Source organism: Halobacteriovorax sp. GFR8, assembly GCF_050955245.1.
In the GTDB taxonomy this organism is placed as follows: Bacteria; Bdellovibrionota; Bacteriovoracia; order Bacteriovoracales; family Bacteriovoracaceae; genus Halobacteriovorax_A.
In genome coordinates this window covers 2,200,497-2,258,167 of the sequence record NZ_JBPBLR010000002.1, presented here as the reverse complement: position 1 = coordinate 2,258,167, position 57,671 = coordinate 2,200,497, and the positions used below count along the sequence as shown (strand labels likewise).

At 38.0% G+C, this 57,671-nt stretch carries 49 protein-coding genes (2 of these 49 cut by a window edge); 33 read left to right on the top strand and 16 right to left on the bottom strand.

Annotated elements, in window-relative coordinates:
- The 4 genes from ACRXC1_RS11255 to ACRXC1_RS11240 form a co-directional block, all read left to right on the top strand.
- On the top strand, positions 1–416 hold the 3' portion of the coding sequence (locus ACRXC1_RS11255) for a carbonic anhydrase (protein ID WP_433658845.1). 211 nt of this gene lie to the left of the window's left edge; 416 of the gene's 627 nt are visible here — the last part of the coding sequence; its start codon lies beyond the left edge, outside the window; the stop codon is at positions 414–416.
- Positions 417–586: 170 nt separating this feature from the next.
- Positions 587–1,153: an alkyl hydroperoxide reductase subunit C gene (ahpC, locus tag ACRXC1_RS11250; RefSeq protein WP_392908967.1), complete on the top strand. Its 567-nt coding sequence runs from the start codon at positions 587–589 to the stop codon at positions 1,151–1,153.
- A 73-nt stretch (positions 1,154–1,226) separates the two neighbouring features.
- A complete protein-coding gene (gene ahpF / locus ACRXC1_RS11245; protein WP_433658842.1) occupies positions 1,227–2,777 on the top strand; it encodes an alkyl hydroperoxide reductase subunit F in 1,551 nt (516 codons plus the stop codon).
- A gap of 159 nt (positions 2,778–2,936) precedes the next feature.
- A complete protein-coding gene (locus ACRXC1_RS11240) occupies positions 2,937–3,890 on the top strand; it encodes an alpha/beta hydrolase fold domain-containing protein (protein WP_433658840.1) in 954 nt (317 codons plus the stop codon).
- A gap of 10 nt (positions 3,891–3,900) precedes the next feature.
- Here the strand turns inward: ACRXC1_RS11240 and ACRXC1_RS11235 are convergent, their stop codons facing one another.
- Positions 3,901–4,086, bottom strand: coding sequence for a hypothetical protein (locus tag ACRXC1_RS11235; protein WP_021268045.1), 186 nt, complete (start codon positions 4,084–4,086; stop codon positions 3,901–3,903).
- Between the two features lie 111 nt (positions 4,087–4,197).
- Positions 4,198–5,532 (bottom strand): oxygen-independent coproporphyrinogen III oxidase, encoded by a 1,335-nt coding sequence (gene hemN / locus ACRXC1_RS11230; protein WP_433658838.1) that lies wholly within the window; start codon positions 5,530–5,532, stop codon positions 4,198–4,200.
- Positions 5,533–5,752: 220 nt separating this feature from the next.
- On the opposite strand from hemN, the gene ACRXC1_RS11225 reads away from it, so the two are divergent.
- Positions 5,753–6,178, top strand: a complete 426-nt coding sequence (locus ACRXC1_RS11225) for an OsmC family protein (protein ID WP_433658836.1) — start codon at positions 5,753–5,755, stop codon at positions 6,176–6,178.
- Positions 6,179–6,313: 135 nt separating this feature from the next.
- Complete coding sequence (locus ACRXC1_RS11220; protein WP_433658834.1) at positions 6,314–7,360, top strand: hypothetical protein; 1,047 nt, start codon at positions 6,314–6,316, stop codon at positions 7,358–7,360.
- Positions 7,361–7,365: 5 nt separating this feature from the next.
- Here ACRXC1_RS11220 and ACRXC1_RS11215 read toward each other — a convergent pair whose 3' ends face one another.
- Positions 7,366–7,953, bottom strand: a complete 588-nt coding sequence (locus tag ACRXC1_RS11215) for a histidine kinase dimerization/phospho-acceptor domain-containing protein (protein WP_433658832.1) — start codon at positions 7,951–7,953, stop codon at positions 7,366–7,368.
- A gap of 335 nt (positions 7,954–8,288) precedes the next feature.
- Entirely contained in the window at positions 8,289–9,311 is a 1,023-nt protein-coding gene (locus ACRXC1_RS11210) for a hypothetical protein (protein WP_433658830.1), read from the bottom strand.
- Between the two features lie 225 nt (positions 9,312–9,536).
- Between ACRXC1_RS11210 and ACRXC1_RS11205 the strand changes: the two genes are divergently transcribed.
- The 4 genes from ACRXC1_RS11205 to ACRXC1_RS11190 all read left to right on the top strand — a co-directional run bounded on the left by ACRXC1_RS11205 (position 9,537) and on the right by ACRXC1_RS11190 (position 13,326).
- Positions 9,537–10,832 carry a sensor histidine kinase gene (locus ACRXC1_RS11205; protein WP_433658828.1) on the top strand — a complete coding sequence of 432 codons (1,296 nt, stop codon included), beginning with the start codon at positions 9,537–9,539 and terminating at the stop codon, positions 10,830–10,832.
- Between the two features lie 40 nt (positions 10,833–10,872).
- Positions 10,873–11,340 carry a DUF4442 domain-containing protein gene (locus ACRXC1_RS11200; RefSeq protein WP_433658826.1) on the top strand — a complete coding sequence of 156 codons (468 nt, stop codon included), beginning with the start codon at positions 10,873–10,875 and terminating at the stop codon, positions 11,338–11,340.
- Between the two features lie 15 nt (positions 11,341–11,355).
- The gene (locus ACRXC1_RS11195; protein WP_433658824.1) at positions 11,356–12,705 is read left to right on the top strand and encodes an NAD(P)H-binding protein; all 1,350 of its coding nucleotides are present in this window, start codon (positions 11,356–11,358) and stop codon (positions 12,703–12,705) included.
- A gap of 126 nt (positions 12,706–12,831) precedes the next feature.
- Positions 12,832–13,326 carry an Hsp20/alpha crystallin family protein gene (locus ACRXC1_RS11190; protein WP_433658822.1) on the top strand — a complete coding sequence of 165 codons (495 nt, stop codon included), beginning with the start codon at positions 12,832–12,834 and terminating at the stop codon, positions 13,324–13,326.
- A gap of 13 nt (positions 13,327–13,339) precedes the next feature.
- Here the strand turns inward: ACRXC1_RS11190 and ACRXC1_RS11185 are convergent, their stop codons facing one another.
- Positions 13,340–13,978: a hypothetical protein gene (locus ACRXC1_RS11185; protein WP_433658820.1), complete on the bottom strand. Its 639-nt coding sequence runs from the start codon at positions 13,976–13,978 to the stop codon at positions 13,340–13,342.
- 33 nt (positions 13,979–14,011) lie between these two features.
- Complete coding sequence (locus ACRXC1_RS11180; RefSeq protein ID WP_433658818.1) at positions 14,012–14,527, bottom strand: helix-turn-helix transcriptional regulator; 516 nt, start codon at positions 14,525–14,527, stop codon at positions 14,012–14,014.
- Positions 14,528–14,657: 130 nt separating this feature from the next.
- Between ACRXC1_RS11180 and ACRXC1_RS11175 the strand changes: the two genes are divergently transcribed.
- The 6 genes from ACRXC1_RS11175 to ACRXC1_RS11150 all read left to right on the top strand — a co-directional run bounded on the left by ACRXC1_RS11175 (position 14,658) and on the right by ACRXC1_RS11150 (position 23,400).
- Positions 14,658–15,716 (top strand): type III polyketide synthase, encoded by a 1,059-nt coding sequence (locus tag ACRXC1_RS11175; RefSeq protein WP_433658816.1) that lies wholly within the window; start codon positions 14,658–14,660, stop codon positions 15,714–15,716.
- Positions 15,704–17,734, top strand: coding sequence for a hypothetical protein (locus ACRXC1_RS11170; RefSeq protein ID WP_433658814.1), 2,031 nt, complete (start codon positions 15,704–15,706; stop codon positions 17,732–17,734). The genes ACRXC1_RS11175 and ACRXC1_RS11170 overlap by 13 nt, the downstream gene beginning before the upstream one ends.
- Positions 17,731–18,891: an NAD(P)/FAD-dependent oxidoreductase gene (locus ACRXC1_RS11165; protein ID WP_433658812.1), complete on the top strand. Its 1,161-nt coding sequence runs from the start codon at positions 17,731–17,733 to the stop codon at positions 18,889–18,891. Before ACRXC1_RS11170 ends, ACRXC1_RS11165 begins: the two co-directional genes overlap by 4 nt.
- 7 nt (positions 18,892–18,898) lie before the next feature.
- On the top strand, positions 18,899–19,468 hold the full coding sequence (locus ACRXC1_RS11160) for a YceI family protein (RefSeq protein ID WP_433658810.1): 570 nt from the start codon (positions 18,899–18,901) through the stop codon (positions 19,466–19,468).
- 86 nt (positions 19,469–19,554) lie between these two features.
- Positions 19,555–21,441: a sensor histidine kinase gene (locus ACRXC1_RS11155; protein ID WP_433658808.1), complete on the top strand. Its 1,887-nt coding sequence runs from the start codon at positions 19,555–19,557 to the stop codon at positions 21,439–21,441.
- Between the two features lie 42 nt (positions 21,442–21,483).
- Positions 21,484–23,400: a sensor histidine kinase gene (locus ACRXC1_RS11150; protein WP_433658806.1), complete on the top strand. Its 1,917-nt coding sequence runs from the start codon at positions 21,484–21,486 to the stop codon at positions 23,398–23,400.
- Positions 23,401–23,423: 23 nt separating this feature from the next.
- Here the strand turns inward: ACRXC1_RS11150 and ACRXC1_RS11145 are convergent, their stop codons facing one another.
- The 3 genes from ACRXC1_RS11145 to ACRXC1_RS11135 are packed head-to-tail and all read right to left on the bottom strand — an operon-like array spanning position 23,424 to position 26,385.
- Positions 23,424–23,939 carry a hypothetical protein gene (locus ACRXC1_RS11145; RefSeq protein WP_433658804.1) on the bottom strand — a complete coding sequence of 172 codons (516 nt, stop codon included), beginning with the start codon at positions 23,937–23,939 and terminating at the stop codon, positions 23,424–23,426.
- Positions 23,939–25,303, bottom strand: coding sequence for a di-heme oxidoredictase family protein (locus tag ACRXC1_RS11140; protein WP_433658802.1), 1,365 nt, complete (start codon positions 25,301–25,303; stop codon positions 23,939–23,941). The genes ACRXC1_RS11145 and ACRXC1_RS11140 overlap by 1 nt, the downstream gene beginning before the upstream one ends.
- On the bottom strand, positions 25,297–26,385 hold the full coding sequence (locus ACRXC1_RS11135; RefSeq protein ID WP_433658800.1) for an imelysin family protein: 1,089 nt from the start codon (positions 26,383–26,385) through the stop codon (positions 25,297–25,299). Before ACRXC1_RS11135 ends, ACRXC1_RS11140 begins: the two co-directional genes overlap by 7 nt.
- A 136-nt stretch (positions 26,386–26,521) precedes the next feature.
- Between ACRXC1_RS11135 and ACRXC1_RS11130 the strand changes: the two genes are divergently transcribed.
- From ACRXC1_RS11130 to ACRXC1_RS11110, 5 genes are all read left to right on the top strand, one after another.
- Complete coding sequence (locus ACRXC1_RS11130) at positions 26,522–27,673, top strand: hypothetical protein (RefSeq protein WP_433658798.1); 1,152 nt, start codon at positions 26,522–26,524, stop codon at positions 27,671–27,673.
- Positions 27,674–27,745: 72 nt separating this feature from the next.
- Positions 27,746–28,711, top strand: a complete 966-nt coding sequence (locus ACRXC1_RS11125; protein ID WP_433658796.1) for a deoxyhypusine synthase family protein — start codon at positions 27,746–27,748, stop codon at positions 28,709–28,711.
- A gap of 25 nt (positions 28,712–28,736) precedes the next feature.
- On the top strand, positions 28,737–29,093 hold the full coding sequence (locus tag ACRXC1_RS11120; RefSeq protein ID WP_433658794.1) for a hypothetical protein: 357 nt from the start codon (positions 28,737–28,739) through the stop codon (positions 29,091–29,093).
- A complete protein-coding gene (locus ACRXC1_RS11115; RefSeq protein ID WP_433658792.1) occupies positions 29,090–29,464 on the top strand; it encodes a hypothetical protein in 375 nt (124 codons plus the stop codon). The genes ACRXC1_RS11120 and ACRXC1_RS11115 overlap by 4 nt, the downstream gene beginning before the upstream one ends.
- An 18-nt stretch (positions 29,465–29,482) precedes the next feature.
- Positions 29,483–29,989 carry an SRPBCC family protein gene (locus ACRXC1_RS11110; protein WP_392909016.1) on the top strand — a complete coding sequence of 169 codons (507 nt, stop codon included), beginning with the start codon at positions 29,483–29,485 and terminating at the stop codon, positions 29,987–29,989.
- On the opposite strand, the gene ACRXC1_RS11105 is transcribed toward ACRXC1_RS11110, so the two are convergent.
- On the bottom strand, positions 29,981–30,718 hold the full coding sequence (locus ACRXC1_RS11105; RefSeq protein ID WP_433658789.1) for a sulfite exporter TauE/SafE family protein: 738 nt from the start codon (positions 30,716–30,718) through the stop codon (positions 29,981–29,983). The genes ACRXC1_RS11110 and ACRXC1_RS11105 overlap by 9 nt on opposite strands.
- 106 nt (positions 30,719–30,824) lie before the next feature.
- On the opposite strand from ACRXC1_RS11105, the gene ACRXC1_RS11100 reads away from it, so the two are divergent.
- Positions 30,825–31,691, top strand: coding sequence for an MBL fold metallo-hydrolase (locus ACRXC1_RS11100; protein WP_433658787.1), 867 nt, complete (start codon positions 30,825–30,827; stop codon positions 31,689–31,691).
- Positions 31,692–31,709: 18 nt separating this feature from the next.
- On the opposite strand, the gene ACRXC1_RS11095 is transcribed toward ACRXC1_RS11100, so the two are convergent.
- Positions 31,710–32,768 (bottom strand): CNNM domain-containing protein, encoded by a 1,059-nt coding sequence (locus ACRXC1_RS11095; protein ID WP_433658785.1) that lies wholly within the window; start codon positions 32,766–32,768, stop codon positions 31,710–31,712.
- A gap of 183 nt (positions 32,769–32,951) precedes the next feature.
- On the opposite strand from ACRXC1_RS11095, the gene ACRXC1_RS11090 reads away from it, so the two are divergent.
- Positions 32,952–33,401 (top strand): CBS domain-containing protein, encoded by a 450-nt coding sequence (locus tag ACRXC1_RS11090; protein ID WP_433658783.1) that lies wholly within the window; start codon positions 32,952–32,954, stop codon positions 33,399–33,401.
- Between the two features lie 34 nt (positions 33,402–33,435).
- On the opposite strand, the gene ACRXC1_RS11085 is transcribed toward ACRXC1_RS11090, so the two are convergent.
- Positions 33,436–33,795, bottom strand: coding sequence for a hypothetical protein (locus tag ACRXC1_RS11085; protein ID WP_433658781.1), 360 nt, complete (start codon positions 33,793–33,795; stop codon positions 33,436–33,438).
- 33 nt (positions 33,796–33,828) lie between these two features.
- On the bottom strand, positions 33,829–34,215 hold the full coding sequence (locus tag ACRXC1_RS11080) for a hypothetical protein (RefSeq protein WP_392909028.1): 387 nt from the start codon (positions 34,213–34,215) through the stop codon (positions 33,829–33,831).
- A 99-nt stretch (positions 34,216–34,314) separates the two neighbouring features.
- On the opposite strand from ACRXC1_RS11080, the gene ACRXC1_RS11075 reads away from it, so the two are divergent.
- Positions 34,315–35,109 (top strand): hypothetical protein, encoded by a 795-nt coding sequence (locus tag ACRXC1_RS11075; RefSeq protein ID WP_433658779.1) that lies wholly within the window; start codon positions 34,315–34,317, stop codon positions 35,107–35,109.
- Here ACRXC1_RS11075 and ACRXC1_RS11070 read toward each other — a convergent pair.
- The 3 genes from ACRXC1_RS11070 to ACRXC1_RS11060 all read right to left on the bottom strand — a co-directional run bounded on the left by ACRXC1_RS11070 (position 35,098) and on the right by ACRXC1_RS11060 (position 37,990).
- Positions 35,098–36,156, bottom strand: a complete 1,059-nt coding sequence (locus tag ACRXC1_RS11070) for a hypothetical protein (RefSeq protein ID WP_433658777.1) — start codon at positions 36,154–36,156, stop codon at positions 35,098–35,100. The genes ACRXC1_RS11075 and ACRXC1_RS11070 overlap by 12 nt on opposite strands.
- A 67-nt stretch (positions 36,157–36,223) precedes the next feature.
- On the bottom strand, positions 36,224–37,516 hold the full coding sequence (locus ACRXC1_RS11065) for a Na+/H+ antiporter NhaC family protein (RefSeq protein WP_433658775.1): 1,293 nt from the start codon (positions 37,514–37,516) through the stop codon (positions 36,224–36,226).
- A 33-nt stretch (positions 37,517–37,549) separates the two neighbouring features.
- Positions 37,550–37,990, bottom strand: a complete 441-nt coding sequence (locus tag ACRXC1_RS11060; RefSeq protein WP_433658773.1) for a CBS domain-containing protein — start codon at positions 37,988–37,990, stop codon at positions 37,550–37,552.
- Positions 37,991–38,179: 189 nt separating this feature from the next.
- On the opposite strand from ACRXC1_RS11060, the gene ACRXC1_RS11055 reads away from it, so the two are divergent.
- The 9 genes from ACRXC1_RS11055 to ACRXC1_RS11015 form a co-directional block, all read left to right on the top strand.
- A complete protein-coding gene (locus ACRXC1_RS11055) occupies positions 38,180–40,159 on the top strand; it encodes a BCCT family transporter (protein WP_433659918.1) in 1,980 nt (659 codons plus the stop codon).
- A 129-nt stretch (positions 40,160–40,288) separates the two neighbouring features.
- Positions 40,289–41,761 (top strand): hypothetical protein, encoded by a 1,473-nt coding sequence (locus tag ACRXC1_RS11050; protein ID WP_433658771.1) that lies wholly within the window; start codon positions 40,289–40,291, stop codon positions 41,759–41,761.
- 128 nt (positions 41,762–41,889) lie between these two features.
- A complete protein-coding gene (locus tag ACRXC1_RS11045; protein ID WP_433658769.1) occupies positions 41,890–47,655 on the top strand; it encodes a tail fiber domain-containing protein in 5,766 nt (1,921 codons plus the stop codon).
- Positions 47,656–47,804: 149 nt separating this feature from the next.
- Positions 47,805–53,999 (top strand): tail fiber domain-containing protein, encoded by a 6,195-nt coding sequence (locus ACRXC1_RS11040; RefSeq protein WP_433658767.1) that lies wholly within the window; start codon positions 47,805–47,807, stop codon positions 53,997–53,999.
- Positions 54,000–54,145: 146 nt separating this feature from the next.
- Entirely contained in the window at positions 54,146–54,562 is a 417-nt protein-coding gene (locus ACRXC1_RS11035) for a hypothetical protein (RefSeq protein WP_433658765.1), read from the top strand.
- A 161-nt stretch (positions 54,563–54,723) separates the two neighbouring features.
- Positions 54,724–54,948: a heavy-metal-associated domain-containing protein gene (locus tag ACRXC1_RS11030; protein ID WP_433658763.1), complete on the top strand. Its 225-nt coding sequence runs from the start codon at positions 54,724–54,726 to the stop codon at positions 54,946–54,948.
- Positions 54,949–54,956: 8 nt separating this feature from the next.
- The gene (locus ACRXC1_RS11025; protein WP_433658761.1) at positions 54,957–57,158 is read left to right on the top strand and encodes a heavy metal translocating P-type ATPase; all 2,202 of its coding nucleotides are present in this window, start codon (positions 54,957–54,959) and stop codon (positions 57,156–57,158) included.
- Positions 57,155–57,436, top strand: coding sequence for a metal-sensitive transcriptional regulator (locus ACRXC1_RS11020; protein WP_021267828.1), 282 nt, complete (start codon positions 57,155–57,157; stop codon positions 57,434–57,436). The genes ACRXC1_RS11025 and ACRXC1_RS11020 overlap by 4 nt, the downstream gene beginning before the upstream one ends.
- Before the next feature lie 8 nt (positions 57,437–57,444).
- Positions 57,445–57,671, top strand: the 5' end (the start) of a protein-coding gene (locus ACRXC1_RS11015; protein WP_433658758.1) for a TolC family protein. 979 nt of this gene lie beyond the right edge of the window; only the first 227 of its 1,206 coding nucleotides appear in the window; it begins with the start codon at positions 57,445–57,447; its stop codon lies beyond the right edge, outside the window.

The window sequence follows — 57,671 nt, the reverse complement described above, 5'->3', positions numbered from 1 at the left end:
GTATCGACCTCAATGTCATGAGTGTTCTAAACTACGCAGTTGACCACTTAAAGGTTGATCATATCATCGTTTGTGGACACTACGGTTGTGGTGGTGTTAAGGCCGCAATGGAAAGCCAAGACCTTGGAATTCTAAATCCATGGCTTAGAAATATTCGCGATGTCTATCGTACTCACAAAACAGAACTTAATGCCATTGAAGATGAAGACAAGCGCTACGAGCGTCTTGTTGAACTTAATGTCCAAGAGCAATGTATTAATGCCATTAAAACGGCAGCAGTTCAAAAGGCCAACCGTGAAAGAGGCCTTAAGGTTTACGGCTGGGTCTTTGATGTACATTCTGGAGAACTTAAAGATCTCAAGATTGACTTTGAAAAAACTCTAGAAAATATCATGGAAATCTATCATCTTGACTAAATAAATTAAGTCTTAAGCAATTATAGTTATATACACGCCTATGGTGCCTTGCGGTATCATAGGTGACATCTATCAAGCATTAGATAATAAATATTAGATAAAAATCACCTCTGATGGAAGAATCTTATAAGTAGAATATCACTTATTAAAACTTCTAAAGGAGATGAATAGTGCAAACTTTAATCAACACAAAAGTACAAGACTTCAGTGTACAAGCTTACCACAATGAAGATTTCAAAACAGTTACTGCTAATGATCTAGAAGGTAAATGGTCAATCCTTTTCTTCTACCCAGCAGACTTTACATTCGTGTGCCCAACTGAGCTTGGTGACATGGCCGATAAGTATGAAGAATTCCAAAAAATGGGTGTCGAAGTTTACTCTGTATCAACAGATACTCACTTCACACACAAAGCATGGCATGACACTTCAGAGACAATCAAGAAAATCAAGTACCCAATGCTTGCAGACCCAACAGGTCAACTAACTAGAGCATTTGGTGTTCATATTGAAGAAGAAGGCCTTGCTTATCGAGGGACTTTCCTAATCAACCCAGCTGGTGAAATCAAGCTTGCTGAAGTTCAAGATAACGGAATTGGACGTAACGCTGACGAATTAATGAGAAAGGTTCAAGCTGCTCAATTTATTGCTGAGCACCCAGATGAAGTATGTCCAGCTAAGTGGAAGCCAGGTGCTGAAACACTTAAGCCAGGTTTAGACCTTGTAGGAAAAATCTAAGATTTATCCTCAACGATATTTTGGGCCCAGGCTTTATTGCTTGGGCCTGTCCTAGAATTTTATTGGAGTAATTATGTTAGATAGTGGAATCATTGAACAGTTAAAGTCAGTCTATGCTCAACTAGAGAGTGAGATTGGGCTTGTCTACAATGAATCAAGTCATGCTAAACAACAAGAGCTTGTTGAGATGCTTGAGAGCATCGCGACCACTTCTCCAAAGATTGTGGCAAAGTCTAGCGGACAAAATTACGATTACCCCCATTTTGAAATTCATGTGAACGGCAATGCGAATGGAATCAAATTTTCTGGTATACCAGGTGGACATGAATTCACTTCGCTAATCCTTGCCATCTTAAATAGTGATCTTAAAGGAAAACTTCCTGATGAGATGATTATTAATCGAATTAAAGCTTTAAAAGGTGAGATAAGCCTTAAAACATATATCTCTCTTTCATGTGAGAATTGTCCAGATATCGTCCAAGCACTTAATCTCATGGCCATCTTCAAAGAGGATTTCTCTCACGAGATGGTTGATGGAGAATTTGAGCAGGATGAAATTACTAGACTTAAGATTCAAGGCGTACCAAGTGTGATTGATGGAGATGACTTAGTTCACTCTGGAAAGTCTTCACTTGTTGATTTACTAGAAAAGCTAGAAGCACGCTTTGGAAGAGAAGAAGCTCAAATCTCTAGTGAAGCAAAAGATTTAGGCTTATACGATGTTATTGTTATCGGTGCAGGCCCTGCAGGTGTCTCTTCAGCAATTTACTCAGCTCGTAAGGGACTTAAGACTGCTGTGATCACTGATCGTATTGGTGGTCAGATGCAAGATACAAAAGGCATCGAAAATTTTATATCGATTCCTTATACGGAAGGCCCGCACTTGTCTGCGGCACTTAATAAGCATATGGATGAATATGATATTAAGACTCTTGAAAATCGTCGTGTTGATAATATTGAAAATGGTGATGTAAAAACACTATTCTTAAATAGTGGGGAAACTGTCCAAACAAAAGCTCTTATTATTGCAACAGGTGCAAAATGGAGAGAGCTAGGTGTTGACGGCGAAAAAGAATATATTGGCCGTGGGGTAGCTTATTGCCCACACTGTGATGGCCCTTATTACAAAGGCAAGGATATTAGTGTTGTTGGTGGTGGAAACTCTGGAGTTGAAGCGGCCATTGACCTTGCTGGTATTGTAAAATCTGTGACTCTTTTTGAATTTGCACCAGAGCTTAAAGCAGACTCTGTTCTTGTTAAAAAGCTTGCGTCTCTGCCAAATGTAACAATCGTTAAAAATGCACGTACGGATAAGGTTATTGGTGATGGTGAAAAAGTTATCGGACTTGAATATGAGGACCGTGCAACTGGTGAAATGAAGAAAGTCGACCTTGATGGAGTCTTTGTTCAGATCGGGCTTGTGCCAAATAGTGGATTCCTTGGAGATCTCGTTGAAAAGAATAAGTTTGGGGAGATCGTTGTCACTGATAAGTGTCGCACAAATCAGAAAGGTATTTATGCGGCCGGAGATGTAACAATCGTTCCATACAAACAAATTATTATAGCAATGGGAGAGGGGGCCAAAGCTGGTCTCGCTGCCTTTGAAGATTTAATGCTTGTGTAAACGCAACAACTCTCTCTGCGTTACATAAATAATCTAGAGAAATCTAGGGGGCCCCTCATCTTCTACTCATGCGTGAGGGGCTTTTTTCTTAATTTGGAGTTAAAAAAAATTGGCAATTCTTTTATGAGGCCCTGTTGCTCTTATCCCGATATTAGCCTTATGGAGAATAAAGCACTCAAAAAGAATTCGTATCCACTAGAAACTGAATTTCGCTATAAAGAAGACGAAAGTTTTGGCTCTTTTGTCTCAAAGGGAAGTCTTAGAATTCTACAACTTAGAAAGATCTTTTCTAAGATTGTTGAAAAGAAGAAAGAAGATCCCATACCAAATGAAACGAGTATACCTCGTGCTTTCTATCATGAGTTTGATATTCATTGTATGCAGATACAAAATCGTAACCTTTTCCAATTCAGACCGATGGGGAAGGAGTGTGCAAAAACGGTTTTCTATATTCACGGTGGGGCATTTATCTACAATATGAATGTTGGGCAATTCCACTTACTCACTCAGTTAATGCGAAATGTTGATGTAGAAACAATTGTTCCTGATTATCCATTGGTACCCCATGGAAGTGTCTTAGATGCGCTCTCAATGATAAGGGAGTCTTTTGAGAAAACCGCCCAAAGAGTTGGAGCAGAAAATATTATTGTTATGGGAGATGCAGCCGGTGGTTGTCTTGCTCTTGCTCTTTGTGAGCAAATGAGAAACGAGAAAGCTCCACTTCCATCTTCAATTATACTCTTATCTCCTTGGCTTGATATCACCATGAGTAACCCTGAAATTGAAAAATTTGATGAGCATGAAATGGTCTTAGATCGAAAGGGAATTAGAGAATTGGGAGAACTTTTTGCAGAAGATTTGCCTGATGATGATTATCGTATAAGCCCGTTAAGAGGGGAGCTTGATGATCTTCCAGAGATCAATATCTTTACAGGAACTCACGATATTTTACATCCAGATGCGAAGGAATTAAAGAATCGTTTGAAAGAAGGAGGCAGACCTTATCGCTATTTTGAATACCCCAAGATGATGCATGGATTTATTGAGATGCCTCATCTTAGGGAGTCTAGATTTGCTATTAATCAGATTATTTTTCTATTAAAGAATAACTAAAGAGTTTTTCTTATGAACCGCAACCGATACAGTCGATAAAACTCTCAGGTGGTTTAACACCATCAAGTTTCATTTTAATATTGTGAATTCTTCCACGAATATCCATATCTTCCATCATATTTCCAGTAAGTTGACCTTCTAGAAGTGTGATTTCTGCAAGTAACTCTTCTTTTTGTTGCGGCGTTAATTGACTCATTTATTCTCCCTATATTGTGTGTTGTGTGACCTAAATTATCTATTAGATTGCAAAAATATGCAAATTATCAAAACTCATCTTCTAATAGTTAGAGTCTATTAAACAATTTAATTATAGGGAGCGAGAGCCGCTATTTTGCTTGGCCTTCATTAAATGATGATCAAAAATGCTTGCAATATTTCTCATAAATGGCCTGCCTTCTTCTGTGACAATGATCTTATCGCTACTTGCAATAAGGCCATCTTTCTCAAGCTCACAAATTTTATGACTGATAAGAGAAGCATTCTTTAAACCCTGCCATGCTTTATTTGAAACGCTACTTGTCGCAAAGAAGTTTTGTAAGATTTCTTCCACGGCTATATCTTCTTGAGAGTGAATATGACCAGCGCTAATGGCAAGCTTTTTCTTGCTGATTGATTCGTAATACGACTTCACGTCCTTTTCGTTTTGAACAAAGCTCTTTGCTGATGATGAGATTGAAGAGCAACCTAGACCGATTATAATCGGGGAGCTCTTATGAGTGTGCCCCATGAAATTTCTTCTAAGTTTTCCTTCTTGCTTTGCTTGGTAGAGTTGTGAATTGGACTTGGCAAAATGATCGAGTCCAATCTCTTTATATGAATGCTTTTCAAGTAAATTCTTTCCGTGTTCATATAGTGCTCTTTTAGCGGCCCCTTCAGGAAGAGCTTCTTGAGGAATCAGTTTCTGATTTTTTATCTTTGAAGGAAGGTGAGCATAGCTGTAAAAAGCAATTTGTAGTGGTTTAAGTGAGATGACCTTCTCAATTGTTTCTTCAACTGATTTTAATGTTTGAAAAGGTAGGCCATAGATTAAGTCAAAGTTTATATCATCTATACCTATTTCGCGACAGTAGTCCACAAGCTCCTTTACCTTATGGAAAGGTTGCACGCGCCCAATCGCTTCTTGTACTGTTGGATCAAAATCTTGAATTCCCATTGAGAGACGACTAAAGCCTAATTTCTTATAAAGGTCTAATTGTGACTTTGAACAAGTACGAGGATCTATTTCAATGGAGCCCTTGAAGTCTTTAGAATCAATTGATTCTCTAAGCTTATCTAATAATGTTGAAAAAGCCTCTTCATTTAGAAAGTTAGGAGTTCCACCTCCAAGGTGAATTGATGAGATCTTGATATCTCCCATTTGTTCGCGGTAGAGATCCCACTCTCTTAGTAAGAAATCTACATACTCAACACCACGATTCTTATTTTTTGAAATAATTCTGTGACAACCGCAGTAGTAACAAAGCTTTTCACAAAACGGAACGTGGATATAAAGTTCTACACCTTGGGACTTACTAAGGCCTTCCTTAAGGTGCTCAAACCACATCTCCTGTGATGGTGCCCCTGTCCAGTAGGGAACTGCTGGAAAGCTCGTGTAGCGAGGTACAGGTACATTATATTTTTGAACAAGGCCGTCTTTAATCATCTTTTTATCTCCTAAGGGCAATCTTAGAAGAATTGGGTCAAAAAAAAGATGATGTAGCTTAGGTTTTTGCTTGAATTGCAAGTTGAATCTGTTTTGTCTTGTTCAAGCTTTAAAGATTATGGCCTTGTTTTAGTTATTAAACAAAAATAAGGATTTCTTTAAAGCAGCTGGACTCTAAAAACCCTTAAGATAGCAAGATAACGAGAACATTGGAGTATATATGAGTATCTACAGTACCAACACCCACGGCGAAAGAAATGATGGAAGAATGAAAATTTCTTCTAAAGGAAAACAAAATTTGGAAGCGACGGCCCCGCCTGAGTTTAAAGGACCTGAAGGAGAGTGGTCTCCAGAAGATTTATTCTCAGCTAGTATTTCTAGTTGCTACCTACTTAGCTTCAAGGCATTGGCCCAAGCAAGAAAAATGGACTGGGACACACTTGATGTTAAAGCAGATGCTAAGTTAGAAAGAAAGGATGGAAAGCTCACTTTTACAAATGTCGAAATCCAGCCAAATCTTGTTGTTAGTGGTAAGGAGAATGTTGAGGATTATCTAAAGTTATTAGAAGAAACTCAGCACAAATGCCTGGTTACAAATTCAATGAATTGTAAATTCACGCTAAATCCTAAAATCAAAGTAGCCTAATTACACCTCATCTATAAGTGGGGGAATACCCCACTTGTAGAATGTCTATTTTATCGACGGCCTTGTAAAAAACACTTTAAAACCCATCAATCAACTTGAATATGGTTAAATGCAAAAAATTAACAAGGCCAATAAATGAAGAAGTTATTCGATATATTCGCACTCTCTTGTTTGATGAGTTCGAGTGCTCTTGCCTCCAATTTAGCAATGGACTTATCGACAGAAGTAAAAATCTTAAATGCTGAATATGGGAATGTGAAAGACTACCCAATTGTAATCTTTGATAAGAGTGAAGTGGTTCCTTTACTCAAAGGCCATAGTGAAGAGGAGCAAGTGAAGCTTCTAAGCGAGTATATGCTTCAAAAATTTAATATCGTCTTAGAAAGAAATGAGGCGATAAATCTCATTCCATATTTTGGTATTTTAAATGGTTCAGCGTCGGCCCTCCCTTTTATGAAAGGTGGCTGGAGTCGTGAATTTAAGTTTTGTGCAGTTCTTCCTAATGGGGTCATGAATGATCTTTCAAGTGAGGTAAGAAGAGTTCTCGGTCATAGTGATGAAGTTGATGTATATAAGAACTTTGACTTTTCACAATTCGAAAAAATATTTTCACTTGAGGAATTACACTACTATTCTCTCTACCATGAATTGTCGCATTGCCTAGACGATATTTATCTTCCTGAGAATTATCATGCGCCACCTAGTGGTCATGGAGTTCATCAATCCGAATCATTTGCTGAAGTGAATGCCTTATTCCTTATGGCACAAAAGAAAGGATTAAAGCGCATAGGAATCAATAGGGCGCTTCTAAGAAAGACTTATAGTAAATATATGGGTCCTTATCTCGCAAGTGATAAAGTGAGTCCATATGCCGGTGAAGTCGTAAAACAAGGGGGAGGGGTCTATTTTCTTTCACCTGTTCTTATCGCTGCTCAAAGAGAGATTGAAAATTACAACAAGGATGTTTTAAAATACGATCTTAATGAAACCTTGAAGCTTTCGGCAACTATTGTTGAACATCATTCGATAAATTCACGAAGTTTCCAAGGTTTTGTAAAATACTTCAAAGATGGAAAAGAAGAAACCCTCAAATACTATAAGGCACTTGCGGATAGGGACCCAGATCTATTCTTGGCCTCTTATTATGACTTGGTCTATCTGACTTCGATTCTTGAAAACTGAGGTAATTAAAGGATGTCATCAATTGACCTTTTGTGGCTTTTTATGGCCTCGTAAAGGTCGTACATCTTGCTATTTGTTCCATAATCGACCTCTTTAAAGTCCTGAATATCTTTAATTAAGTGAGTGATCTTAGAGATGCGATCGAGACTCTTTTCACAACGATTTAATGTATCGTTATCATAATTTCTTTTTAGTCTACTTAAACATAATTTTGAAACCGTAAGGGGATTATTAATCTCATGAGATAAGGTGATAATCATTTTAGAGATGGCATCTCTTTTTTGAAATTGTTTTAGCTCCTTAGACTTTTCGCGGTCAACGACATGTTTGTAATAGACCACTAAAGAAAAAAGAAAGATAGGTATCCCTTGATTAACAATAACTTGGAGCTCTTTATCGAGAATTCCAGAAAAGCTATTTCCCATATACGAGTTATAAATTATAGCAATAGCGTTTAGTAGTATTCCTCCAAAACCGACTCGAAACGAAACGGTATATGAGATCAGGGCAAAGATCACGAGCATCCAGGGGACTAGTGACCCTGCATGTGATTGAAGCTCAAATGCTCTTAAGTTGATAATAACGTAGCTCATGCTAAGCATTAGTATCTTAAATAGAAGTGGATTATCGTATCTCTTATAAAAGTAGAGAGTGTATGTTGCAATTGGGATAAAGATGAGAAAGGGGATGTTGTATCGGCTTGTAATACCAACATTAAGGGAAAATACCCCAATTATTATGAGGAAAATAAATATTATAGAAATTAAGGAGAAAACGATTAAGCGCGCTTCATAGCGCTTATCAATAGCTTGAAGTTCATTCTCATTATTAACAGAATTTGGATAAAAGTATTTGAATAAATCGACGCTTATGATTCACCTCTAGTTGACTCAGTCGCTTTCGCTTAATTTTAGGTTTTATCTTTTACTCAGTCAACAGAATCCATTTTACTAAGATATCGTTGCTTGATCTCTTCAATTAGAGCAGTGTTGCTGTGCATAGGAGAGGTTTTAAAAGCGGCCTTCTTAATCCTCTTATTCATTTGAGATTCAATTGAGTTGAGGACGATTTCTATTAATTCTTTCTTAAGTTTTTCTTCATTCTCTTTTTTGAAAATTTTAGGCAGAATTTCTTCTCCAAGATATTGGCGAACTAATGCCAACTCACCATGCTCTTCATAGAGTCCACGATTATCATATTTTGTATTTTGATCCTCAAATGACCTTAGTTTAATTAGCTCATAGGCGTCATCTGTCATCTGGTCATAGTAAAGAGCATTGAAGATGGCATTGCGATTATTTGTTACAAGAACGGCCATGAGGTCTGCAAAGAGTTCGTTATATGATGACGAAAGATGATATTTTTCAAGCTCATCATGAGTCTTTATGCGCTCTTCAATGGACTCGATTTGCTTTGTATAGTATTTAACAACATTTCTCGGATTTCCTTCAGCATAAGCTTTTTGGCGATTAACTTTAAAGCGCGATAGCCTTTCTGCTAAGGCCTTAAGCTTCGGATAGAATTGTGTTCCAATTCTCTTTCCAAATATAGCATGAGAATACTCATGATAGAGGATCGCATCAGTTCCAACTGTATATGAGTTAAAGACTTGTCCCCATTGGTTTGAAAATGTTAGGTGAAGAGGAATTCGTACTGTTTCTCCAATATCAAATGACGCACCATTGTCTCTGGCAAGTATTTCCAAGTTTATCATTGGTGCATCTGGTTTAAGATTTGCAACTTTACTTAGGGCTTTTTCGGCCCAATCTACATCACTGCAATCAATAGACTCTGTCTTCTTTACTTTAAACGCCGAGGCGACGTATTTATATTCTGTACTACACTTTAATTCTTCTTGAATCTGATGAAAATCGAGTAATCTCGACTTGATGTCGCTTGCTGATGTGTTTAAGGCAAATAAACTAATAATGAGAGGTGCGATTTTGTTCATATTTATAATTAGCACGTTCATATATGCCACTTTGTTAAATTGAAAGTTTTCCGCAGGCCGACCAAATATCGAACATAATAATCATTTGTTTTAGCTGTTTAACTTGTTGTTTTTACGAAATATGATGGCCGTAAATTTTTACAATACAACTTTTTTTCTCGAATCTCTTAGATAAATGTAGTAAAGACTAATTATTTACGTGTTAATAATTTAAAGGATTAACTATTGGAAACCCTAATTAATTCCTTTGGCGAATTTAAGTCTCGTTGTGAGGAGAGAAGTTATCTTCAAACGTCTTGGCCAAAGGATCGTACATATACACTTTTGTCGTATTTAGTATGCTGTATTCTTCTTTTGTTTGCAGGGATACTTGCCGACTATCAACGTGTCTATACTTTTGGTTCACCAAATATTCTCACATTCTTTAGGGCCCTACTTGTTGTTTATGGGTTTGGTTTCTTTTTTGCTTTTAGAAAGAGTGATTATAGTGACAAAATTGAAACTCACTTATTTTTTATTAAACTTGTTTCCGTGGTCATTGTTGCACTTATGACATTTATGATTATGGGGACAAGTACGACACTGCTTGCTGGTATAATGATTATGACCACGTCATTCTATGTCATGCTACCAGGAAGACTAAATGGAATCATTTTAAACTGTGTACTACTTTTTGCATTATTTATAATAATTCCAATTCTAAATGAATCAGTTGATCTTAAGAAACACTTCTACAAGGTCTTTATTCTTCTATCGTTAAATATTGTTCTTTTTGCCTTCAGGTCAATGTTTAATAGGGCCTGGCGATTATTTTATATTTCAAACCGCCGTCTTGAAGAGCTAAATAAAACAAAAGACGATGTTATTTCAACGATTGCTCATGATTTAAAAAGTCCATTACAAGTTATTCTATCGTCAGCTTCTCTTGTTTCAAAAAGAAACGAACAGCTTTCAGTTGAGAGAATCAAGCTTTACCAAGACCGTATTATTAAATCGGCAAAGAAAACAGATGCGCTTTTAAAGGATCTCCTTGCCTGGGCGCTAACTAGTAATGAAAGCTTAGGCTATAGTCCAAAAGAACTAAATATTAAAGATACGATAACAAGTGCTGTTGAGTTTGCTTATGAGTTAGCTCAAACGAAAGACCTCGAAATAGAAGTTGATCTAGAGGACTACATCTTTAATCACGATAGCAATATGATTGAAACTTGTGTTCGTAATATTATTTCAAATGCAATTAAATTCTCCCCTGAAGGAAAGAAGATTGTGGTCAAGGGAGCTATCGAAGACGGCTATGCAATCCAAATTTGTGATGAAGGAGAAGGGGTTCCTAATATTGTTATTGACGGAATCCAGAGTGGACAGACATTTCATGTAAAGCAGGGGACAAAGGGAGAGAAAGGAACAGGCATAGGTCTGAAACTAGTTCATACTTTTCTCAAAAAGCATGGTGCTACTCTATTTATTGAAAATATGCCAACTACTGGCTCTCGCGTGACTTTGAAATTTCCAATGATATAATAAATACTTTATTAATCGACTGAATTTTAAAGGTTTCGCCATGAGCTTTTGGCAAAGAATTTCACCAGAAAAGGCCATTAAATTACTTAAGTTTTGGCCTCCTTACCTCGGTGCAGGAATTAAGGTCTTATCAATTAATGATGAACGCACAAAGATCCTTGTTCAAATGAAGCAAACATTTCTTAATACTAATTATGTTGGAGTTCACTTTGGGGGAAGCTTATACTCAATGTGTGATCCATTCTATATGTTACTTCTGAGTTTTCATCTTGGAAAAGATCATATCATTTGGGATAAGTCTGCGGAGATCGACTTTTTAAGTCCTGGGAAAGGTGTAGTTAAGGCCGAGTTTGAAATTACCATGGAAGAAGTCGAACGAATAAAAAAACAGGCCAGTGAAGAAAGAAGAGTTCTTCCTGTTTTTGAAACTTCTATTTATGACGAAAACGCTAAGGAAGTCGCAAGAGTAAAAAAAATTCTCTACGTTCGTCGCAAGAAGAAAGATTAACTATAGTTGTCCATTATGAAAGTAGCAATTGCTGGTGCCAATGGTTTTATTGGTCGTAACCTCATTCAAAAGATCAAAGGCCAACATCAAGTTAGGGCCCTGGGGCGTAGTGAGTCTTATTCAGATGAGAACGTTGAGTTTTTAAAAACAGATCTCTTCTCTTATCACAGCACTAAGGAAGCCTTAAAAGATATTGATATTGCAATTTATCTTGTCCATTCAATGCTACCATCATCACGATTATTTCAAGGAAACTTTCGTGATACGGATCTTCTTTTGGCCGATAACTTTGCAAAGGCATGTCAATATAATGGAGTTAAGCATATTATTTATCTGGGAGGACTTGTTCCGACTGGTGAAAGTAGTGAACACCTTAAAAGTCGACTTGAAGTAGAAGAAGTATTTAAGACATCGGGGATTGCTTATACAATATTGCGAGCGGGCATGATTGTTGGAGATGGTGGTTCATCTTTTGAGATTTTAAAGAATCTTGTTATGAACTTACCTGCAATGATTTTACCTAAGTGGACAAAGAGCCGCACTCAAGTGGTCTATATCGGCGACTTATTGCGAGTTATCTCACATCTGATTGGTAACGAAAACTTCTTTCATCGTATTTTGAATATTGTTAATGGAGAGGATGTTACCTACGAGGAGTTGATTAGAAAGACTTCTCGTCGCTTTAGAAAGTTTTGTCCAATGATTCCTGTTCCAATTAATTATTTAAAATTATCAAAATGGTGGGTGACTATTTTTGGTGAGTCACAAATCGAGTTAGTTTCTCCTTTAGTCGATAGCTTAAAATGCCACCTTCCAAAAGTAGATATTGAAGAGGATATTAAAGACCTAATCAAAATTCGATCATATGATGAAATGTTAAATTTGATTAATTTAAGAAAAACTAAAAGAACTTCTCGTAAAGCAAGGCGAAAAGAAGAAAAAACTGTACGCTCTATTCAACGCCTTGATAATCCCAACCATCTCGAAATGAAAGAACTTGCGAGTACTTATATGAAGTGGCTCCCACGTTTTATCAGATTTATTATCCATGTTCATGAAGAAGAAGGGACTATTACTTTCAATGTTTTTGGATTTAAAACAGCACTATTAATTCTTAGGTATATCGAAAATAAATCGAATTTAAGAAGAGCGAAGTTTCATATTGTTGGAGGAATTTTAAGTGCATCTAATGACACTGGATGGTTGGAGTTTAGAAGTGTTGCTAATGGAAAGTTTACTCTAGTATCAATCAATAATTTTCGTCCATCACTTCCTTGGTACATCTACTGCTATACTCAGGCACCAATACATCTCTTCGTGATGAGATCTTTTAGTTCTTATTTAAAGCATTTAAAAATATCTTAAGTTTATCCGACTCATTCACAATGATAAGATGGCATTATCTTAATAACCAGAGATAAGTGATGGCGTTTATCTATTGGCGTCGTTATGTACTCTCTACAACACACACGTAAGTTAAAGGAGTTTCTCATGATTAGACGTTCAATTGTTCCTCGAAAAAGTTCTGTATTCAATTCAGACTTTTTTGGTTCAGCAAATTTTGATAATGAGTTTAGGGATATTATTACCGGCCTAGAAGATATTTGGCAGGGCAGAGGAAGTGGAAGTAGTAATGCCTTTGGTGAAATTAAGGAAACTGATAATGCCTATTTACTAAGTATTGATATGCCTGGTGTTAAGAAGGAAGATCTAAATATTCAAGTCGATGATGGCCTTGTTACTATTGAAGCCGAACGTAAAACGCTCTTTGAAGATGGTGGCGGAGAGACTCGACGTATTTCTCGTAGTCTGACTGTGCCTCATTTTATCAATCGCAATGAAGTTCAGGCCCAAATTCAAGATGGTATTCTTTACTTAGCTCTACCTAAGAGTGCAGAGAAGAAGTCTCATAAGATTGAAGTTTCAGATGCTACTGAAAACTTTGTTAAATTATTTGCGGATGAAAAGGATAAATCATCACATTAACATTTTTGGAACACTAGGCTTTAAGGCCTAGTGTTTCTGAATCTAATAAGTAGATAAAAATAGGTAGCTTGGAAGTGATATGAACTTCTCCTGAAGCTTTATTTGAAAGGGTCAAGCAGCTAAGAGTCTTTACTTTTTTTTCATTATTTAGTGGGTAATCACATGCGCCGCTAATTTTTAGTTCTTGTTTCTCAAGACTTAAAAGTGAAAATGTACCTTTGTGAGTAAATGAGAAATCTCCACTAGAACATGCCAGAAGCTTTCTTTCAAAATTGCATATTGTTTGTGATTTTCTCTCTTTTAAAAAATGATGAATTGAGCCGAGGGTAACCATTTGATGGTCGAGTCTTCCACCTAAGAAGCCAAATAATTTAATCTCGGTGATATTGTCTGGTATCAGTGTTAAAGCAAAGGTGAGATCAGAGAAGTCTTTATTTTCATCTAAGGTGATATCAAGACTATCATTTGTTTGATTAGAATCATCATCACCAACAGAGAGGTAAGGGTGGTCATCACTTGGTCTATGGTTGAGCCCACCATCAACATAAATAATTGGAGAGTCAATTATATAAGGAAGACTTAAGGCCATGGGCCCAATAATTGTGATCTTATTTGTTTTTGTTAGTTCTTGTCTAAAACTTTCTAGCTTCATTAAAAATTATCTCTTTGTTTCTAATACTAGGTATTATAACTCATCGATGACTAAAATATCCTCTAAAAAGAATGCCGAAAGTTCGCTGCGCCCACTAAGGTTTGATTTGCTGTAAATATTAGAACAGTGTTGTTTTATTGTTTTCTCAGCAGTCGATCTGATTTCAGCAATTTCTTTAATGGCCAGTCCCTTTAGAAGAAGTAGGGCGATATCTTTTTCTGACTTTGTCAGTGACCATTCATTTAGCTGATCATTTATTTTCTCTGAAAGCCCTCGAGATAATTCACGAGTTTTTTGTTTATAGTTTTCTAAATCAAATTTTAGTTTAGTAACATCTGAATTAATTCTTAAGTTTTCCTTTTTTATAAATAGCCACTTGAACCATAGAACTGCGGTTCCGATAAGTCCTATGAGCATAATAATACCTTCCTCGATAACGTGCTCGTAAGTCGAGCCATCGCTGAGGTCTTCGTAGATATCAAAAATAAGAAAGATGGAGATAAGAAGGAAGAGTATTCCAGTAATTAGGCGTTCACGTTTATTAAGCATAGTTCTAGGACCTTAGTCTTATAAGAGTTGTATCTATCTGATAATACACATTTTATTTGGAATTAGGACTTTCGTCCAGTTACAAAATTAAGGTTTTTGAACGATTCTTTCTCTAGGAAAGGAGGAACAAATGACACGTATTGTTCACATGGAAACTTATAAACCCGATTACACTTACAAGACTGAAGAGATCGTTGAAGCAGCACAGCGCCTATGGCTAAAAGATGTTGATGAGACCACAAGACGTAAGGCCCTGAAAATATTTAAGGGCTCCAAAATAGATCAACGAAGTGCAGTTGTTGACCTCGAGACTGTCTTCTCCAACATTAGCTTTGAAGAGAAGAATAATATCTATAAGGCCAAAATGGTTGAGTACGGTAAGAGGTTATTGAAACGAACTTTTGAAAGATCAAATATTGATCCAAGCGAAGTGGACTATATTATCACAACAAGTTGTACTGGATTCATGATTCCATCAGTTGATGCATACCTCGTCAATGAATTTGGTTTAAGAAAGGATGTTGTTCGTCTGCCTGTTACAGAAATGGGGTGTGCGGGAGGAACCTCGGCCTTGATTTATGCCGATGAATTCTTAAAGGCCAACCCCGATAAAACCGCCCTTGTGCTGACAATGGAAATTCCAAGCATCACATTTCAATTGAACGATCTCGATGCGGCCAACCTTGTATCAACTGCGATCTTTTCTGATGGCTTTGCTTGTGCTGTTTTAAAAGGTGGTGAAGGAAAAGGTGCCCATATTATTGATACCGATATGTATAATTTCTCTCATGGCGAGTACCTAATGGGTTTTGAGCTAGTTAATTCTGGTTTAAAGATTGTTCTTGATAAAGATGTGCCAAGTTCAATTGAGGGTAATTTTGAAAATATCTTTCTTCCATTCTTAGAACGTAATGGCCTGAAGATTGAAGATATCGATAATTATATGTTTCACCCTGGTGGAAAGAAAATCATTCAAATGGTTGAAGACTATATTGGTGATTACAACAAAGATATTTCAGAGTCTAAATGGGTTCTTGAAAACTGTGGAAATATGTCTTCTGCGACAATTCTCCATATCTTTGACAAGGTAACGAGAGAAAGGGTTATTGAAAGCGGACAGCGTGGCTATATGCTAGCATTTGGCCCAGGCTTTATGGCCCAAAGTATTCTTCTAGAGTGGAGGTCATAATAAAAGCGATTCTTAGATCTCTATTTATTATTTCCTTTGTCGGCGTTTTTGCTGGAATGCTTTTTTATACCAAGGATATCAAACAAAAAAATCCAGAATCGATTTTTTTAACTGATGAGGGTATGGATCAATTTAGAGCATTTCAGCAAGACTACCCGGAAGTTGACTCTCTTGTTGTTTACACAAATGAAGCTCCTAGTGAGGAGGCGTATTTAAGACTTGAGAAGTTTGGCAATGAGATGGCGCAGCTATGTGATGATGAATGCTACTTTGTTTATCCTCATGATCTTGTAAAAGAGCGTGCGATTCTTACTCGTGAACTTATTAAGGGAGTCGATGCCCAAGCTGATCTAATCTCGTCTAATCGATTAGGCTTTCTAATATTTAATAATGGTAAAAAAAGTCAGCTAAAAGATGTAATTCGTAAAATTGAAGAAAATCAAAATTTTTTCTGTGCTGGCCACGAGTACACAAATTATCATCTTGACCAGTCATCTGCTCTCGTTCAAGAAAAGCTATTTCCAATTCTATTTGTCTTCTCATTTATTCTACTGTTGGCCTTTATAAGAAATTTTCTAGCAACATTATTGCTCTTCGTTCCATGTCTTTTTAGTGCCATTTTTTCTTTGGCAGTCATTAAGTTCTTTTTTGGAACGATGAATATGGTGACTTCAATTGTTCCACTTATGACCTTTGTTATCGTGCTCTCTCTTGGACAGCATATCTACTTCACAGCAAGAAGGGAGGGGAGTTTATCACTTGCCTTTAAAAAAAAGATAAAGCCAATTTCTCTTATGCTCGTGACTACTTTCATTGGTTTCTTGTCATTATATGTGAGCGAAATCTATGTTGTTCGAGTATTTGGATTACTGAGTAGTCTTATGATTCTTCTATCTTCATTAGTCTCAATGCTCTGGTTATTAAGTGTTGAGAAAGTCCTAAAGCTTGAAGAAACAGCTCATGTGAAATTGTCAAAGTATCCAGGACATAGTTTATCCGGAGCAAGCCTATTTCTTATTTGTAGTATCTCTCTATTTATTGGGATATGGGGGGCAATGAATATCGATATCATTACAGATGCGACGAAGTACTTTCCTAAAGATACGGCCATCGCAAGAAGCTTTAATGAAATCTCTCCAATCGCTGGTGGGGTGCCATTACTAGAAATAGGAATGGGGGATTTAAGCTACGAAGATTTGAAAAAGATAAGTAATATTGAAGATGAGTTAGGGACTCTAGCTGGTGTGAGTGTAATGTCTCGTAACCTTGTGGTGAGAAAGATTAACCAAGCATATAGTGGGCATACTTCACTTCCTGAAAATCAATTTGCCTATGCGACTCTTTACTCAAAGGCCGCAGAAGGAATTCGAGAAGCTTATCCAATCGATTCATTCTATAAGATTACTCTTTTAGGGACTCCTTTGAATGTCGATCAATATGAAGATCTCTTGGTAAAAGTAAGAAATATCCTAGGAGAGAAGACCTACATACTTGATGGCCTTTATTATAATTTAATGATTTCACAAAAAGCGATGGTACATACTCTTTCAAAAAGTTTTCTTTTGAGCTTATTTATTATGGCCATTATTGCTGTTATTTCATTAAAGCAGTTAAAACTGTTTATGATCTTCATTCTTGTAAACACTATGCCACTGGGGTTATCTCTCGGCTTTCTTAATTTAACAGGGATGTCCCTAAATATCGCGACTGTGATGACATACAGTGTGGGGCTTGGAATAGTTGTTGATAGCACCTTTCACTTATTGCATTTCTTTGATGAAAGAAGAGGTGGCTTTTTGTCGTATGTTGAAACGATCGTGAAACCAATACTGACAAGTTCGCTGACACTAATTATCGCATTTTTATTGTTTGGAATTTATGACTTTCTACCTATTAGGGAGTTTGGTGTAAACTTATCCTTCATTTTATTTTGTGGGATGATTTTTGATCTCTTTGTTCTACCAACTCTTTACTTAGGTCGCTCCTCTTTAAAAGAGGTTATGGAGGATTGGGAATGAATATCTATGATGTACTAATTGTTGGTGGTGGTCCCGCGGGGGCACTCTTTGGTCATCTGATGGCCAAAAATGACTCTAAGGTTTTAATCTTAGAAAGAAATAGGGAAATTGGCCGTAAGGTATGCGGTGAGTACCTTTGTCCACAGGGTGTAAAGATATTGGATGAGCTTGAGTTAAATTCGGTTTATCAAGACTTTCTTCCTTTAGAAGGGATGATCATTCATACTGCCAAGAAAAACAGGGTAAATACAACTTTTCCAAAAAGCCATGGTAAGAAAAATTTTGGAGTAAGTGTTAATCGCCAAGTTCTAGATGAACGGTTAATTAATCTTGCGAGTGAAAGTGGTGCTCAAGTTATTTTTGGAAAGACTGTCGTCAGAATGGAGTACTTAGGCACTTATTGGAGAATTGAAACTTCTGATCATGATGTCTTTTACTCTAGGCTCTTAGTCGGTGCAGACGGAAGAAACTCTTTTATTGCTCGAGAACTAAAACTACAATTACCAAACTCAAAAAAACGCATTGCTTTACATGCTTGGCTTGAAACAAGTAAAACACCTTCTCGAAAAGGGCAGATGTTTATTTTTGATAAAGGGAGTTATATAGGTGTCGATCCAATCTCATCAAAAGAATTAAACCTTTCACTTGTTTGTGGCGCCCAAGAGATCAAAAAATATGGTAATGCAAAAAGTACATTTGAACATTACCTTGGTCAAATTAAAAATGAACTTGGTGTTGAGCTAACAGAGGATGCAAAAATCCATACCAGCTATCCGATTGAACATAATGTTAGAGATGTCGTTGGGAATAATGTGGCCTTAATTGGTGATGCTGCTGGTTTCGTTGATCCTATTACTGGTGAAGGGATTTTTAATGCACTACTTACTGCAAAAATGCTTTTTGAAAGTATTAATATCACTAAAACATGCTTTGATTATAATCAGTCTCTATTAATTTACAAAGAGAAGAAGTCGAAAAATTTTCGAGAGAAAACTTTTCTTAATATTGGGTTTCAATGGCTCATTCGCCGTTCATGGTTAATTGAAGTCATTGCGAAATTTTTAAATCATAGTCAAAAAAGAAGAGATAACTTTATCGGAATTATTGGAAATATTCACACTCCAGTTAAGGGTCTCTTTAAAGTCATTTTTTCTTGAGGTATATATGAAATTTATAAAACTACTCACAATGCTATTACTCTTACAAACAAGTCTCCATGCAGAATCAAAATTAACCCTTAAATATGATAGTTATGACAAAGCACTTGAAGCAAAGAATCGTATCTTCTTCAATATGTCTTCTACAAAGGCCGGAATCATAACTACAGACTTTAAAGGTGTAGTTAGAGATGCAAAGATAACTTATTCGAAAGATGGAAAAGGTAATTACAAAGATATTTCAATAGTAGTTGATACAAAGCAATTAGATACAGATAATGATGCACGCAATGAGAAGATGTATGAGCAATCTCTCGAAACAGAAAAGTACCCAAGGCTTATTGTTCGTGTGCCTGGCCCCGTAAGACTCGGTGAGTTAAACAAGGGAAGCATTGAGATAAGAAATAAGAAGCACTCAATTGACCTATTTATCGAAAAAGTAGTGACTACTGAGGGGGAGGCGTCTTTAGCGGGGAAGTCTGTTTTGTCCCTTAAGAAGCTTGAGATCCCTGACCCATCAATTTGGATAGCAACTGTTCACGATGAAGTTGAGGTAAAGTTTTACGTGGTGCCTTAAAGTAATTTCGGGCTTTTATGAAGATTTTTTGCTAAATTGATAAAATTTCTCAATACTTTTTAGCGATAAAATGATAATTTCAAATAGTGAAATGGGCTAGGGCATTATTCATCACATTCATCCTAATTATCTTGGCGCTTCCAAGCATTGCATTAGATAAATATGAAGTTCTTATTCTTCATTCTTACTCGCGCGACAGTATTTGGACGGATATTATTGATCAGTCTATTAAGAAGCATCTTTATAGTGATAAGAATCACTTAGACGTTTATACAGAATATATGGATTCTAAGCGTTTCTTTGGTAAGGACTATGGTGAAAGATTATACAATTTATTTTCAATTAAATACTCTGATAGAAATATAAAATTAATTATCACTTCTGATGATAACGCTTTTGCCTTTGCAATGAAGTATCGAGATAAATTATTTCAGAATAGTCAGATAATTTTTACAGGAATTAACGGTTATAATAACGAGTTTAAGCAGAAGTATCGAAATGAGAATAACTTTACGGGACTAGTTGAAAGCTTCAAGATTAAAGAAATGCTTGAGCTTTCTCAAGATCTACATTCCAGGGCCAAAAAGTTTTATATCATCAATACCATTCATACACCAACTGGTCAGTATCTTAAAAAAGAATTCCAAAAGTCTATTGCTGAATTAAGATTAGAAGATAGGGTTGAGTACCTAGAAGATATAAGCGCAAGTGATCTTTATAAAAAAGTTGAAACTCTAGAGAAGGGCTCCTTTGCTCTTTATGGTGGCTTCTCTCGTGACCGTGATGGAAACTTTCTCGATTTTGAGAAGAACCTTGGTGAATTAGCAAAACACTCGAATGTCCCTATTTACGGCTTCTTAAAATACTACCTTCCATATGGATTGACTGGTGGCTACTTCACAAGTGGTGAGCTATACGGAAAGGAAGCGGCCCTTATTGCAAATAAGGTCATTGCGGGTGAGGATATCAATTCAATCCCAATTGTTGAAAATGTGGAGGCTCCGATAATTTTTGATTACGCAAGAATTGTTAAGTACGGCCTAGATTTTCACAAACTACCTGTTAGTTCACAGATTATTAATCGCAATAATAAGCTACTTCGTTTTTATGAAGAATATACCTTTGAGTTTTGGTTTATCCTTTTCTCATTTGCGTGCCTGTTTATTAGTCTCGTAGTTCTTGCCTATCATTTTGAACAACAAAAGAAGCACAAGAAGGCCGTACTCCGAATTAACGAACAGCTTGAGGATCGAGTCGAAAAGAGAACAAGACAGTTAATTGAACAACAGTCGAAATTGATCAACTCGGCCAAGCTCGCTTCAATTGGTGAGATGGCCAGTGGAATTGCTCATGAAATTAATAATCCTCTGACAATTATTGATTTAAGTGCCTATCGAATAATTCAAATGGCCGATAATGAAGTTGTTCTAAAGTCTGCACAGAAAATAAAGCTTACGGTAGATCGCATTTCTAAAATTATTAAAGGGCTTAAGCAACTGGCCAAGGAAGATGCTAGTCTTTCAAGCGAGCTTGTTAATATTAAGGCCGCTATTGAAGACGTTATCTCAATTTGCAAGGCAAAGTTTAAAGAGAACGAAATTCACTTCAAAATTGATGTTGATGAGAACTTAAAAATTCACGGTGCCCCTGTTCAGATTTCTCAGGTAGTTTTAAATCTCCTAAATAACTCCTTTGATGAATTGGTGCAAGGAGATACTGAGCGCTGGATTAAGCTTGAAGGAAAGAAAGAGAAGGATATCGTTGAAATTTCTGTTACGGATTCTGGCAAGGGTATCTCTGAAGAGATCTTTGAAAAAATCATGGAGCCGTTCTTTACAACTAAGGTTGATCAAAGAGGTACTGGCCTTGGGCTAAGTATCTGTAAGAATATTATAGAGCACCACAAGGGCCGTATCTTTGTTGATAAGTCATGCCCGAATACTCGCTTTGTCATTCAGCTACCTACCGCATAAATAAATAATTACATTCTGCAGGATAAGTGATATTTATTTATAATGAGTAATATTAAGTCCATAAGTCAGGCCATTGCATTCTTATTCTTCTTTTTAAGCTCCCTTGTTCAAGCATCAGATGCTTTTGAAATTCTTATGCTGCATTCTTATGAAAAGGGGAATGTTTGGACCGAGGAACTTGATAGCTCCTTTCGTTTTCACTTACATCGTCGTAGTAATTATTCAATGAAGTTCTATACAGAGTATATGGATTCTAAAAGATTCTTTGGACGTGAATATGATGAGATTTTAGCAAAGCTTTATGCGACAAAATTTAGCACTCATAAAATTGATTTAATTGTAACCACTGATGATTATGCCTTTGATTTTGCCATCAAGTATCGAAGAGAGATTTTCAATGATGCTCCCATCATCTTTAGTGGTGTAAATGGCTATGATAAGTTTAAACGTGATCTCTATCGGACAGAGAAGAACTTCACGGGAGTTGTGGAAACTTTCGATGTTATTCCCACTGTTAAGGGGGCCCTTGATATCAATCCTACGGCCAAAAAGATTTATGTAATAAATACGCAATTTACTCCAACTGGCCGCTACCTCAAAAAACAGTTTGAAACTTCATTTGAAAAAATGAAGCTTAAGCAAAAAGTAATCTATATTGAAAATTATAATATGGAAGAGATCTATGAAATGGCCAAACATTTTGAGGATGACTCAATTATCCTCTTTGGAGTTTATGCAAGAGATCGAGACGGAAAGTATTTTGAGTTAGATGAAAATATTAAGAATCTTAGTAAAGTTTCAACACAGCCAATCTATGGTTTTAATAAAGTCTTTTTAAATAAGGGGATCGTCGGCGGAAATGTTTCTGATGGTACAATTTATGGAAGAGAGATTGCTCGAATGGCAGACGAGTTCCTTTCTGGAAAAAAGAAAATATCAGAGATCCCGCTAATTGTTGAATCGATTAATGACCTCGTTTTCGACCTGGATCAGCTAAAGAGATATGAGATTAATATTAATAAATTACCGGATAACTCTAAGATCATTAGTTACTCGTCTAGCTTTTTCCAGTTCTATCATGACTATAAAATGGAACTCTTAGTCGTTTTGGCCTGTTTTGTTTGCTTATGTATTTTCTTCTTTATTTTACTATACTTCTTTGAGAAGCAGCGTAGTTATAAAGACTCTCTCATTAAAGTGAATGAGAAGCTTGAAAGAAATGTCCATGATCGAACTGTACAGCTAGTGCAACAGCAGTCCCAAATTATCAACGCGGCTCGTTTGGCATCAATTGGTGAGATGGCCAGTGGTATTGCTCACGAAATTAATAATCCGTTAACAATTATTGATTTGAGTGCCAATCGAATTACTCAGCGTACTAGCTCTGAAAATATCATTAAGAGTGCTGGGCGAATCTCAAGTACAACTTTTAGAATTTCGAAAATTATTAAAGGATTAAAGCATCTTGCTAAGGATGGAGATAAGTCAAAATTTGCAAATTTCCACTTGATTGAAGCCGTAGAGGATGTCACATACCTGTGTTATGAAAAATTTAAAGAGAATGATATCGAATTCAATATTAATGTCGATGAATCAATTGTGATTCATGGCTCAATTGTTCAAGTCGCTCAAGTTCTTCTTAATTTAATCAATAACTCATTTGATGAGCTTATCAATGTTAAAGGCGAAAGAAAGATTAACCTAAAGGCGATTCCAATCAGAAAGCACGATCAAGAGTACGTGGAGATTTCTATTACTGATACAGGTAGAGGGATTCCAGAAGATATTCGAGGCAAGATTATGGAGCCCTTCTTTACAACAAAGAAGAAGAATAGGGGAACAGGACTTGGTCTAAGTATCTCTAAGAATAATATTGAAAAACATGGTGGCGAGTTTTATCTCGATGAAAGCTCATCTTTAACTCGCTTCGTTTTTACTATTCCACTTAAAGCTAAATAGTGGCACCACGGTGCCACTATATATTACTGAGCTCGTCGATCAAAAATTAACCTTACGTGATTTCCGTCGCAGACTTCATTTTCTTCATTTAGGATATCAACTGCAATATAACGAATACCTCTTTTTGAGGCTTCATATGATGAAGATTGAAGCTTACTCTTTAATAACTCTTCATTTTCGATACAAGCTTCAGGTGATCCATTAGTTTGTGATTTTGTATAATCAAGATCAAGTGTTCTCGTCTCTCTTGCACGATTAAAGAAAAGACCAAATTGACAAAGTTGACCAGATTCTGTGTTCCAAGATGTCTCAATTGAGAAGACATTTAAGTCACTATCTGCTGTTAAGAGATCGAACTTAATTCCTTTTTCTGAGAATATTTTTGGCGTTGTTGTGTATTCAACTTTGTAGCGTCTGATGAATTCACCACAGTCGTATCCTGTTCCCTTAACGAAGTATGTTGTTCCAGTTGGTAGTGGCCAAATTTGAGCGCTAACTGAAGATGCTAAAAGTATAGTTAGAAGAAATAGTCTTTTCATTATAGACTCCTAAGAAATTTAATTAGATCTTGGCGATCTTTCTTTGTTAATTTAATAAATTTGTCCTTAGACTTTTGTGCCTCTCCTCCGTGCCATAGAATGGCTTCTTGAAGGTTACGTGCACGGCCATCGTGAAGAAAGCGAGTGTGGCCATTGACTGTCTTAACTAGGCCTAGGCCCCAAAGGGGAGGTGTTCGCCATTCTCTTGTTGTGGCCTTCCCCTCAAATTCATAAGAGCGTGTATCATCGGCCAGCGCATCTCCCATGTCATGTAGGAGCATATCTGTATATGGATAGATTTTTTGATTATTTAATACCTGATACTTTGAGTTTGATCCTGTCGTAAATTCTGGCCTATGACAAGCTTGGCAGTTTATTTGGTGAAATACCTTTTTACCATTCTTAATTCTCGAATCATTAAAGTTTCTTCTAGCAGGAACAGAGATTAGCTGCGTGTATAGTGTTACCTTATCTAAAAGCTCTTTTGAGATATCTTCTTCTGTTTGTTTCTCTAAGCAATCAATTTGTATCAGGCTGCATTCTTCTGTTGGAAAAAGGGGACTTGTTATTCCTAAATCGCCATTGAATGCGGCAGCATTTTGCTCTAAGAGATTTGGACGAGAAGCTTTCCAGCCAAAGCGCCCAAGCATTTGTCTTTGTTCAATTATTGAAAAGACATAATTTGCACGGCCTGAAATGCCGTCATTATTTAAATCTTGAGGATCTTCTCCTGCAAGAATTTCTTCTTCATTAATATTTTCAAGAAGTCCAAGCCCAATCATTTGTGGACCGACTCGTGGTGAGACAATGGTATTGTCTCCTAAACTTCCATGAGTAAGCTTTCTAAAAATGTAATTTGGTTTTTTTAGCTCATAAGCTTCACCATCGGCAAAACTTCCTGTGATGGTTTCAAACTTTACGAAGACTTCACCTTCGCCTTTAACACCTTCTATACTATGAGGTTGAAATTGGTCGCCATAGGCGGGATGGGCCTGTAGATTCCCATCTTCTCCAATTGTTTTTAAACGAAAGAGAAGTGAGATATTAGTTTTACCATCATTTTCTGGAAGCCCACGTCCTCGTCCATCTAGAAGGTGGCATGATGTACAAGAAGTTGCATTAAAAATTGGTCCCAGCCCATCTCTTAAAGGAGTCGAAGAAGGGGATGTTATCCAAGCTCCTTTAAAGAAGCTATTTCCAACTTGGAATTGTCGCCTAAGCATTCCACGTGTACCACTCATCGGGTGTGAGAAAGCATTCACGGAAAAGTCCAGTGTAGTCCCGGCACCTGCCGGGAACTTTTCACTGGAATATGTATTAAAATTTAATACGAATAAAAATGTGAGAACAATAGCTCTTACCATTGTACTGGCGTCTCAAGTTCTTCAGAAATTTCAACAAGCTCAATTGCAAGTTGTTCCATCTCTTCGATTGAAGCTAGAATTTCTGGTCTTGCATTTTCATCTAGAATTGCTTGATCAAATGGTACAGGAAGACCTGCTAACATTTTATTAATCTTTGCAACTCTGTTGTGAATCGTTGTTGTAAGAATAGTGTTGTCTGTTAGACCTAGGATTCCTGTTGCTTTAAGTACATTGGCAACACCCCAGAAGTTCCACTGAATATCCATATGAGTCATATCAGAAAAACAAGAGTGCTCATCTTCTTGACCTTGAGTTTCCCAAGCGACAAACATTCTTTCACCTGAAAGTTCATCTCCTGACATATAGATCATTCCTGAAAGAATATTATTAAGGGCCTCTTTTTGATCTTTTGCTTCAAATGTAGCTCTGTAGTTATCTTTGTTTGGTGCCCAAGCATCAACTAGTTCAGTTAGGTGATCAATTAAAAGACTTGTTGCTGTTGATAAATATTCTGCACGTCTTTGAGCGTTCTTTCCAAGACCAATGACATAGTCTGTGTGAGGTCTATCTCCAGCGCCATCAACTGAAAGGTCCTGTCCCCAAAGTAGGAATTCAATCGCGTGATAACCAGTAGAGATATTCTTTTCACCATTGAGTTCATTAAGTGAAGTGAGAATTTCTTTTGAAATCACTGGATAGTCAGTTACGTTGTTTACGATACCTGCGTTTGGTGCACCTTCAACATAGTCGATATAAGCTTCATCTAGTGGCCATGCATTTAAAAGTCCCTCTGGACCTTCATCACTATCGATAGGGCCATTATAGAATCTGAAAACTTCAGACTGTCCATAAGGAGCTCTGGCTTGCCTCCAAGACTCTCTTGCCATTTCAAGTGTCATAACACCCGGGTTAGAGATGAAGAATTCAACGTCGTCTTGAAGAACAATCGCCTTATCAAGAGATTCTGTATAAGTCTTGTAAACTAGGTTTGTGTAACCTTTAATTACTGATTGTGCTGTCGTTGTAGCTGATGCATTTAAGCCTAGGCCTAATGAAATCAGTAAGATAGATCTTTTTAACATATTCTTATCCTTTGTAAAAACTATGATTGTTTGTTGAAACTATGGTTTGATACATCAAACTAAAGTTAATATCAACGATTAAATTCAGTTTTTTATTAAATTAGACTTTGTTTATGTAGAGTGATTTAATTTTTTTATGTATTTTTTTCGAATTATTTTTGCTGTATTCCTTATTACTCGCTTTGTGGGAACAGTCGTGGCCCTACCTATCGGCCATGAAGCCGGCTTTTTAGGTAATACTACTTCAAGGCCTGGAGATATTGGCGCTGCTATCAATTTTCCATCTGCAACTGCCTTTATGAATAATGAAGAGACTCGAATCTATTTTGGGCTAATCTATACTCGTCAGGATATTGAAATTGAAGGAGCTGGCTCAAAATTTGAAGGCCAATTTATTCCTTACTTTACTGGGTTTGCAACAAAGTTATTTGGTATTACATTCACAAATTTTATTACCTACTCAGGTACTAATAATGGTCAGCTAAAATTTGAACAGAAATTTGTTGATGGAATTGCATCGATTCAGGCAGAAGAGACAGTTATGGGAATATCTGCGGCCAAGAAATTTGATAAGAATTTCGCTCTTGGAGTTAGTCTCAGTCTTGATATTCAATCAACTAAATCCTTTACGTCTGCAAGTGGAACTTTTGGTGGTAATGACTATGTGGCCAGTATACAAGATGTTGGAAAGTATATAATAGGGAATGCGAGAATCAGTGCTTCTTTTGAGAATAGGGGGAGTTTTCTATCTGCTAGTATTTTCTTTCCTGGAGTTAAGTTGTCTTCAAAAGCAACAACAGATTCTTTAATTTTAGTTGATGGTTCTGGTATTAATAAATCTACGACAACAACACGTCCTGATATTGAATCAAACTTTGGCTTGAACTTTGGTTATAGCTATCTCAACTCCTCTTGGAGGCCATCTTTTGATATCTTTTATGACCTTTCTTCAAAAGGACTTAACCTTGAAGAAGGTTCCAATAGAACCTTTTCATTTGCGGACTCTTACTATTTAAAATTTGGACTTGAGTCTCCAGAGTATCAGCTTCAGTCTCTTTTTAAGGGAACAAGTATTTCTTATTTATTTGGACTTGAGGTAAGTGAGTCAGTTGAGGATGAGATTACAACAGATGAAACTAATCGAACTGGGCAAGTGACATTTGGTATAAAGCTTGCGAGTAAAAATACTAGCCCTATCTTTGGCCTTTATTATCAGGATCAGAAGACAGATACCAAGGCGAGTATCTTTGGTCTCATGTACTCTTCAAATTATAATATTTTTGACTAATTTATGTAGACTTGGGTCTATATTGTGGTGTAATAAGTCTCGTTCTATTTTGGCTATGTCAGGAGATTTATTATGAGTACAATGGCCCAATTCTTTAGTCGCAATTATCGACATTTTAATGCCGCTTCACTAGTTGATGCATCAAAGGCTTACGTTGACCATTTAAATAGTGGAAAGAAGATGATGATCACTCTAGCTGGTGCCATGAGTACGGCCGAGCTTGGGGTTTCTCTTGCTGAAATGATTCGTCAGGATAAGGTTCAAATTCTTTCTTGTACAGGTGCAAACCTTGAAGAAGATATTATGAATCTTATCGCATACAACCACTATAAGCGAATTCCAAATTATAGAGACCTAAGTCCCGAGGAAGAAGAGGAGCTTTTAGAGCAAGGTTTTAACCGTGTGACTGATACTTGTATTCCAGAAGAGACTGCCTTTAGAAAACTTCAAAAGTATCTCTTTGAGGAGTGGTCAAATGCTGCTAAAGCAGGAGAAAGGCTTTTTCCTCATGAGTTTTTATATCGAATTCTACGTCGTGAAGATTTCGCTAAAGAATTTGAAACTGATGTGGCAAACTCTTGGGTTATGGCCGCTTGTGAAAAGAATCTTCCTATAATCGTTCCTGGTTGGGAAGATTCAACAACGGCAAATATCTTTGCTTCTTACTGCCTGACAGGAGATCTGGAGCCATCACTTGTTAAGAATGGAATTGAATACATGATGTTTCTTGCAAAGTGGTACCCAGAAAATTGTGGAGATGGTGGTATCGGGTTCTTCCAAATTGGTGGCGGAATCGCGGGAGACTTTCCAATTTGTGTTGTTCCAATGCTTAACCAAGATATGGAAGACGATGTTCCTCTTTGGTCATACTTCTGCCAAATCTCTGATTCGACAACAAGCTACGGTTCTTATTCAGGAGCTGTTCCAAATGAAAAGATCACTTGGGGAAAACTATCTTCTAAGACCCCAAGGTTTATTATTGAATCAGATGCGACAATTGTCGCACCACTTGTTTTCCATTACGTATTGGAAAACTAAGCTCATTGCTCTAAGATAGAGGGGCATGAGAATACAATTTTTATACAAATTTGGGGCATTCTTTTTAGGATGCCTTTTTTGTTTCTTCTTACATTCACAACTCGGCTGGTCTCCAGTCATTGCCTCTTCAACAGTTGGCCTAATCGCTGGTCTCATTCCAATGAGGATGACTCTGCAAGCGGCCGTCTATAGTGGAAGCTTTGCGGGCATGTGTTCTAGTGAGTTGGTATCAAATTACTGGGAGATCTTAGGAATCTCTCTTATTGGTGCGATTCTTTATTTTTATACATTAAGAATCTTTCAAGGCTTTGGTGGAAAGCTTGGAACGATTGCTTTTGTTAGTGTTGCCCTATTCTTCTTTATCAAGGGGAGTATCATATGATAACTGCAATTGGAGTTTCTCTTATTGGTGCACTTTCAACTTTTCATCTATCTCATTTTAAAAAGATAGGGGCCATTAGAGCTTCTGCACTTTTAACTTTAGTTGCTTACGCTATCTTATACTTTATAGTGCCCAATTATGAAATGATGGCCGTCATTTTCTTTGGCTCAACCTTTGTTGGAATGAGTTGTCCTACAAAGATGCATAATTATACCATTATCATTGGTGCTGTTTTCTTTGCTCTCTTCTTTCAATATCTCGTTCCATATCTTAAAGGATATGGTGGAGCACTTGGAACTAGTGCATTCTTGAGTGTTTTAGTCACTCAATTGGTTTTATATCTTGGACGTAAACTTGCCAGATCAAGTTAAGATTGCCATCATTTTTATATGAGAAATCTTTTACTTCTAATTACGCTACTTATTACTAATATTACTTTTGCAATTGAAACTGTCCAAGTCACCGGCAGTATCGAAATCAATACACCAATTGAAGAAGTTTTTGAATTTGTGGCCGATCCAATGAACGATCATCATTGGCGTAGTGAAGTAAATGATATGGCAACGAATTCTCGTACTTTTGAAGTTGGGAGTACTTTTAGAGAAGATGCGTGGATTGGAATTCGTAAACACTTTATTACAACGACAGAACTTATCGAATTAAATGCTCCTCATCAGGCCTTATTTGAAACAGTAAGATCAAACCCATATTTCTTAAGAAGCAATCGCATGTTTAAAGAAAGTGATAATGGAACTATCTTTACGTATGTGGTGGACTTTGATCGTCGTATGATTAAAGAGACCTTTGGCTTTAATGCAAAGCCAGAGGTCGTGGTAAAATTATATGGTGTTCTTATGAAAAAATACCTGAAGAAATTAAAGAAGAAACTAGAGTAGAGTTTCTCTAATAATCATAAAGACTCCCATCACAATTAAGAAGTAACCAAAAATCTTTTTAAGCTTTTCTTGCGGCAGCTTATGAGTCAGCGCCGAACCAAATTGTGACCCAACAATTGCTAGAGCTGTAAAGATAGCAATAAACTGATAATCAAGCTCTAGGTTAGGTGAGTTGATAATATTTCCCACAAATCCAATTAGAGAGTTAATCGCAATAATCAGTAGGGAAGTTCCAATGGCCTTCTTCATTGGGACATGAAAGAAGTTTACCAGTGCTGGAACAATGAGGAATCCGCCACCAACTCCAATGAGCCCAGTTACAATCCCGACGACACTTGCGGCTCCAAAAATCGTTAGATTTGATGAAGATTTAACTTTGATATTCTTGCCGTTCTTTAGCATTGAAACTGATGCCAGGAGCATAATTCCTGCAAAGATATAGAGTTGAACCTGTCCACTTATGAAAGATGCCAGATAAGTTCCAAGATAAGTTGAAAGCATTGTCATGGCACCAAATTGAAATGCTAATTTCACCATAACATTCCCATTCTTGTGGTGTCTTAGAGTTCCCATAAAGCCTGTTAGACCGACAATTGCTAAACTCATGGTAATGGCAATCTTTGGATCGATTTTGACAATATAAACTAAGATTGGAACCACGAGGATTGACCCGCCTCCACCTAAAAGTCCAAGAGTTGTTCCCGCGATAAGTGCTAATAAATATGCCATGTATATTTCCTCCTGAAATCAGTATAGGGGATTAATTTTTCTTAAACATTGATGGGGGTCAATGTCTTTTCCCATAAATTTATTTACTCTATGATAGGAGGAAATTATGGATAATTTAAATATAAAAACATTCTTTGATGAGCAAACTTACACACTAACTTATGTTGTCTATGATGACGTGACAAAGGATGCTGTGATTATCGACCCAGTTCTTGATTATGATCAGGCATCATCAACAATCACAACAGAGTCAGTTGAAAAAGTTGCAATCTTTGTAAAAGAAGCGGGACTTAAACCTCATTATATTTTAGAAACTCATGCTCACGCAGATCATTTAACTGGTGCGCTAAAGCTTAAAGACTTTTTCCCTGGTGTGAAAGTTGCAATTAATGAGAATATTAAAATTGTTCAAGAAGTTTTTGGTGCAAAGTTTAATATCTTAAAAGAGATTAAGCTTGAAGACTTCGATGCCTTCTTAAATGAAGATGAACCACTAGTGGCAGGAACTATTGAAGTAAAAACGATCTTCACTCCTGGGCATACTCCAGCATGTTCTTCATTTATCATTGGTAATAATGTCTTCACTGGAGACGCTCTCTTTATGCCTGATTATGGTACCGGAAGATGTGATTTTCCTGGTGGGGATGCAAACGCACTTTATGACTCAATTACAAAGAAGCTTTATACATTACCAGATGAGACAAATGTTTACACTGGTCACGATTATCAGCCAGGTGGGAGAGAATTGAAGTATAAGAGCACAATAGGTGAGAATAAGAAGAGTAATGTACATCTTAGAGAAGATACGAGTCGTGAAGAGTATGTACAATTTCGTACAAGTCGCGATAAAACACTTGCTGCACCAAAGCTACTTCTTCCAAGCATTCAGGTAAACATTCGAGGGGGGCATATGCCTGAGCCTCAAGATAATGGAGTTCGTTACCTTCAAATGCCATTAACATTTAAAGATTAAAAAACTAATAAGAGAGTGCTACAGGTGCTCTCTTTTTTTCTCTTCTGCTAAGATCTCATCCTTGGCCTGACTTTGTAGATCCTCAACTTCGTCAAATTCGTCCATAATTTCTATGCCAAAGAAGGTCTCAACAATATCCTCAAGTGTAATCACACCTAGAATTGTTCCGTAATCATCACTTACCATGGCGATATGTTCTTTTTCTCGAATAAAGCGCTTAAAGAGGTTTCGAAGAGGGGTTTGGCGATTGATAATAGCAATAGGCCTTATAATTTGTAATTCATAAAGCTTCTTGTCTCTATTGTTTTCGATAATTGACTTTGCAATATCTTCTTTATGGATATATCCGCTGATGTCGTTAACAGTCTCACCAAAACAAGGGATACGTGTCACAGGGGCCTTTAGATCGTATACAGAGGCGATAGTATCTTCAATATTTACCATAAAGACCTTGCGGGCAGGAGTCATGACTTCTTCAATGACTTTTCGAGATGCCAAAAGTGATTCTTTTAAGAATTCTCCCTCATCTTTTGCTAGTGCCTTTGTTTGAACACCTAATTCAATCATTGATTCAACTTCTTCTCGACTCATCTTATGTTCCGCTTCTGTCTTCAATAACCTCATCAGTGTCATTGATATAAAGAGAATTGGCTTTAAAATAAAGATCAACGGTGGAAGAATCTTTAATAAGAAAGGAGTTAGGCTCTTCCAGTAGTGGTGACCAAGAGACTTTGGAATAATTTCTGATAGGTATAGGATGGCCAGGGTTAAGATAATTGATACAGCTGAGAGGTAGTACTCTAAGTTGGCACCACTAATTCCCATTTCTTTAAATAATTGAATCGACTCCGAACCAACTCCAGCGGCACCCAGAGTGTGGGCAAATGTGTTAAGAGTGAGGATTGCGGAGATGGATTCATCTTTATTTGAGGCGTACTTCTTCAATGCCATGGCATAACTACGATTCTGGCGTTGGGATGCCAAAATGAAGCTGGGGGTAATAGAAAGCAGGACAGCTTCCATAATGGAGCATAGAAAGGAGACGCCTATCGAGATGACTATATAGACTATTAGCATTTTTATACTTTAATTTGGCTTTAATTTTGTGTCAAATTAAGTAACGCCCAAATATAATACATAATATATATTAGATGTTAGTACCTTATCGTTATTGTCGGCCATGGGCACTTGTTCATAATGATAGCTAAGGGGCCAAGTTTAAGTTAAAATAATGGGGATTAATACAAAATTGAGGTTTATATGAAAGTAACTGAATTTATGACTAAAGATGTAACAACTTGTCGCGATACTCAAACTGTTGCAGATGCTGCAAAAGCAATGCTTGAATTAGGTGTGAGTGTTATGCCAATTCTAGATAGTAGTGATAAGCTTGTTGGAATTGTAACTCAATCTGACTTTATCGGAAGAGAAGTTGAGATTCCACATGCACTAGCTTCTATCAAGAGACTATTTGGAATGGATTATAATCTTGGTGATGTAGAAGATATTTACAAGAAAGCAAAGAATAAGCCACTATCAGAGATTATGACAAAGAATGTAACAACTGTTACTTCTGATTATTCGCTAACTGCAGTTGTTGAGCTTATGATGAAAAAACAACTTAAGAGAATTCCTGTATGTGACGGGGATAAGCTAGTTGGTATCATTACAAGAAAAGATATCTTAAAAGCTTTTGAAAGTGTAAAATAAAAAAGGCCTCGTTAGAGGCCTTATTTTTTTCTTTTTATTGCATTTCTGCAGTCATTTCACAATTTACTGATTCTACATTGTACCAGTTAGCTTCTTGAGTTGCGTGGTCGTAACCATCGTATAGCCAAGATTCAACTGTAATTTCATAGTGATCAAACATGTTTTGGTCGTATCTTTGCTTTCCTGTGAAAGTTGATACGAACTTGTAGTCTACGATACCTTGGTCAACTACAACTTTTACTTTCTTTGTTGAAACAAGAGTAAGGTCTTTCATAACGTTACAGTTGTTAATGATAGCATCAACGATTTTGTCGTTGTGACGTACTTCAAAAGTTGAGTTGATGATTGAAGCTGATGCCGAAAGAGTCATAAGTGCTACTAGAATAAATTTCATTTTTTTCTCCGTTGTTAGTAAGTGTATTATTAATTAAAGATTACAATTTCCTTTCACATCAGATAGTAATTGAATCGATAGCTTCTCTTCGTAACGGCGCCAGTTACTATAGTCAGCATCTTCAATTTCAATCTTGATGTCATTTAGGTTATTTCCAATATTATCTAAGTGGGTAAGTTCAATTTTGTAGTAGTAATCAGTAATCCCTTGATCAACTCGATCTTCAGAAATTGCAATATTTCTGATATCAAATCTTTCTTGAGAAAGTCCTAGAGAACACTTCGTTAACTCTTTTGAAAGATAATTTCTAATCTCTTTTTGAATTTTAAACTGACCTGTTAAGATTACTCTTCCGCGCTCAACACCGTTTCCAGCATAAGTCGTAAGGCAAATTAGTAGCAGAGCAATTAGCTTTTTCATTTATTATTATCTCCAAATTTTATTAATGAATGAGTTCTATAATTCCGATAATTCATTGAAAAGTATTCTATTAGGCGACAATCGCCTGTCAGGAGATTTATGAATCACTTTGGTCAAGATTTGGTTAAGATTAGAAAGGCAAACGGTTATAAGAGTGCGAAATCATTCTATGAAGTATTGGCAAAGAAAGGTTTGGATTGCAATTATCAATATTTCGTTAAGATTGAAAAAGGGGATGCTTTTCCTTCTTCTGCCATTGTTAATCAAATTGCTAAATGTCTTAAGACTAAGGATGCCAATATTCTTATTTTGAGCTTTTGTCGCAACCAATTCTCTTCTTTTGATTACTTATTTAAAGAGGATAATCAGAGTGATGAAAAAATCATCGAAGTCGCTTCAAAGGCCAATCAAGGACAGCGCTACCTATCTGTCATGCAGATCAATACGCTTGCCCAAACGAAGTCTCATTACTTTCTTTTTCTTATTTTGACCCTTTCAAGAAGTGCTTTGAAGATTAGTGAACTTAAAACTTACGCCATTAAAAAAAGTGTCGTTAACGATCTTATCAAGGCCGAGATTGCCTTTGAACAAGATGGCCTAATCTATGCAAGATCAACTGAGTTTCGCTTTCCAAAAGAGGAGAGTGAGGCCATTAAGAAGGCCTATGGTAAGTTTGATGATTGGGATATGGAATTTGGCAGAAACTTCAAGTTTCAAAATCTCGTGAATAAGATGATGATTCGAAGGATCTCGCCTAGGTATCTTTCTCTTATTAAAAACCAAATCGATTCAATTTCAGATATCGTGCGCTTATCAGACGAGTCTGATAATCGCTACAATAACGAAGTTCTACATCTTCATATTTCTCTTAATCGAGGACAATTACCTGGTTAGGAAAGTTTTAAAGAAGTCATCCTTGGCCTTTAGAAATAAAGGGTAGCGGTTGTCATCTTTTATCTTTGTTTTGATATTAGTGATAAGACAATCGTTGCTCTTACATGTTTTACGAGCGCTCGAGATTAACTTCTCTATGTAGCTTTTAACCGGCGTATGAGAACAGCTTGATCCATTTAGGTACTCTTGCCCTAAGAAAATATAGTCACGAATAAAGGCGTACTTCTTTGGAGAAACTTTCTTTAAATGAGTCGGGTTTAAACGGTAAGCAGAAATACTTTCTGCTGCATCTTCGCTTGGATTTGTTTGTCCATAAAGTGAGACCATTTCATCGCGGTTATAGCGCCATCCCATAGGGTGATCGATCCATCCAGACATATCCCACCAAAAAGATGAGTAGTTTAAGTTATAGAAGTAGGCGAGGTTATGTCCAAGTTCATGAAAGAGACTATAGGCCTTTCCATCTTCATCAAGTTCGCGATCCCAAGGAGCGTAAAGCTCAATTGAAGCATTCGCAAAGATCATTCCACGATGGCCGTAACCGATATCTTTCTTTATATGGCGAACAAGTCTTTTACTAACCCAAAGCTTTGGAAGGTGAGCTGGAAGAAGATTTACACCTTTAATAATGGCATCCATTTGTTCAAGATCAAGTAATGCCGCATCCTTATTTGCATATGGAGAAGTATTAAGGCCATACTTAAAAAGTAAGAAGATTGATTTTTCAATGAGTTCATCACTTTCAAATAACTCTTTAAGCTTACAAGATTTAGTCTGACATTTATTGGCCGCTGCTATTTTACTTTTAAATTCCGCTTTATCTTTTAAACCATTGTAGACATAAGTCTTAACAAGTAGTGAATAGGCTTCATCAATTTTTGTATTGAGATAGGGCCTTGCATATTGTGTGATTTGCCAATTACTTGGAACCTTGGTGCTACATTTCGCACTATTTACTGTCTCAAAACTAGCGGCATATTCACTTAGTGCATATGCTTGAATTGATAATGAGATAAATAATAAATACTTAATGAAGGATTTTTGCATGAGTCTTTATGACAAAAATCCCTGTCGATCTCAATGGAAATAGGTGAAATCGCAATAATTATACGGTCTAACGTCTCGTAAAGATGAAGCCTAGGGCGATAAACGGTAGAATCATACAATAGTAAGAGTTTGTGACAACTTCCCAAGGAGAGATCTTAAATGTCACTCCTAGAAGTAACGCTTGGGCACCATAAGGAAGTAGGCCTTGAACCACACAACTAAAAATATCAATGAGAGAAGCACTTCTCTTAGGTGAAATATTTCCCTGTATCGCAAGCTTCTTTGCAATAGGGCCTACGATAATAATAGAAACTGTATTATTTGCTACGCACATATTCGTAAGAGCAGATAAGAGTCCTATACCTATTTGATCAGCAGCGTTCTTATTCAAGTGCGCCAACTTTGAAATAAGTTTTTGAATCTTATGAGAGATATAATCTAGTCCACCTTCTGATCTAATGAACTCACTTAGCCCACCTATCAAAAGAGAAAGTAAGAAGATCTCCTGCATATTACTGAAGCCTCGATAAGTCAGTCCTATAATTGTTGAAATATCAAAACCATTAAATAGAGCGACTACTCCTGCGAGGATAATTCCACCTGATAAGACTACAAAGACATTCACTCCTAGGATAGCAAGTAAGAGAATGAAGAAGTATGGGAGTCCTAAATATAAATTTGTCGGCTTTTCAAATACTACATTTGGAGCAGAAATAAGAAAGAAGTAAACAATAATAGCGATAAGCGCCGCAAGTGATGCAATTTTAAAATTCTCTTGAAATTTATCTCGCATATTACAACCCTGAGTCCTTGTGGCAGCAATGGTCGTATCAGAAATGACAGATAAGTTATCACCAAACATCGCACCAGACATAACTGCTCCCGCTAGGATTCCTAGGTTGATATCTGTTTTGGTTGCCATTGAAAGAGCAATCGGTCCAATGGCCCCAATCGTTCCCATTGATGTACCCATCGCAGTTGAAACAAGGGCCGAGATAACAAAGACCCCTGGGAGAATGAGGGAGTTTGGAATGATCGATAGTCCGAGATTAACAATGGCATCAACTCCACCTGTCTCTGTTGCAATCGTTGAAAATGCTCCAGCAAGAAGATAGATGAGACACATGGTAATAATATCAGGGTGTCCTATTCCTTTTACAAATTTAGAAACATTATTATTGAGAGTATCTTTTGTCATAAAGAAGGCAAGAAAGATTGCAGGTAAAATTGCAATTGGTGCAGGCACTTGATAGAAAGCATGCTTAATGCCTTTCATCTGGAAATAAATTCCAGAGCCTAAGTAGATAATGACAAATAAAACTAGCGGTAAAAGTGAAATCTTTTGCTTAATATGAGACATGAAATCACCTTACCATATGGCAGCAAATTGAGTCTAGAGAAATGACTTAATGATATCTTTTCGTGTGACGATACCAACAAGTTTATTATCTTTTATCACAGGTACTCGCTTGATATGCTTTTCAATCATAAATTGGATATAGCCCTCAAGATCAGTCTCTTCTGTTAGGGACTTCACATTTCTAGTCATGACTTCACCAACCCTTACTTCTTTAATAATCTCGTATGTCTTCTCAAGTTGAGTGAAATTTAAGTTATGTCCAAACGCCTGCTTAAGCTTTACCATTGCATGGGGAACCTCAACTTCTTTACCAACAAAATCAGACTCAGTAATGATACCGACGACATCACCATCTTTATTTAGGACAGGTAATGCACTAATTCGTTTATCACACATTAACTTCGCAGCGTCTTTTACAGTCTTATCTTCTGTGATCGTAATAGGCTGCTTTGTCATTATTTTTGTAATTTCCATATTTACCTCGTTGTTGTAACAGAAGCTATAACGGTGGGATTCATGATTGGTGTGAGTAATAAATTTGTTAAGTTAAATCTAAAAAATTTAACTTTAAAATTCTTGGCCAATCTGTCGATAAGAATGCATTGGTTTTTATACGTTATTTTGTGTTGGTCCCGGTACGGGTCCAATTAAGGGGAGTTTGTTATCAATAAGGAATCGAAATCGACGGAAGTCGTCGAATCAACAATTAACAAAAATGTTTTCTTTACCTCAGCTTTCTTCATTCTCTTAATCACTGCCATTGGCTCTTTTTGGCCAGGACATTTAAGTCAGTTTTTTAAGGGGATACAAGCTTGGTTAATTGCTAAGGCCAGTTGGGTCTATGTTTTAGCAATGGGAATCATTTTATTCACGTCACTATGGCTAATGGTAAGTCGCCTCGGTGATATTAAACTTGGCCCAGACCACTCAGAACCTAGTTATACAAATCTATCTTGGTTTGCCATGCTCTTTTCAGCAGGAATGGGGATTGGTCTACTTTTCTTTGGGGTTGCTGAGCCAATCATGCACTTCAATTCTCCACCAGTGGGGGATCCTCAGACTATCGAGAGTGCTCGTGAGGCAATGAAAATTACCTTCTTTCACTGGGGACTACACGCTTGGGGAGCTTATGCTCTTTTGGCCGTTTGTCTGGCTTACTTTTGTTATCGAAAAGGTTTACCGCTACTTCCAAGATCTGCGTTCTTTCCTATTTTAGGTGATAAGGTACATGGTCCACTTGGTGATATCGTCGATACATTTGCGGTTATCGGTACAATGTTTGGTGTTGCGACATCTCTTGGTTTTGGTGTTGCTCAAGTCAATGCTGGGCTTCATTACTTAATTGGTATTCCACAATCAGAAACAATTCAAGTAGGACTTATTGCTATTATTACGGCAATGGCCACTGTTTCTGTTGTTCTTGGCCTTGATGGCGGAATTAAGAAATTATCAAATATCAATCTTGCCGTTGCGGTTTTACTTCTAGTTGCAGTAATGGTCTTAGGTGATACTGTCCATCTATTTCAACAGTATGTTCAAAACACTGGATCGTACCTTTCAGACATTATTTACAAAACTTTCAATCTTTACGCTTATGAGAAAAAAGAAGAGTGGATTGGTGGTTGGACACTTCTATACTGGGGTTGGTGGATTTCATGGTCACCGTTTGTAGGGATGTTTATTGCACGTATTTCAAGAGGGCGTACCATTCGTGAATTTATGATTGGAGTACTATTTGTTCCTGCTGGTTTCACATTCCTTTGGATGACTGTATTTGGTAACTCTGCCATTTCAATTGCACTAAAAGATACAAGTGGAAAATTCGTAGAAGCAGTTACGGGTAATGTTCCTGTTGCTCTATTTCGCTTTTTTGAGTTCTTTCCATTTTCGAGTGCACTTTCAATCCTAGGTGTAATCCTAGTTGTTACTTTCTTTGTGAGTTCATCTGACTCAGGATCACTTGTTATTGATACTCTTGCTTCTGGTGGGAAACAAGAACCACCTGTTTGGCAGAGAGTTTTCTGGGCCGTAACAGAAGGTGTTGTGGCAGCTGTTCTTCTACACTCTGGGGGACTAGAGGCCCTGCAAACAATGACGATTGCCTCGGCATTTCCGATGATCTTCTTATTGTTAATTGCGGTTTATTGTTTAATAAAGTCTTTACGTAGTGATTATCTCTTACGTAATCAGGTTCTTAATCATACAAGCTCTGTTCAGTACGAAAAGGCGAGTATGACTTGGAAGGAGCATTTAAACGCTCTATTAAGTCACCCTAAACACAAAGTTGCTGAAGAGTTTTTAACTGATGTTGTTGAACCTGGGCTTAAAGAATTACAACAAGAATTTATCAAGAATGGACTAGAAGCGGTTATTCGCTATGGTAAAGATGATGCAATCTCTCTTGTTATTGAGAAAGAAGGAGTTGAGGATTTTAAGTATGAAGTTTACTTAAGGTCATTTGAAGTTCCTGACTTCTTACCTGGTAATCAAGAGAAGTATTATCGTGCAGAAGTCTTCCTACTAAGTGGTGGGCAAGAGTACGATATCTATGGTTACTCAAAAGAACAAATTGTTGCTGATGCTGTGACTCAATATGAAAAGCATTATCAGTATCTGCATTTAACGAACTCGGAGCTTGTTTAGCTCTGACACGAATACTTGGCAAATAATTTTGGTTATTTACTAATATAGGCGCCTTTTCCTACTCAATTATTGATATTTTTAAAGATATATTAAAATTAACCGATAAGAAGAGTAGGGGAAGGTGTTACTTTGAGTTCAGAATTTCGCTCACTTTTAAGAAATATATTTGGTGCTGGAGCATTGGCTGCAGTTGTTTCTTATTTTAGCTTCCTCGCACCTGAATCCTCAACTTCTCCTGAAGATAAAATGCTTTCAGAGTCTCTTGAATCACAAGAGAGAATAGAAGACCAAGGAGTTGATGAATTTGGTCGATCAAAGCGCCGACCTTCTTCTTTTGAAGAAGAGATCAGTCGACAATTTCCAACAAGAAAAAGAAAGAATGAAGAATCACGTGTGAATGTAGGTGGTAAGGTTGTTAGAGATCCAGCCTATGAAGCTCAGCAATTAGACGGTTCTAGCTACGAAGGTAGTTTAGGTGGAGGTAGTGGCCGTGGAAGTATTTCTGCAGGTGGCTCATATGCTGGCCCTTCAAGTAGTGGCGGAGATGCTGGTAGCTCTAGTAGCGATAGTTCTGGGACAAATAATTTTTCTTCTGATAGTGGTGGCCCTAGTGATGGGACGAGTACTTCTAATTCCGTTGCTTCTATGTCAAATGATGATCTTGGTGTTAAGAGTGGCTCATCAACGACAACAACTGAAGACTCTGATGACTCTAATACATCATCGTCCTCTTCAAGTGGAAGTGGAAGCTCAAGTGATCCAGTGATTACTCCTGTGACATGCTCTGTGGATCGTGCTGAAGGGGTGTATTCAGCAACAATTAATGTAACAATCACTTGTAGTGAGAACTCTAAAATTTCATATTGTTTACAATCTGGTGGGGGATTTTGTGACCCTGTCTCATCTCCAACAATATACTCTGGCCCAATTGCTGTCGGTACTGTGGATGGAGAGTTTGGGCTGTCATTTTTTGCTGAATCGTTGAGTACAACGAGCTCAACAGAAGTGGCCGAGTTTACTTATCATATTGACTCAACTCCGCCAGACTTAATGGTGACCTTTCCAAAGGTCTACGCACAAACAACGTTTAATTCTGTATCGAATTACACTCAGTCCGCTGACTTTGGGAAATCTAATCACTTCTATCATCAAATTAATTTTAAAGGCACAAATCCTGGAGCAGGAGGCCTTAATTGGACATGTGATCAGATTTATCATGATTATAATATTTCTGGCTTCTCATCAATTGCGACGGATGTTGATATCTCTGGCCTTGATGCGGCAACTCAACAGATTGATCAATTAATCGGAATTACTGACTTCGTAACAGGGGATAACTATATTGCAACAGTAATCGAAGATCGTAATCTCGGGATCGTATCGTGTCAGGTACAAAATGTCGTTGTAAGAGATTTTGCTATTGCGGCTTTTACTGGGACGGGAGCGACTTCTGTTATCTCTGGAGTTCGCACAACTTATGGAGGCTTTGTTGGCTATGGCCATTTTCAGGCAACTCCAAATACTTCTAATTCAGGTCAGCTAAGCAATGAGCAAGGGATTACCTCAAATAAACAAGGCCTCTATACTTTAACACATCAATAAGTTACTCAAATTATTGGCGGCTTTCTTAAGGCTGTGAAGATTCTTCCTCCCTAAGTTGTTAAATTTCTTTCATTTAATCAATTACACTAAAATGTCGATATGCCACTGTATTAACAGAGGAACTTTAGTTGTACGTTAGTCGAAAATTAACATTTATTTTAGCTCTATGCTTAAGTCTATTCTTAAGCTCTGGAATATTTGCGTCGACAACTAAGCTTGGTTACTCTGGCCGCCTTGTTTTAACAAACGGTACACCGGTTACTGGAACCCCCGATTTAAAATTTGATCTCTTTTATTCTGGCTCTACTGGAGTTAATAGGGGAACTCAGACAATCAATGCTGTTCCTCTTTCAAATGGAATTTACACCGTTGAGTTAGACTTTACAGGTATTGCAAGTGTGATCAATGCTATTCCAACAAATGAAACCCTTGTTATTCAGGTTACAGATATAACAGATGCGATGAATCCAGTTGTCTATGACTCTCAAAATATCTTAGCGACTCCGATTGCGGTTTATGCCAATCATGCAGCACTTGCTGAGACGATTGCAAATGATGCTGTCACTCCGGATAGTGTTGACTTCACTGGTTCATGCACGAGTGGACAAGTTGTTTCTGTAAATGCTTCAAATGAATTTGAGTGTGTCAATCAAACACCAGCAGTTAGCGTTGATTCAACTCTTGTTAATAATGCGGGAGTGATAGGACTTCCAACTGTTGTGACAGGTGACACTTATTATTCTGTAACAGTTGACGATTATGGACGTGTGACAGGCGGTTCAACAACTCCTCCTTCAACGACAGCAAATGATATTCAAGACAACTTAATCGTTGATGCTGATATCAACACAAGCGCTGCAATTTCTTGGTCAAAGATTAACAAGACTGGGGCAACTCCAAGTGATGTTGGCCTAACTGTTAATAGCGCTGGCCCTCTTGGAACGACATCTGCTGTTGCAACTGAGAATGTTGTAAAGAGTTACGTTGATACAACGGCAACGACAATTGCGGATGCAAAAGTCATTAACGATATGAGTGGTGTGCAGACTACAATTGCTCCGTCAGTTGATTCTGTGAAGAATTATGTAACAGCACAAACAAGTGCAATCACGTCGTCACAGTGGACGGACTCTGGACTCGATATCTACTTTAATACAGGGAATGTCGGGATTGGAACAACTACACCTAGTGCAAAATTAAATATAGTCGATGGGGATGTTTTAATTGATAAGAGCTCTGACAACCAACGAATTCGTATCGTTCAAAATGCTGCAGCCTCTTATTTTCAATTTGGTGATACAGCTAACAATGGTGGTCAGCTTCGATTCTCAACACCATTTACAGGTGGGACGACATTTATGACCCTCGATTCAAATTTAGGTCGAGTTGGAATTGGAACAACTACACCGACAGAAAAACTTGATGTAACAGGAAAGGTAAAAGCGACAGAGCTTTGTATCGGAGCTGATTGTCGAGCGGCATGGCCAACTGGAAATGCTGGAACTGTGACTTCAGTAACTGGTGGAGCAGGTCTAACTGGTGGAACAATTACTTCTTCGGGAACTCTTGCTGTCGATGTGGGTACAACAAATGGCAAGATTGCTCAAGTCGGAGCAGGGGACAAGCTTGCTGATTCAATTATAAATTATAACCCGGCCCTTGATGTTGCACTAACTGGATATACAACGGGAGCCGCTTCAAGTGTTGCTGCTACCGATACTATTTTGCAAGCCTTTGGAAAAATCCAGGGACAACTTGATGCTCATGCAACTTCCATTGCTGCTGCAGTAACTTCTGTAACTGGAGGGACTGGCCTTACAGGTGGAACGATTACTTCTTCGGGAACTCTTGCGGTTGACGTAGGAACGACGAATGGCAAGATTGCGCAAGTTGGAGCAGGTGATAAGTTAGCTGATTCAATTATCAATTATAATCCTGCTATTGATGTTGCTCTTACTGGATTTTCAGTAGGTGCTGACTCAAGTGTTGCTGCTACTGATACGGTTCTTGAGGCCTTTGGAAAAGTTCAAGCACAACTTAATTCTCAAGCAACTTCGATTGCAGCTAATTCAACACAATGGACGACATCGGCAAGTGATATCTATTATTCAACTGGTATGGTAGGGATTGGAACAACTTCTCCTCGTACGAAATTACACTTATCAGATGCTATGACAAATAACGCAAATGTCGATGAATCTGGGTTTTACTCTCAAACACTACATGCAATTGATACTAATGGATCTTATTCTTCACGTGGTGCTTATGTTGTTAATGCCACTCAAATCGATTCTGGAGTGACTTCTACTGGGATGCAGGTTGGACAATTAACACAGGCCCTTAGGAATTCTGGGGCAAATGGGGATAATGGAACACTGGCCGTACAAACTGCTTCTAACGTCGCTTACGGGCATTATAGTTATGATGGTACAGCAAGTCCGATCACGACAGATGCGTATGGGATCAAGGTCACAAATTATAATCGATCTGGTTCAGTGACAAATGCCTATGACCTACATATTGGAAACGATAGTGGAGCAGGTGGTACTGTTACGAATCGATTTGGACTTTACCAAGTCGGAGCATCTTATAAGAATTACTTCCAAGGAAATGTTGGGATCGGGACTAATTCCCCAACGACAGAATTAGAGGTTAGTGGAATTGTTTCTGCTAATAATATTGGCCTAAGTCTTCCGGCATCTAACTCTCTTGATAGCAATGCTCTACCAGCAGGTCTATACCGTTCAAATACCTCAACGACAGGTTCTCCTACTCCTGGAGAAAGTGGTGCGACACTTAGTATGCAAAGTGGTGTTGCAAGTGGTGCTGTTGCTCAGCTTCACATTAAAGCAAATAATACAGAAGACCCACGTGCCTTCATTCGCCACAGTGATAACACTGGAGACTTTAAAGATTGGCAAGAAATTGTAACAGCTGATGCCACAGGTAATGTTGGAATTGGTACAACGGCCACTCAGAAACTAACAGTTGATGGAAATATCAATGTGACGGCAACTAATGATATTTGTATTGATGGTGCTGGTTGTTTGGCCGCTGCCATCTCTGGTGCAGGTGAAGTCAATACTGCTTCAAGTGCTGGTGGAACTTCCCTATATAAAACAAAAACTGGAACTGACTTAGTCTTTAAAGGTTTAACTAGTTCAAGTGATATTACTCTTACAGCAAATACTAATGATGTAGGCCTTGCTATCAATACTGCAAATGGAGCAAGTGAGCTTCTAAGGCTTGACGGTAGTGGACGAGTTCCAGCTTCTAATGTTATGGGCACTCCTCTTACGGGTTATGCTGTTGGAACTAATTCTGTTCTTGCGCCAACCGATTCAATTGTTGATGCTTACGGAAAACTTCAAGCTCAAATTAATGCTCAATTTACTTCAATTACAGGTCTAGACACTGATGATGTGGCCGAAGCCGGTAACTTATACTTCACGGATACTCGTGCTCAAACAGCAGCTGTTGTTAATTCAACGGCAGGTAGTGAAACAACGCAGGCGCCATCTGTGAGTGCTGTTAAAAATTATGTTGATGCGAGAGCGACTCAATGGTCGAGCTCAGGAAGTGATATTTACTATAATACTGGAAAGGTTGGGATTGGAACTGCATCACCGATTGATAAATTTGAAGTAAATGGAAGTATGACTTTAAAAGGTGGATACCTCACTCTACAAAGGCCAGTCACCGCAGGTAGTTGGGCACGTGGTATGCACTTCACACCTGATGGAAGTGTTGATGCCACTAATGATGGCCTTGCTGGAATTGGTTTATTAGGAAGTGCAACAACTCAACAAAGGTTTTATATGACATTTGGATCTTCTCCTTGGAGTAGTACAACTGGTCTAATTGTTGAAAGCACAGGGCGAGTTGGAATTGGGACGAATGCTCCTCTTGGGCAAATTCATACATTCGGAACAGAGCCTGTTTTCTTTGACCGCGTTTCTGGAAACCCTTCTCATCTTCTTCTACGAGGGGCCAAGGGGAGTATTGGTGCGGAAACTGCTCCTTTAGAAAATCATGAAGTTGGACGAATTTCTTTTACTGGATTTGATGGTTCTGACTGGGCCACAACTGCATTGGCCGGAATCTCTGGGCGAGCATCAGAAGACTGGAGTCCAACAACAAGAGGGACGGATCTTGATTTTAAAACAGTAACAAATGGGTCTCTTTCAGAACAAACAAGAATGATCATTGCAAATGATGGTAAAGTTGGAATTGGCTCAGATGACCCCATTTCAAAACTTACGGTAAGAGGAGCTGATCATGTCACCAATGGCCCAACTCTAACCCTTGCTGGAGATGTGAGTAATCAATTTGAAGCAGGGCGAATTCGTTTTGCTGAGCCTAATAATACATTCCAGGGTGGCTACATTCATTATGATGGAACAGGTCCTGATTATCTTCACATTGGAGTTCATGAGACTGCCGACCTTTTAACATCAAGTGATGTTAATGCTATCAGTATTAGTCGCCAAACTGCAAATGTGGGGGTAGGGACAAGTACTCCTTCGTCGCGCTTACATGTTTATGAAAATGGTAAGCACTACCATGTTAATCGCAAGATTGATGGATACTCGCAAACAGAAAATTCAACAGGGATAAATTATATTCTTCTTCACCGTGCCTATGATGGAGCTCTTTTAGATGAGCACTATATAAATGGTGAGATTAATATAAGACGTGGTGGAACGGCCGCTTGGAATCGAAAAGTTTCTGCACAAGTTAATACGGCCTGTGCGTATGACAGCTGTCGAGGAAATATTATCAATTACGGTGAATACACATACCTTGCTTATGTTACTTATAGCGGCGTGAAGTATCTTGCTCTTGCGATTCCAGATGGTTCATCAATGTATAATGCGACTTTTACTGGTTACGCATACAACGCAACGGGTGTCGAGCAGTTAAGACTAGTTTATGATACAGATGTGACAAGTGTTACTTCATTCTCACAAAACGCTATTCATACTAATGCTATAAATGTTGCCGCTGGAAATATATCAACAGCATCTGGTTACGCTCTTGGATATAATCTTTCTTCAACTACTGATAGGTATGCACTCTATCCATATCTTTTAGGTCAAAAATCGAAAACGGGCTTAGGTCCATCTCTTCCTTATGATAATGCCATGAGTATCGAGTCTGATGCATTGATAACTTTTGTTGAAACAGATGCTGACAAGGTTTCTGGATTTATGGATTTAAATAGCAATACATTTGTGTGGGATGGAAATATTGGGATTGGGATGACCAATCCTTCAAATGCTCTACACGTAACAGGGAATATTGGAGCAACAGGTTGGGTTGGTGCTGGTTGTGAAGGTTCGTGTTCTACTGATGCTTATGCCATTAACTATGCTGACGGACGCATTAGAACATTCTCTGGTACAGGATCGGCTTGTGAAAAGGCCGGAGGTTCTGCAACTTTCACATGTTCTTCAGATAGAAGACTTAAGCACGATATTGAAGATTTTAAAGATGGTATCGACGTGATCATGAAGCTTCGTCCACGTACTTATGTTTGGAATGCGGATGAGAGTGAAAAAATACATTACGGATTTATTGCACAAGAAGTTCAAGAAGCAATTCCACATGCAGTAACAGTTGATACACAAAGAGAAGATGGAGAATACCTTACTCTTAATCAAGGAGAGTTCACTCCTTATATTATCAATGCTCTTCAAGATCTTAATCATATGATTGAAGATAATAAGAAGATGTTTAATTTCATGAGTAGTGGAATTGAATCAAAAGTAGATGGAAATAGTCGAGAAATCGCAAGTCTTAAAGAAGAGAATGCTGAGATTAAGGCCGAAAATAAGATGCTTAAAGACTATCTTTGTTCAAAAGACCCTGAAGCTCCTTTCTGTGGGCAGTAATTATTATTTGATTGGCCCAAAATCAAGGCGAATTTAGGCTACTTAGAATCACCACCGGCAGATAAGTCCTCTAAATGACATTTAATTATTGATCTTAACGAAACCATTCTATACTGACGATAAGCCACTGTATTAACAGAGGATCTTGGTTGTACGTTAGTCGAAAATTAACATTTATTTTAGCAATTTGTTTAGGGGTATTCTTAAACCTAAGTGCTATTGCATCGACGACTAAGCTTGGTTACTCAGGCCGCCTTGTTTTAACAAATGGCACACCGGTTACTGGAACTCCCGATTTAAAATTTGATCTTTTTTATTCAGGCTCTACTGGAGTGAATAGAGGAACTCAGACAATCAACGCTGTTCCTCTTTCAAATGGTATCTATACTGTCGAGTTAGACTTTGCAGGTATTGCAAGTGTGATCGATGCTATCCCAACAAATGAAACTTTAGTGATTCAGGTAACAGACATAACGGATGCGATGAATCCAGTTGTCTATGACTCTCAAAATATCTTGGCAACTCCAATTGCGGTTTACGCCAATCATGCAGCACTTGCTGAGACGATTGCAAATGATGCTGTCACTCCGGATAGTGTTGACTTCACTGGAGCTTGTTCAACTGGACAGGTTGTTTCTGTAAATGCTTCAAATGAATTTGAATGTGTTGATCAAACAGCATCAGTTGCTGTTGATGCAACTCTTGTGAATAATGCGGGAGTCATTGGTCTTCCAACTGTTGTCACAGGGGACACTTACTACTCGGTAACAGTTGATGATTATGGACGAGTGACTGGTGGTTCAACAACTCCACCTTCAACGACTGCAAGTGATATTCAAGATAATTTAATTGTTGATGCTGATATCAACACGAATGCAGCAATTTCTTGGTCAAAGATTAACAAGACTGGGGCAATTCCAAGTGATGTTGGCCTAACTGTTAATAGTGCTGGCCCTCTTGCAACGACAACTGCTGTTGCAACAGAGAATGTCGTTAAAACGTACGTCGATACTTATGCCAATGCAGCGGCAGATGCCAAAGTAATTGATGATATGAGTGGGGTGCAAACGACAATTGCTCCTTCTGTAAATGCTGTTAAAACTTATGTGACTGCGCAAACGGGTGGGATTACATCTTCTCAGTGGACAGACTCGGGGCTTGATATTTATTTTAATACTGGTTTTGTTGGTGTTGGAACGAATACTCCAATGGGCCCATTACACGTTGTGGGGAGTGCCAATGACTTAAATATCATGCGCTTTGGTGCAACTGATGCAGATATTTCAAGTCTTACAAATCTTTCTAATATGTCAGGTCTTCTTATTGCAAACGAAGGCGTCAATAATGCTTATCATTCATTTAGAATTGTAAGCGATGTGGATGCAACTCAAATTGAAAGTTTAGCAGTAACGAATGCTGGGCGAGTAGGTATTGGCGTTTTAGAACCAACACAAAAATTAGATGTCGATGGCAATATAAAAGCAACAGGACTTTGTCTTGGAGCCGATTGCCGTACAGTTTGGCCAACAGGAAATGCTGGGACAGTGACTTCTGTCACTGGTGGTGCAGGACTTACAGGTGGAACGATTACTTCCTCTGGAACTCTTGCTGTTGATGTGGGAACAACAAATGGCAAGATCGCTCAAGTTGGAGCAGGGGATAAGTTAGCTGATTCAATTATTAATTATAATCCTGCACTTGATGTTGCACTTACTGGATATGCAACTGGTGCTGCTTCAAGTGTTGTGGCAACAGATACGGTTCTAGAGGCCTTTGGTAAAGTTCAGGGACAGTTAGATGCTCACGCGTCTTTGATTGCTGGTAACTCTACATTGGTTATTAATTCGACAGCAGGAAATGAAACTGGGCAAGCTGCTTCAGTGGATGCCATGAAAAATTATGTTACAACTGAAATTGCTGGTGTTAATCAATCCCAGTGGACAAATTCTGCAAGTGATATTTACTTTAATAGTGGCAATGTTGGAATTGGGACAACTTCACCAACAAGCCCGCTCACTGTTAATGGTGTAATTACCGCTGGTGGTCTTAACTCTTCAGGGGCCATTACTTATAATTCTTCAGGCAATTATGTTCCCTTTTCTGCTTCTAATTCAACGGGCTATGCCCACGCAAGAATTAATGGACTTGAGGTCGGAGGTATTACCAGTAGCACAAATGAAGGGTATATCAAGCTTGGGGATAACTCCCGCCGGATAAAACTTGATACGAGTGGTATTATTTTGAGCAACGGTATCACAGCTAGTGATGAAGTCATGCGAATAAGTAGTAACGGTAATGTGGGTATTGGAACAACAAACCCATCTGAGAAGCTTGAAGTTGTTGGAAGAGTAAAAGGTACGGAGCTTTGTATCGGTGGTGATTGTCGAACTTCATGGCCTACGGGAAGTGGTGGTACTGTTACTTCTGTTGCCGGTGGAACAGGTCTGACTGGTGGAACAATTACTTCAACTGGAACTCTTGCCGTTGACGTTGGGACAACTAATGGCAAGATTGCTCAAGTAGGAGTAGGTGATAAGCTTGCCGATTCAATTATTAATTATAACCCTGCAGTTGATGTGGCCCTTACTGGTTTCTCTACAGGAGCTGCTTCAAGTGTTGCAGCAACAGATACAATCTTAGAGGCATTTGGAAAACTTCAAGGGCAATTAAATGCTCATTCGACTTCGATTGCTGCAAACTCAAATCTTGTTATCAATTCAATGGCCGGAACTGAAACGGGACAAGCACCATCTGTTAGTTCAATTAAAACTTATGTTGATGATCGTGCGACTCAGTGGGCGACTAGTGGAAGTGATATTTCATACTCTGGTGGTAATGTTGGGATTGGTACTGCAACTCCTACGAGAAAACTTCATGTCGTAGCTGATGATGCAGTCGACGGAAATGATTTTATCGCTTTATTTCAAGAGCCTGGGGTAACTCCTGAAGCCTCGGCCACTGTTGGTATTGCAGCAGATCGAATGGTTATGGTTCAAGGAAGTGGTGGAGCATTCTATGGTGGTCGAGATGTGGCAAATGATATCGAATTTGCTATGGGGACAAGTATCGCTGGAGAAGCCTTCTCTGGTTCCATGACTAATCATCAGTATGGACTAAGAACAAATAATATTACGAGAATGACGATTGATGAAACAGGAAATGTTGGAATAGGAACAACAACTCCTGCGGCAAGGCTATCAGTAGATGGTGATGCTGAATTCTCTGGGTTCTATACTAATGAGCAGGTCACTTATGCTAATTACGATTATACTAATCTTTCTTATTTACTACTTGCTAAGACATCAAGTGATGACAAGGTTTATGGACGCATCTACGGACATCGTGGAAGTTCTGCGGCCATCCCGCGACCTTACTATGTTGATGTTGTGATTGATACATCTTCTGTCTATACCGATGTAGGTGAGATCACTAATGCTTATCGTGTTGATTCAAAGATTGCTCTTGCCGAGATAACTTACAAAGGTGAGACGTGGTGGGCGCTACGCTATGATGCCGACAGTACTTTTCATGCTAATAATATAGGATTCCAAGGTTTTCGATCTCAATCAGACGGCGAATCTTTCACTTTTATCGATGCAGATAACACTGATTTAACAGCTATTTTAAATGTGAAAGAATATTCTCGAATTCGCGGAGACCTTTATAATACAAAAACTGGTAATGTTGGCCTTGGGACAACAGCACCTAGTGAAAAACTTGAAGTTAGTGGAAATGTGAAAGCAACTGCTTTCATTGGGGATGGTTCAAGCTTAACAGGTGTGAACTCTTCATCATCTTCTAATATTGCCGATAATACAATCTCGGCTGATACTGACGTTAATGGAACAGGTGCTATTAATTTTGAAACTGGTGGCACAACAAAAATGACAGTTGATAATGCTGGAAATGTTGGTATTGGAACTGATACACCTACAACAAAGCTTCATGTTAATGGTAGAAGTATACTTGGCATAGCTAATACGGGAGGGGCGGCTGAACCAATGGTTCAGGTTGGGGCACCTCGTACAAATTCGGGGACACAAAATTTATTATATTTAGGTGGATTTGAAGCAGATTCTTTTTATAAATTTGACTCTAGCTCAACACCAACTCATAGGCTTGATCTTCGCTATGGAAAGAAAGACGATAGTGTTGACGATTTAATCATGAGTTTTGGAAAAGATGGAAATATTGGAATTGGAACAACAGCACCAACTACGCCACTAGATGTCGTAGGAACGATTAAGGGAACAAGTGTTCAATCAATTGATCCAATGTTTCTTGTAGCAGCTAGTGAGTGGAGTAATACAACTTACGATTTTTCTGATGGTGCAACAGCTACAGGAATTAATATTACTTTTGATTTTGACAGTACTGGCTCTGACCCATTCCAATTTGGTTTAGATAGTAATAATTATTATCGTGTTTCACATGAGAGTGATAATGAGCAGACAATAAGAAAGACAATTGCTGGTGTCTCAACTGTTCTTGGAAACGTTGGGCATGCTTATGTTTCTGGACAGAAAGGTTTAAAAGGTCATGTTAATATCACGAATAATATCATTACATGGAAGATAACAAAGCCCAATGGTGCTTATACGCAATCAAGCGGTGCCGTGGATACAGGAAGCTTACCGCTTTCAAATTTTAAAATTAGAGCTAATGCAAATCTTAGAAATGTAAAAATCTACTCAGGGCAAAAAGTTGATCTCGCAGGTGGGAAGGCCCTAGTTGTTGACCATGCTAGTGGAAAGATTGGAATGGGGACAACAGCTCCTTCTGCTCGTCTTTCAATTCAGCAAAGTGGAGTCGCCGATAATTATGAAGGTATTAGACTAACCGCTGATAAGAATAGTGATGGGACAAATGATGAGTACCTTGATGTTTATATCAACTCTGCAGGAAAGAAAATCATTCAAACTCAGTCTTCGGGGGCAGCAGTTCACGACCTTCTTCTAAATCCAGCTATTGGTAATGTTGGGATTGGAAAAACAATTCCACGTACAACTTTAGATGTTGGGACCAATGGTAATGTTGCTATTTTTGGTGATGGCAGTTTAAATGATAAGTACATCTCTGTTAGGGATAATAATCAAGGTCTGTACATGGGACTTGATGTTAGTCTTAACGGTGGTAATGGTGCAGGACTTATTCAGTCTGGTCAGAGTAAGGGTCTTGGTTTAAAGGCGAATACTGCAACTTTTGGTGATGCTGATCCAGACTTCTATATTAGTGAAGCTGCCAATGTTGGTGTTGGAACAGTAGTACCTAGCTCAAAACTTGAAGTAAGACGAACTTCTGATAACGGAAGTCCAATGGTTCTTTTTGAAGATGCTACGGCGGCCAATAATACATCTGATGTTAAGATTTTTGCATATCGTCCAGGTCTTGTTCTTGAAGATGCATCTCTAAATGCAGATGATTTTAGACTTGGACTTGATGAAGATAAGGTTTATTTTACTTTTGATACTGATGAAGACGACGCTAAGGACTCGAGCTCTCAATTTGATGATGCTTATGCAATGACCCTTACTTCTTCTAAGCAGCTTGGTGTTAATACAACCAATCCTGCAGCAACTCTTCATGTCCATGGCCCTGCAAGTACTGCTGAATATCCTACTGATATTGCACAAGGAAATATTGTTTCTAAATTTTCAAATAGTAATAACGCAGTTGAGATTGGTACAAGCGGAGTCCTTAATGGCCGAAAAGCATGGATTTTAGCAAGACATACAACAACTGATACGTATGGACATTATTTTTCAACTCTACACCTTCAGCCTGATGTGGGAACTGATACATATTATCGTGGGGTCGCTATTGGTCTTTCTGCTGGGACGCAACTTGCGGAAAATGGTGAGCGCTTAGTTGTTAACGGAACGGCAGCAAAACCAGGTGGTGGTTCTTGGGCGACATACTCTGATGCGCGCTTAAAAGATATTACAGGCGAATTTAATTATGGCCTCGATGCCATTATGGCCATTGATACAATTAAGTATCGCTATAAAGACGATAACGCTCTTGGTATTCTAAATGAGAGAGAGCACTCTGGTTTTATCGCCCAGGATATTCAAAAAGTTATTCCTGAAGCGGTTAGAAAGACGACTGATGATTATTTAACTGTTGATAATGATCCAATCTTCTTAGCGCTTATTAATGCGACTAAAGAGCAGCAAAGAGAAATTGAAGAGAATAAGCGCATGCTAAATCTCATGCAAGAAGGGATTTCTCGTCGGGTGGCCTCTCTGGAAGAGCAGGTTGAAACACTAAAAGAAGAGAATGAAATTCTTAAGGCCTACTTATGTCAGAAAGACCCTGATATGCCACTGTGCCCGAAAAACTAGTCAAAAATTATTGTTAATACGTTAACCTTACTGTTCAAATTTCAATAGGTTGGGATCTTATCTTATTGATTTTCAAAAGAAGGTTACAATATAGATTATTGATCATCTTGCTAACTTTATAAGTAGTACGTTGGCCAGGAGGAAGCATGATCTTATTAAAATTTGCAATTCTCTACTTTGCACTAATATATTCATCAATTAGTTTTGCCCAGGATTCACAACTTGATAGCTTACTTCGCTGTAGTGAAGTTGCACAAGTTCGCTGTCTTGAGGTTCAAGAGTATGGGCAAGACTTTGTGGGACCTATTCAAGAGGAGACTGTTATCCAGGCCAAAGTAAGCGAGGTCGTTTCACCTAGTATAAGGGAGCTCATTTGCTGCGAGGATGATGAGAAGCTTAGAAAGTCCATCGTTGGTCATATCTTTGATCAAATGAAGCCTGATGATATGATTGTGGCCCTAATAGCCCACAAGAGTGTGGATGAAGTTCGTGGCCCTTCTAGTGTGGATATGGTCTATAACGACGATCGCTTTGTTGGCCCCAAACTACCAAGTAAGAAGTAGATATCTAACTATCAATTAATTCAGATACTTAAGGCCCTCGAGAAAGGGTCTTTGTCATTTCTATGTCAATTAACAAATCTTAAATTGCTTTATTTTAACTGTGGTTTTATTATTCTGTATACCCTATGGGGGTATATGGTTTAATGAGAAGAGAGGTTAATGTGAAAAAAGTTAAATTTGTTGTGAGTGGGATTAAGTGTGGAGGATGTGTCGGTAAGGTCGAAAACCAACTTAAGGATCTTTCAGGAGTGACAAATATAAATGTTGATATCGAAAACCAAGAAGTTCTTGTAACAGGTGAGCAAGATTTTTCAAATATGCAAATCAAATCAATGCTTGGAGAAATAGGATTTCCTGTTTCAAGCATGAAGAAGCTTGAGGCTTAGGAGACTGAGTGGAAGCACAAAATAGTGTAAACTTAAAAATTTCAGGTATGAGCTGTGCTAGTTGTGCAGCTTCTATTGAAAGTGAAGTTTCAAAAATTGATGGTGTTAAACTCTCGAGTGTAAATTACGCAATCGAAAGCGGACACTTTGAATATGAAAATAAAGATGTCTTAACAGATATCGAGAAAAAAATTGTAGAACTAGGCTATACCATTCAGACTGATGAAGAGGCCCAAGAAGAAACGGCATCAGCGGCCAAATCGATCGAAAAAGACAACTTTCATAAATTTGTTATTGGAATAACTCTGGCCGTAGTGGTTTTCTTATTTGAAATGGGTCCCTTTAAAGGTTGGCCAACAAAGAAGGCCAATTGGTATATCCAACTCGCACTAACGACTCCTATTTGGGCATGGATTGGTCTGAAGTTTCAAAGATCACTTCTTCAATTCTTAAGGAGTGGCCGCTCAAATATGAATACTCTTATTGGACTAGGGACGTCAGCAGCTTTTCTTTATAGTGTTTTTATTACTCTTTTTACAGAGCTAAGCCGTGAATTAGGACTGACGACTAGAGTATACTTTGAGGCGGTGGGATTCATTACTTCATTTGTTTTCCTAGGTCAGTACTTTGAAGAAAGGGCCAAGAAGAAAACAAAAGAGGCCCTTAATGATCTTTTTAAGTTATCGGCAAAGAAGGCTACAATTCAAAGAGGTGGCTCTTTTATGGAAGTCGCCATTAGTGAAGTCGTCGTTGGCGATACGATAAGAGTTCGCCCAGGTGAGAAATTTGCAGTTGACGGTAAAATTATTAAAGGTAGTAGTGCTATCGATGAATCAATGATCTCTGGTGAACCGCTACCTGTTAAGAAAGGTGAAGGGGAACAAGTCTTTGCTGGAACAATCAATGGGGATCACGTTATTGATTATAAAGCAACTAAAGTTGGTAGTGACACTTTCCTTTCTCAAATCATTAAATTCGTTGAAGAAGCACAGTCTTCTAAACCAAATATCCAAAAATATGCAGATAAAATAAGTGGAGTTTTTACTCCTGTTGTTATTGTCATTTCTATCATCACTTTTCTTGCGTGGTTCTTTTATGGAGCGGAGCCTAAGTGGGGGAATGCAATTTCAAGCTTTATTGCAGTATTAGTTATTGCTTGCCCATGTGCTCTCGGTCTTGCTACTCCGACGGCCGTCGTGGTCTCTACAGGTAGAGCTTCTTTAAAAGGTCTCCTTATCGGAGGTGGCGAAGTTATTGAGAAGGCCGTTGAAATCGATACGGTTATTTTTGATAAGACTGGAACAATTACTTTCGGTCGACCAAGTGTCATCGACGCTCTTTATAAAAAGAGTGAAGACTCAAGGCAAACTCTTGCACATCTTGCTTCAATTGAGCAATTCTCTGAGCACCCTCTTGCTAAGGCGGTTCTAAATTTTGCGAAAGAACAGGGGGTTCAGTTAAATGAGCCTGATAGTTTTGAAGTTATTAAGGGAAAGGGTATTATCGCTGAGATCGATGGTATTGAATATCATATTGGTAATGAATCAATTTTAGATGATTCAAGAATTAAAAGAGCTAGCGATTTAGAGTCAAAGAAAATTGGAAGCTTTATCTTTGTTGCTAGAAATAAAGAACACGTGGCAACTCTGATTGTAGGTGATGAAATTAAGCCAAGTGCAAAAGAGGCGATTGAACATTTTAAATCTCTTGGTATTGAAACTTGGATGATTACTGGTGATAACGATCTTGTTGCCAAGAGTGTAAGTGAAGAGATTGGAATTGATCACTATATCGCAAAGGCACTTCCTATTGCTAAGGCCAAGCAAGTTGAGAAATTACAAGCTCAAGGCCGTAAGGTTGCCATGATTGGTGATGGAATTAACGATGCCCCTGCTCTTGCAAAAGCAGACTTATCGATGGCCATGGGGACTGGAACAGACGTTGCAATTAGCGCTTCAGATGTGACAATTGTTAAAGGTGATATTGCTAAGGCAGTGGAATTCATTGAACTTGCAAAAGGGACAATGAAGATCATCAAGCAAAACCTCTTTTTATCAATGATTTATAACACTCTACTAATTCCTATTGCGGCCGGTGTCCTTGTTATTTTTGGCGGACCAACAATGCCACCTGTTCTGGCAAGTGTGGCCATGGGATTGAGTAGTATTTCAGTTGTTTCAAACAGTTTAAGAATAAGGAAGTTAATATGAGTAAACACCCAGATCACAAAGCAACACTAACAAGAGTCAATCGAATTGAAGGACAAGTACGTGGTATCAAAAATATGATCGAAGATGGAAAGTACTGTGTGGATATTCTCACACAGATCAAATCGATTAGAAGTGCCCTTAAAGGTCTTGAACATGTAATTCTAGAGTCTCACTTAAATAGCTGTGTCATGAAAGCAATTAAGTCAGGTTCAGAAAAAGATTCTGAAGAGAAGATTAGTGAGATCATGGAACTTTTAAAGAAATCTGCAAAGTCATAGGGATTATTATGCTTAAAATCGCTTTCGTTACTTTTCTTTCGACATACTCATTGGCCTTTAGTTTTAAGCAGGCCGTAGGGGAATTAAGTAGACACAATAGTGTTGAAGCAATCAAGGGAAGTGCAAAATCTCTGGTTGAATCTTCAAAACAAAAAAACTCTTGGGGGGACCCAATGTTTAAGGTCGCTGCAAAGAATTTTCCTGTTGAAACCCTCGATTATAACCAGACGCCTAT

Bases quoted from the DNA above. Each gene is read 5' to 3' on its own strand.
- ahpF (WP_433658842.1), top strand. From the start codon at position 1,227: ATGTTAGATAGTGGAATCATTGAACAGTTAAAGTCAGTCTATGCTCAA.
- ACRXC1_RS11240 (WP_433658840.1), top strand. From the start codon at position 2,937: ATGGAGAATAAAGCACTCAAAAAGAATTCGTATCCACTAGAAACTGAA.
- ACRXC1_RS11235 (WP_021268045.1), bottom strand. From the start codon at position 4,086: ATGAGTCAATTAACGCCGCAACAAAAAGAAGAGTTACTTGCAGAAATC.
- hemN (WP_433658838.1), bottom strand. From the start codon at position 5,532: ATGATTAAAGACGGCCTTGTTCAAAAATATAATGTACCTGTACCTCGC.
- ACRXC1_RS11225 (WP_433658836.1), top strand. From the start codon at position 5,753: ATGAGTATCTACAGTACCAACACCCACGGCGAAAGAAATGATGGAAGA.
- ACRXC1_RS11220 (WP_433658834.1), top strand. From the start codon at position 6,314: ATGAAGAAGTTATTCGATATATTCGCACTCTCTTGTTTGATGAGTTCG.
- ACRXC1_RS11215 (WP_433658832.1), bottom strand. From the start codon at position 7,953: ATGAGCTACGTTATTATCAACTTAAGAGCATTTGAGCTTCAATCACAT.
- ACRXC1_RS11210 (WP_433658830.1), bottom strand. From the start codon at position 9,311: ATGAACAAAATCGCACCTCTCATTATTAGTTTATTTGCCTTAAACACA.
- ACRXC1_RS11200 (WP_433658826.1), top strand. From the start codon at position 10,873: ATGAGCTTTTGGCAAAGAATTTCACCAGAAAAGGCCATTAAATTACTT.
- ACRXC1_RS11195 (WP_433658824.1), top strand. From the start codon at position 11,356: ATGAAAGTAGCAATTGCTGGTGCCAATGGTTTTATTGGTCGTAACCTC.
- ACRXC1_RS11190 (WP_433658822.1), top strand. From the start codon at position 12,832: ATGATTAGACGTTCAATTGTTCCTCGAAAAAGTTCTGTATTCAATTCA.
- ACRXC1_RS11185 (WP_433658820.1), bottom strand. From the start codon at position 13,978: ATGAAGCTAGAAAGTTTTAGACAAGAACTAACAAAAACAAATAAGATC.
- ACRXC1_RS11180 (WP_433658818.1), bottom strand. From the start codon at position 14,527: ATGCTTAATAAACGTGAACGCCTAATTACTGGAATACTCTTCCTTCTT.
- ACRXC1_RS11175 (WP_433658816.1), top strand. From the start codon at position 14,658: ATGACACGTATTGTTCACATGGAAACTTATAAACCCGATTACACTTAC.
- ACRXC1_RS11165 (WP_433658812.1), top strand. From the start codon at position 17,731: ATGAATATCTATGATGTACTAATTGTTGGTGGTGGTCCCGCGGGGGCA.
- ACRXC1_RS11160 (WP_433658810.1), top strand. From the start codon at position 18,899: ATGAAATTTATAAAACTACTCACAATGCTATTACTCTTACAAACAAGT.
- ACRXC1_RS11150 (WP_433658806.1), top strand. From the start codon at position 21,484: ATGAGTAATATTAAGTCCATAAGTCAGGCCATTGCATTCTTATTCTTC.
- ACRXC1_RS11145 (WP_433658804.1), bottom strand. From the start codon at position 23,939: ATGAAAAGACTATTTCTTCTAACTATACTTTTAGCATCTTCAGTTAGC.
- ACRXC1_RS11140 (WP_433658802.1), bottom strand. From the start codon at position 25,303: ATGGTAAGAGCTATTGTTCTCACATTTTTATTCGTATTAAATTTTAAT.
- ACRXC1_RS11135 (WP_433658800.1), bottom strand. From the start codon at position 26,385: ATGTTAAAAAGATCTATCTTACTGATTTCATTAGGCCTAGGCTTAAAT.
- ACRXC1_RS11130 (WP_433658798.1), top strand. From the start codon at position 26,522: ATGTATTTTTTTCGAATTATTTTTGCTGTATTCCTTATTACTCGCTTT.
- ACRXC1_RS11125 (WP_433658796.1), top strand. From the start codon at position 27,746: ATGAGTACAATGGCCCAATTCTTTAGTCGCAATTATCGACATTTTAAT.
- ACRXC1_RS11120 (WP_433658794.1), top strand. From the start codon at position 28,737: ATGAGAATACAATTTTTATACAAATTTGGGGCATTCTTTTTAGGATGC.
- ACRXC1_RS11115 (WP_433658792.1), top strand. From the start codon at position 29,090: ATGATAACTGCAATTGGAGTTTCTCTTATTGGTGCACTTTCAACTTTT.
- ACRXC1_RS11110 (WP_392909016.1), top strand. From the start codon at position 29,483: ATGAGAAATCTTTTACTTCTAATTACGCTACTTATTACTAATATTACT.
- ACRXC1_RS11105 (WP_433658789.1), bottom strand. From the start codon at position 30,718: ATGGCATATTTATTAGCACTTATCGCGGGAACAACTCTTGGACTTTTA.
- ACRXC1_RS11100 (WP_433658787.1), top strand. From the start codon at position 30,825: ATGGATAATTTAAATATAAAAACATTCTTTGATGAGCAAACTTACACA.
- ACRXC1_RS11095 (WP_433658785.1), bottom strand. From the start codon at position 32,768: ATGCTAATAGTCTATATAGTCATCTCGATAGGCGTCTCCTTTCTATGC.
- ACRXC1_RS11090 (WP_433658783.1), top strand. From the start codon at position 32,952: ATGAAAGTAACTGAATTTATGACTAAAGATGTAACAACTTGTCGCGAT.
- ACRXC1_RS11085 (WP_433658781.1), bottom strand. From the start codon at position 33,795: ATGAAATTTATTCTAGTAGCACTTATGACTCTTTCGGCATCAGCTTCA.
- ACRXC1_RS11080 (WP_392909028.1), bottom strand. From the start codon at position 34,215: ATGAAAAAGCTAATTGCTCTGCTACTAATTTGCCTTACGACTTATGCT.
- ACRXC1_RS11075 (WP_433658779.1), top strand. From the start codon at position 34,315: ATGAATCACTTTGGTCAAGATTTGGTTAAGATTAGAAAGGCAAACGGT.
- ACRXC1_RS11070 (WP_433658777.1), bottom strand. From the start codon at position 36,156: ATGCAAAAATCCTTCATTAAGTATTTATTATTTATCTCATTATCAATT.
- ACRXC1_RS11065 (WP_433658775.1), bottom strand. From the start codon at position 37,516: ATGTCTCATATTAAGCAAAAGATTTCACTTTTACCGCTAGTTTTATTT.
- ACRXC1_RS11060 (WP_433658773.1), bottom strand. From the start codon at position 37,990: ATGGAAATTACAAAAATAATGACAAAGCAGCCTATTACGATCACAGAA.
- ACRXC1_RS11035 (WP_433658765.1), top strand. From the start codon at position 54,146: ATGATCTTATTAAAATTTGCAATTCTCTACTTTGCACTAATATATTCA.
- ACRXC1_RS11020 (WP_021267828.1), top strand. From the start codon at position 57,155: ATGAGTAAACACCCAGATCACAAAGCAACACTAACAAGAGTCAATCGA.